The organism is Photobacterium sp. GB-36 (genome assembly GCF_003026135.1).
Taxonomy (GTDB): domain Bacteria; phylum Pseudomonadota; class Gammaproteobacteria; order Enterobacterales; family Vibrionaceae; genus Photobacterium.
Window position 1 is genome coordinate 1 of sequence record NZ_PYNY01000024.1, and the last position, 57,671, is coordinate 57,671.

48 protein-coding genes (1 of these 48 running past the window's edge) are annotated in these 57,671 nt (G+C 39.8%); 23 read left to right on the forward strand and 25 right to left on the reverse strand.

The features are described from left to right. The coding region (locus tag C9J46_RS21840; RefSeq protein WP_233217800.1) for a hypothetical protein at positions 1-265 on the forward strand (265 nt) is incomplete at its 5' end. Positions 266-660: 395 nt separating this feature from the next. On the opposite strand, the gene C9J46_RS17340 is transcribed toward C9J46_RS21840, so the two are convergent. After that, on the reverse strand, positions 661-1,017 hold the full coding sequence (locus tag C9J46_RS17340) for a hypothetical protein (RefSeq protein WP_107208398.1): 357 nt from the start codon (positions 1,015-1,017) through the stop codon (positions 661-663). Between the two features lie 795 nt (positions 1,018-1,812). Here C9J46_RS17340 and C9J46_RS17345 point away from each other — a divergent pair. Further along, positions 1,813-3,522 carry a L,D-transpeptidase family protein gene (locus C9J46_RS17345; RefSeq protein ID WP_107291278.1) on the forward strand — a complete coding sequence of 570 codons (1,710 nt, stop codon included), beginning with the start codon at positions 1,813-1,815 and terminating at the stop codon, positions 3,520-3,522. Positions 3,523-3,712: 190 nt separating this feature from the next. Here the strand turns inward: C9J46_RS17345 and C9J46_RS17350 are convergent, their stop codons facing one another. Next, positions 3,713-4,051, reverse strand: a complete 339-nt coding sequence (locus C9J46_RS17350) for a cytosolic protein (RefSeq protein WP_107291279.1) — start codon at positions 4,049-4,051, stop codon at positions 3,713-3,715. A 285-nt stretch (positions 4,052-4,336) separates the two neighbouring features. Here C9J46_RS17350 and sigZ point away from each other — a divergent pair, with 285 nt between their 5' ends. From sigZ to C9J46_RS17375, 5 genes are all read left to right on the forward strand, one after another. Beyond that, positions 4,337-4,927 (forward strand): RNA polymerase sigma factor SigZ, encoded by a 591-nt coding sequence (gene sigZ / locus C9J46_RS17355; protein WP_107208401.1) that lies wholly within the window; start codon positions 4,337-4,339, stop codon positions 4,925-4,927. Between the two features lie 216 nt (positions 4,928-5,143). Next, positions 5,144-6,817 (forward strand): glutamate--cysteine ligase, encoded by a 1,674-nt coding sequence (gene gshA, locus C9J46_RS17360; protein WP_107291280.1) that lies wholly within the window; start codon positions 5,144-5,146, stop codon positions 6,815-6,817. Further along, a complete protein-coding gene (locus tag C9J46_RS17365; protein WP_107246077.1) occupies positions 6,814-8,649 on the forward strand; it encodes an ABC transporter ATP-binding protein in 1,836 nt (611 codons plus the stop codon). The genes gshA and C9J46_RS17365 overlap by 4 nt, the downstream gene beginning before the upstream one ends. Next, entirely contained in the window at positions 8,639-10,468 is a 1,830-nt protein-coding gene (locus C9J46_RS17370; RefSeq protein ID WP_107208404.1) for an ABC transporter ATP-binding protein, read from the forward strand. Before C9J46_RS17365 ends, C9J46_RS17370 begins: the two co-directional genes overlap by 11 nt. Positions 10,469-10,496: 28 nt before the next feature. Next, complete coding sequence (locus C9J46_RS17375) at positions 10,497-12,017, forward strand: glutathione synthase (protein ID WP_107291281.1); 1,521 nt, start codon at positions 10,497-10,499, stop codon at positions 12,015-12,017. Between the two features lie 254 nt (positions 12,018-12,271). Here C9J46_RS17375 and C9J46_RS17380 read toward each other — a convergent pair whose 3' ends face one another. After that, a complete protein-coding gene (locus tag C9J46_RS17380) occupies positions 12,272-12,970 on the reverse strand; it encodes a cytidine deaminase (protein WP_107208406.1) in 699 nt (232 codons plus the stop codon). Positions 12,971-13,518: 548 nt separating this feature from the next. On the opposite strand from C9J46_RS17380, the gene C9J46_RS17385 reads away from it, so the two are divergent. Both C9J46_RS17385 and C9J46_RS17390 read left to right on the forward strand, forming a co-directional pair. Continuing rightward, a complete protein-coding gene (locus tag C9J46_RS17385) occupies positions 13,519-13,893 on the forward strand; it encodes a cupin domain-containing protein (protein WP_107246073.1) in 375 nt (124 codons plus the stop codon). Positions 13,894-14,205: 312 nt separating this feature from the next. Further along, on the forward strand, positions 14,206-14,796 hold the full coding sequence (locus C9J46_RS17390) for a hypothetical protein (protein ID WP_107261821.1): 591 nt from the start codon (positions 14,206-14,208) through the stop codon (positions 14,794-14,796). A 371-nt stretch (positions 14,797-15,167) separates the two neighbouring features. On the opposite strand, the gene C9J46_RS17395 is transcribed toward C9J46_RS17390, so the two are convergent. After that, positions 15,168-16,043, reverse strand: coding sequence for a WYL domain-containing protein (locus C9J46_RS17395; protein WP_107261823.1), 876 nt, complete (start codon positions 16,041-16,043; stop codon positions 15,168-15,170). 284 nt (positions 16,044-16,327) lie between these two features. On the opposite strand from C9J46_RS17395, the gene C9J46_RS17400 reads away from it, so the two are divergent. The 4 genes from C9J46_RS17400 to C9J46_RS17415 all read left to right on the forward strand — a co-directional run bounded on the left by C9J46_RS17400 (position 16,328) and on the right by C9J46_RS17415 (position 22,826). After that, positions 16,328-20,086 (forward strand): ATP-binding protein, encoded by a 3,759-nt coding sequence (locus C9J46_RS17400; RefSeq protein WP_158259617.1) that lies wholly within the window; start codon positions 16,328-16,330, stop codon positions 20,084-20,086. Then, positions 20,083-20,724 (forward strand): hypothetical protein, encoded by a 642-nt coding sequence (locus tag C9J46_RS17405; protein ID WP_107261827.1) that lies wholly within the window; start codon positions 20,083-20,085, stop codon positions 20,722-20,724. The genes C9J46_RS17400 and C9J46_RS17405 overlap by 4 nt, the downstream gene beginning before the upstream one ends. Further along, complete coding sequence (locus C9J46_RS17410) at positions 20,725-21,966, forward strand: hypothetical protein (protein WP_107291283.1); 1,242 nt, start codon at positions 20,725-20,727, stop codon at positions 21,964-21,966. It begins immediately after the preceding gene. A gap of 227 nt (positions 21,967-22,193) precedes the next feature. After that, on the forward strand, positions 22,194-22,826 hold the full coding sequence (locus C9J46_RS17415) for a hypothetical protein (RefSeq protein ID WP_146144328.1): 633 nt from the start codon (positions 22,194-22,196) through the stop codon (positions 22,824-22,826). Between the two features lie 144 nt (positions 22,827-22,970). On the opposite strand, the gene gcvP is transcribed toward C9J46_RS17415, so the two are convergent. Continuing rightward, positions 22,971-25,850, reverse strand: a complete 2,880-nt coding sequence (gene gcvP, locus C9J46_RS17420; protein ID WP_107208409.1) for an aminomethyl-transferring glycine dehydrogenase — start codon at positions 25,848-25,850, stop codon at positions 22,971-22,973. 119 nt (positions 25,851-25,969) lie between these two features. Then, a complete protein-coding gene (gene gcvH / locus C9J46_RS17425) occupies positions 25,970-26,350 on the reverse strand; it encodes a glycine cleavage system protein GcvH (protein WP_107208410.1) in 381 nt (126 codons plus the stop codon). Positions 26,351-26,700: 350 nt separating this feature from the next. On the opposite strand from gcvH, the gene C9J46_RS17430 reads away from it, so the two are divergent. Both C9J46_RS17430 and gcvT read left to right on the forward strand, forming a co-directional pair. Continuing rightward, positions 26,701-27,327, forward strand: a complete 627-nt coding sequence (locus C9J46_RS17430; protein WP_005365619.1) for a helix-turn-helix domain-containing protein — start codon at positions 26,701-26,703, stop codon at positions 27,325-27,327. 85 nt (positions 27,328-27,412) lie between these two features. Next, positions 27,413-28,531, forward strand: coding sequence for a glycine cleavage system aminomethyltransferase GcvT (gene gcvT, locus C9J46_RS17435; protein WP_107291284.1), 1,119 nt, complete (start codon positions 27,413-27,415; stop codon positions 28,529-28,531). A gap of 63 nt (positions 28,532-28,594) precedes the next feature. Here gcvT and C9J46_RS21685 read toward each other — a convergent pair whose 3' ends face one another. From C9J46_RS21685 to C9J46_RS17460, 6 genes are all read right to left on the reverse strand, one after another. After that, positions 28,595-28,759: a hypothetical protein gene (locus tag C9J46_RS21685; RefSeq protein ID WP_199187161.1), complete on the reverse strand. Its 165-nt coding sequence runs from the start codon at positions 28,757-28,759 to the stop codon at positions 28,595-28,597. 147 nt (positions 28,760-28,906) lie between these two features. After that, on the reverse strand, positions 28,907-30,016 hold the full coding sequence (locus C9J46_RS17440; protein WP_107291285.1) for a M20/M25/M40 family metallo-hydrolase: 1,110 nt from the start codon (positions 30,014-30,016) through the stop codon (positions 28,907-28,909). 267 nt (positions 30,017-30,283) lie between these two features. Next, positions 30,284-31,558: a tyrosine--tRNA ligase gene (gene tyrS, locus C9J46_RS17445; RefSeq protein ID WP_107208413.1), complete on the reverse strand. Its 1,275-nt coding sequence runs from the start codon at positions 31,556-31,558 to the stop codon at positions 30,284-30,286. Positions 31,559-31,587: 29 nt separating this feature from the next. After that, complete coding sequence (locus tag C9J46_RS17450) at positions 31,588-32,811, reverse strand: amino acid permease (RefSeq protein WP_107208414.1); 1,224 nt, start codon at positions 32,809-32,811, stop codon at positions 31,588-31,590. Between the two features lie 158 nt (positions 32,812-32,969). Next, positions 32,970-34,883 carry a pyridoxal-dependent decarboxylase gene (locus tag C9J46_RS17455; RefSeq protein ID WP_107208415.1) on the reverse strand — a complete coding sequence of 638 codons (1,914 nt, stop codon included), beginning with the start codon at positions 34,881-34,883 and terminating at the stop codon, positions 32,970-32,972. A gap of 222 nt (positions 34,884-35,105) precedes the next feature. Next, a complete protein-coding gene (locus C9J46_RS17460; protein ID WP_107208416.1) occupies positions 35,106-36,548 on the reverse strand; it encodes an APC family permease in 1,443 nt (480 codons plus the stop codon). 1,150 nt (positions 36,549-37,698) lie between these two features. Here C9J46_RS17460 and C9J46_RS17465 point away from each other — a divergent pair. Both C9J46_RS17465 and C9J46_RS17470 read left to right on the forward strand, forming a co-directional pair. After that, positions 37,699-38,391 (forward strand): FCD domain-containing protein, encoded by a 693-nt coding sequence (locus tag C9J46_RS17465; protein ID WP_107288041.1) that lies wholly within the window; start codon positions 37,699-37,701, stop codon positions 38,389-38,391. 157 nt (positions 38,392-38,548) lie between these two features. After that, positions 38,549-39,730 carry an amino acid aminotransferase gene (locus tag C9J46_RS17470; RefSeq protein ID WP_107291286.1) on the forward strand — a complete coding sequence of 394 codons (1,182 nt, stop codon included), beginning with the start codon at positions 38,549-38,551 and terminating at the stop codon, positions 39,728-39,730. Positions 39,731-39,786: 56 nt separating this feature from the next. On the opposite strand, the gene C9J46_RS17475 is transcribed toward C9J46_RS17470, so the two are convergent. The 4 genes from C9J46_RS17475 to C9J46_RS17490 all read right to left on the reverse strand — a co-directional run bounded on the left by C9J46_RS17475 (position 39,787) and on the right by C9J46_RS17490 (position 43,356). Next, a complete protein-coding gene (locus C9J46_RS17475) occupies positions 39,787-40,167 on the reverse strand; it encodes a PH domain-containing protein (RefSeq protein WP_107208419.1) in 381 nt (126 codons plus the stop codon). Between the two features lie 389 nt (positions 40,168-40,556). Further along, positions 40,557-41,663, reverse strand: coding sequence for a DSD1 family PLP-dependent enzyme (locus C9J46_RS17480; protein ID WP_107261840.1), 1,107 nt, complete (start codon positions 41,661-41,663; stop codon positions 40,557-40,559). A gap of 316 nt (positions 41,664-41,979) precedes the next feature. Continuing rightward, entirely contained in the window at positions 41,980-42,804 is an 825-nt protein-coding gene (locus C9J46_RS17485; RefSeq protein ID WP_107291287.1) for a phosphate ABC transporter substrate-binding protein, read from the reverse strand. 129 nt (positions 42,805-42,933) lie between these two features. Next, positions 42,934-43,356, reverse strand: a complete 423-nt coding sequence (locus tag C9J46_RS17490) for a DUF3859 domain-containing protein (protein ID WP_107208421.1) — start codon at positions 43,354-43,356, stop codon at positions 42,934-42,936. A 169-nt stretch (positions 43,357-43,525) separates the two neighbouring features. On the opposite strand from C9J46_RS17490, the gene C9J46_RS17495 reads away from it, so the two are divergent. After that, entirely contained in the window at positions 43,526-44,350 is an 825-nt protein-coding gene (locus C9J46_RS17495) for a CPBP family intramembrane glutamic endopeptidase (protein ID WP_107288037.1), read from the forward strand. A 56-nt stretch (positions 44,351-44,406) separates the two neighbouring features. Here the strand turns inward: C9J46_RS17495 and C9J46_RS17500 are convergent, their stop codons facing one another. The 7 genes from C9J46_RS17500 to C9J46_RS17530 form a co-directional block, all read right to left on the reverse strand. Further along, complete coding sequence (locus tag C9J46_RS17500; RefSeq protein ID WP_107247942.1) at positions 44,407-45,540, reverse strand: M14-type cytosolic carboxypeptidase; 1,134 nt, start codon at positions 45,538-45,540, stop codon at positions 44,407-44,409. 155 nt (positions 45,541-45,695) lie between these two features. Next, entirely contained in the window at positions 45,696-46,016 is a 321-nt protein-coding gene (locus C9J46_RS17505) for a cytochrome c (RefSeq protein WP_107208424.1), read from the reverse strand. A 127-nt stretch (positions 46,017-46,143) separates the two neighbouring features. Then, positions 46,144-47,346, reverse strand: a complete 1,203-nt coding sequence (locus C9J46_RS17510; protein WP_107247943.1) for a dihydrolipoamide acetyltransferase family protein — start codon at positions 47,344-47,346, stop codon at positions 46,144-46,146. After that, positions 47,343-48,326: an alpha-ketoacid dehydrogenase subunit beta gene (locus tag C9J46_RS17515; protein WP_107208426.1), complete on the reverse strand. Its 984-nt coding sequence runs from the start codon at positions 48,324-48,326 to the stop codon at positions 47,343-47,345. Before C9J46_RS17515 ends, C9J46_RS17510 begins: the two co-directional genes overlap by 4 nt. Next, positions 48,319-49,428, reverse strand: a complete 1,110-nt coding sequence (gene pdhA, locus C9J46_RS17520; RefSeq protein ID WP_107291288.1) for a pyruvate dehydrogenase (acetyl-transferring) E1 component subunit alpha — start codon at positions 49,426-49,428, stop codon at positions 48,319-48,321. Before pdhA ends, C9J46_RS17515 begins: the two co-directional genes overlap by 8 nt. 236 nt (positions 49,429-49,664) lie before the next feature. Continuing rightward, a complete protein-coding gene (locus tag C9J46_RS17525) occupies positions 49,665-50,609 on the reverse strand; it encodes a DNA ligase (protein WP_107247945.1) in 945 nt (314 codons plus the stop codon). A 158-nt stretch (positions 50,610-50,767) separates the two neighbouring features. Further along, positions 50,768-51,310, reverse strand: coding sequence for a hypothetical protein (locus C9J46_RS17530; RefSeq protein WP_107208429.1), 543 nt, complete (start codon positions 51,308-51,310; stop codon positions 50,768-50,770). 309 nt (positions 51,311-51,619) lie between these two features. Between C9J46_RS17530 and C9J46_RS17535 the strand changes: the two genes are divergently transcribed. Continuing rightward, positions 51,620-52,312 carry a hypothetical protein gene (locus C9J46_RS17535; RefSeq protein ID WP_107261846.1) on the forward strand — a complete coding sequence of 231 codons (693 nt, stop codon included), beginning with the start codon at positions 51,620-51,622 and terminating at the stop codon, positions 52,310-52,312. Between the two features lie 125 nt (positions 52,313-52,437). On the opposite strand, the gene C9J46_RS17540 is transcribed toward C9J46_RS17535, so the two are convergent. Continuing rightward, on the reverse strand, positions 52,438-53,910 hold the full coding sequence (locus tag C9J46_RS17540; RefSeq protein ID WP_107291289.1) for an FAD-dependent oxidoreductase: 1,473 nt from the start codon (positions 53,908-53,910) through the stop codon (positions 52,438-52,440). A 538-nt stretch (positions 53,911-54,448) separates the two neighbouring features. Here C9J46_RS17540 and C9J46_RS17545 point away from each other — a divergent pair. The 4 genes from C9J46_RS17545 (at position 54,449) to C9J46_RS17560 (ending at position 57,524) form a co-directional block, all read left to right on the forward strand. Then, on the forward strand, positions 54,449-55,519 hold the full coding sequence (locus tag C9J46_RS17545; protein ID WP_107208432.1) for an OmpA family protein: 1,071 nt from the start codon (positions 54,449-54,451) through the stop codon (positions 55,517-55,519). A gap of 115 nt (positions 55,520-55,634) precedes the next feature. Beyond that, a complete protein-coding gene (locus C9J46_RS17550) occupies positions 55,635-56,066 on the forward strand; it encodes a hotdog fold thioesterase (protein WP_107208433.1) in 432 nt (143 codons plus the stop codon). An 8-nt stretch (positions 56,067-56,074) separates the two neighbouring features. Continuing rightward, entirely contained in the window at positions 56,075-56,311 is a 237-nt protein-coding gene (locus C9J46_RS17555; RefSeq protein ID WP_107208434.1) for a DUF3389 domain-containing protein, read from the forward strand. 169 nt (positions 56,312-56,480) lie between these two features. After that, the gene (locus C9J46_RS17560; protein ID WP_107208435.1) at positions 56,481-57,524 is read left to right on the forward strand and encodes an outer membrane beta-barrel protein; all 1,044 of its coding nucleotides are present in this window, start codon (positions 56,481-56,483) and stop codon (positions 57,522-57,524) included. A 47-nt stretch (positions 57,525-57,571) separates the two neighbouring features. Here the strand turns inward: C9J46_RS17560 and rodA are convergent, their stop codons facing one another. Then, a protein-coding gene (gene rodA, locus C9J46_RS17565) for a rod shape-determining protein RodA (RefSeq protein WP_107208436.1) crosses the window boundary here: on the reverse strand, positions 57,572-57,671 show its 3' portion. Its footprint extends 992 nt past the window's final position; 100 of the gene's 1,092 nt are visible here — the last part of the coding sequence; its start codon lies beyond the right edge, outside the window — the gene reads right to left on this strand; it ends in the stop codon at positions 57,572-57,574.

A 57,671-nucleotide genomic window follows, 5' to 3' on the forward strand; every position in this document is an offset into this window, starting at 1 on the left:
ACATGAGTCTGTATCTACATCATTACAATGTAGCTTTCGCTTTTTCCGACCTCCTATACCTGCATCACTATCGGCCACTAAGGCTTTCCCAAAGGGAATGATACAGGCTTACCCTGTTCCGTATGTCGCGAAAAATATCAGGTTAGATGCCCACTATAGTGCGGAGAGTACATCGATCACGAAAGAGTATTGTCCAACCTCTTTCCGACTCTCATTGCCATTTTGGCCACAGCGTATTAACCACTTCCGCTGCTTCATCGTATAACGCGCCTTACGTGGATTCACTTACGTTCATCATACTGACACCCTAGCACTTACCCGATTTGTGGTTATCAGGAAGAACGTCCTCTCACGATTCAGTTCCCACTCGGTCTAACAACCAAGTTTCGTTACATTGTCGGATTCGCTGCTTTATTCAGAATCCTAGGGTCATCTGGTGATACAGATGGTTCACTCTTATCGTGGTGAACAACGCTTCATACGACTTCAGGTCGCACGGACAAAAGCGTGTTACGCACTTAGCTCTATTCTGGCTGGTAAGTATTAGGAAAGGTAGGGATAACGCCCAAATAATGGGCTAAAAATTGTTGGCTAAAATAAGCGACGCAGGAGTAAAAGCCAACTGTTTTTAGTCCTGATTTATTTGCTTGTTATGTGTATTTAACCACAATCCAATTTTTTATTAGCTTCTACAAATAAAGCTGAAGGATTTATTACCGCATTTGGAAAGTCCGGTACAGGAAAGTTTAGTGTTCTAACTTTTATCCAAGCAGGATATTTCTTGAATGCTGATTTAACTATGCTATTAAAGTCATTAATTTCATTACGATTATTGCACAAGCATACATGATGTTCTTTTCCAGATTTAATGCAGGAAGTTACGCTTTTTGAAACATCTTTTAAAGCTTTATGAATACCTAAAGCGACATTTAATTCAGCCTCATTGCTTAGATGTAAATCTTGAGCGAGTACAACCGGTGATAAAATAATAGAGAAAATAATGAATAATTTACGCATGACATCCTTATACACATAACAGTATATTAATAAGCATTCTTACTTTCGCGCAAAAATATACTTATGAAATACCTTTACCATACTCGATATAATCGTTGCATATTATGAACTTGCTAGCAATTTCTTACATTTACCGATTCAAAAGAGGGTGTAAAAAGTAAGAAATGTATTTAATCAGTCTTATTAAATACAAACTGAAATATTAAATTAACTAATTATCAACTAGTTATAGCTTCACCTCTGTTTTTAACAAGAAATGTTTCTTATTAAAAACAGAACTAAAGCGATAAAATCACCACGTTTCATTATAACTGTTGATATATACAGTAAATAAAACTAATCCAAAATCACGTTAATGCGATATTAATGAGTATTTGCTCTGAATGATAATGGGGCAGAAATGAGTTAGAATAACTAGCGGCATTCATGTGCACAAAAAAAGAATCAGTTCATTTCTATTATTGGTTTGCATTTAGTTTTAAATTACCGAATATCGTTCAATTTATTTCGCTTTTATTTACTATTTGTAAATAATGATTCACTGGCACTTTTGAGAAATTTATTTTAACAAAACAAACAATTAATGATCTTTATTGCATCATTTTTTATCAACCGCAATCGAACAAAGTTCAGGTTAAAATTTAATATTCCGAAAGTGTTATTTCCACTTATCGTTTTTTAGCATAAATTACTCACTATTAGTTACTTTGAAATCTTTGTCACTTTTTAATGAGAATGATTTAAATGCTAAGGAGGTAAAATTTTACTTCCTTAGTTTTAGTTAAGGAATGTTGGATGAAGTTTAGTCGAAAAAAAATAAATACATTCATTGGTTCGGTAATGGCGGTTTCGGCTTTATTGACTTGTGGCTCGGCTTTTGCTGCTAATAATGTGGCGCAACCAGATTTAGATTGGCATGTGTTAGATGGTGTTAAGATAAATAGCACTACGTCTTTATGTCCGCAATCAACCGTAAAAGTGTGTAACGATAACATCTTAGATGCACTATATGCTGATAATAACTTCATGCCATTTTGGTTAAACCCTGCGCTTGTCAGTGCGATCATGCCGCAATTACAAGCGTTGGCAGATTCAGATACACTACCTGGTATGAAGCAGCGCCTACAAGAGTTGAAGAAATTAGAGACAAGGCAAGATGAGCGTGGCTTTGATTTACTATTAACGGATACCTATTTGGTGTACGTGGATTATGTGCACCAGTTAATGCAAGATCCTCGACCGTTATACAATTCACAGCCAGTAAAATTAACGCCTTTGTCGTTAACAATGGCGCAGAAATATTTCCCATTAACGGTTCAAAAAATCAATTCTCTTATTCCTTCTTCGCAGTTTGTTCCAACAATGGGGGTGATTAACCATTTATTAAGTTTGCCAGCTAACCCACTGGATTCAAGTGTCGTTCACTTCGATAAGGTTATTAGCATTGGTGAGCCGATCCCTTATGGCGACAAAGTTGCAACGGTGCTTTGGAATCTGGGTTATTTAACTCAGCCTGAGTATCAACAAGTTGTGGCTCAAGCAACAATTACCAATACTGGTGTGATTAACCAAGCGATCAAAGCTTTTGAAGGAAACTATGGCTTGAAGATGGACGGCATTATCGGGCCTGACGTTATGAGTCAATTAACACGCCCTTATTCAAGTTTGGTACGTCTTGCTGCATTAAACTTACAACGTGAGCGTTTTGCCCAATTAGAAGGGGATGGTCCACAAATTATTGTGAATATTCCTGATTACAAAATGACGCTATACGATAATCAAAAGCCAGTATTTGAGTCGAAAATTATTGATGGGATGCCAAAACGTCCAACCAATTTGTTTCAGTCATACATTAATACGGTTGTGATAAACCCATACTGGTATGTACCTGAAACCATTAAAGTGCAGAATACGATTCCATCGGCTAAAGCAAATCCTAATTTCTTAACGAATAGTCGTATGGATGTGATTAATAGCTGGAGTGATCGCTCTGTTGTGCCACCGAGTTCTATTGACTGGGCAACGGTAAATCCAAAAACATTTACTCATGAGTTTCGTCAAGATCCTGGCCCTGAAAATGCGCTTGGACGAGTTGCATTTTTGATGCCTGATTCATTCTCTGTGTATATGCATGATGAAGCGCAATCAGAGTATCCATTGTTTAATCGTCGTCATCGTGATTTAAGCTCTGGCTGTATGCGTGTACAACAACCACGTAAAATGGCGACACTTATTTTGTCTTACCAAAATATGCCTAACTTGCCTTCTGTTGACGATATGATTAATACCAACAACCACCGTGAGATTGGCTTGGATACACATGTGAATCTTGATGTGGCTTACTTAACGGCATGGGTAACACCGAATGGTCAGTTAGCGATACGTCCTGATATTTACGGTTACGATAGCCCTCGCGCTAAACCGATTCAGAATCAATTTATTTCGATTCCCAATTACCGCACTCATCAACGTATGGCACTGGCATTGAATGGGCAAAGTAGTTAATTCGAAAGTAGATTTTAGTTTCGAAGAATAAAGCGCTTATTCAGCGTATGAAAAAGGCTAAGTGCAAAACACTTAGCCTTTTTGCTGTATTTAATCGGGCAATATTTATAGGCTGCTGTTAATAAATGAAATGCTGACGGATGAGCGGGGAGGGATGCCAATTTTTCGATGAGTAATTACTGATCAATTTTCAGTCTATTCGGGTTAAAAAGGTTTGCTCGTCATCCACAAAAGCGACAAAGCCACCGTGATAGATGAACACTCGACCGCGTCCTTCAACGAGGCAAGCAAGTTGTGGGTTCAAACCTTCTTCGTTATCTTTGCTTTGAAATGTACCTGTATCGGTGATAACACCGCGGAGTACAGGCAAATACCCATAAGTCCGCTTGGCTTGATCAATCAGGCTTAATTCGCTGGTGGTAGAGAAGCAATAAGGTATTTTACCGGCTTCTTCGATAAACATAGTTTTGAATTCTTCAAAAGCTGTGATCACCAGCCAGTCAATGTCGTTAACGTGATGGATAAACATAGAGTTTCTCGGTAATTCTGATATGCAGATTCTATCACTATCAGGGCTGAGTGGAGTAGATATTGCGCCTAAAACTAGCGAGGTATTGAGAGTGACCGTGGCGACAAGAAACGTAAGCCTGAAAAAGTAGCTCATTTTGTTGCTTTCATTTGCGCGGACATGGGATGCCTTAAGTGTGACAGGGAATGGTTGCTTGAATTGTTAGATCTTTGCGCTTTACCTACTCACTATATTTCGATTATTATCGAAATATAGTGAGTAGGTATCGATAATTGAGGAAACGCTATGTTAGCAGAGTGGCTCATACACAAAGATCAACTAAGAAGTTACATAGTGAAAAAGACGGGAGATCTTGATTTAGCTGATGACATTTTGCAGGACGTTTACATCAAGGCCAGTCAAAAGATTGAACAACTAGAATCGAGAGATAAGCTCCACAATTGGTTGTATCGCATTACGCATAATACGATTATGGATTTTTATCGGACTCAACAAATTCACGAAGAGCTGCTTGACAATCAAGTGGCAGAAGAAATGTCGGCAGAGCTCATTAACCTGCAAGCGGTGGCGCAGTGTTTACGTCCAATGTTTGATTGCTTGCCCGAGAAATACCGGCAAGTGATGATTCTTGCAGAGCTTGATGGATTGTCGCAGCAGGCTGTTGCTGAACAATTAGGGCTATCACTTTCAGCAACGAAGAGTCGCATTCAACGAGGTCGCGTAAAGCTAAAAGAGATCTTAATGGATTGCTGCAACATCGAAGCAGGAGGTGAGGGAATTGTCGATTTTGACCCTGATCCAAAGTGCGTAGAGTTCTGCAAAACAAGCGCGATGAATGACGGTGTTCATCAATCAGCCCAGGTGACCACACTCTAGATGATTTCTTGAATACTGGGGCGTACAACTGCATGATTTTTACTATGATGCACTTGTGACAGCCTCATTACCTTGCCTAACAACAGCGTTTTTTCCTTGCCTTTCCCATCCACATTTTCGTCAAAAATTAATTATAAAAATAGCGAATATTTTTGCGTCTTTTTTGGTTTTATTGCGTCTTCACAGAGTGAATAACACTTTTATTGAATAAGACAAATGAAAAATAAAGCCACCCCAATTGATATAGAGACTCTGGTTGATGAGTCGCTGTTGGTATTTATAGCAAGTGATGATGTGCAAGATACACTGCAAGGTGTTCGTCGTGGTATAGAGCGTGAAATGCTTCGAGTGACACCAAGTGCTCAGCTTTCGCACCGGCCCCATCCGAAATCGCTAGGTTCCGCACTGACTCACCCATACATCACGACCGATTTTTCAGAAGCACAGTTGGAACTAGTGACGCCTGCGGTGACCAGTAGAAAGGAAACATTTAAAAAATTGGCTTCGTTACACCACTTTGTAGCTACACATTTGCCGGAAGGTGAATCAATGTGGGCGGCAAGTATGCCTCCGTCTCTACCTTTAGATAGTGATATTGCGATAGCAAATTATGGCACATCCAATGTGGGTATGGCGAAGATGCGTTATCGAGAAGGCTTAGCAAACCGTTATGGAAAAAGAATGCAGCTTATTTCAGGCATTCATTACAATTTTTCGTTACCAAAACCTTTCTGGCAGATGCTTCATGCAAATACAGAAAGTCAATTGCCGCTAGAAGATTTTATTTCTGAGCGATATTTTCATCTGATCCGCAATGTTCTACGCAATGGTTGGATCATTCCATATTTGTTTGGTGCTTCACCCGCAGCCGACAAGAGCTATCTGCGAGATAAGCCTTATCAGTTACTGCAGTTAGATAGCACGACAGATTACTTACCTTGGGCGACATCGTTGCGCTTAAGTAACTTAGGGTACGGAAGTAGTGAGCAATCTCGATTCCCGATCAGCTTTAATAGCAAACAGGATTATCTGATCGGACTATGCAAAGCATTAACTCAACCCAGTGTGCAATATTCATACTTAGCAGAGCATCAGCAGTTGAATGGTTCGGTTCTTCAACTCGAAAATGAATTATACGGTTCCATACGTCCTAAAATTGTCAATGCACAAATGCGCCCATTGGTGGCCATGTGTCATTACGGGGTGGAATACATAGAATTACGCAGTTTGGACAATAATCCTTTGTTACCGCTTGGTATTGATGAACTTCAAAGTCAATTCATCGATCTATTTCTACTTTACAGCGCATTATCGCCTAGCCCTGAAATAAGTAAGCAGGAAAGAACCTTGATTATGCAAAGGCAAGAGTTGGTCGCGACACAGGGCAGAAAGCCGAATTTGATGTTGCCTACCTTGAATGGTGAGGTGCTACTGACGGATTTGGCGAAACCACTAATGAACCTGTTAGTCAAAATGGCGACCATCATGGATGGCGGGCAGAATACTAATGACTATGAGAAAGCCGTGATGCGTGAACAAGCCAAGTTTGATGCCAGCCAGTTAACGCCTTCAGCACAGATTTTAGCGGTTATGGAGCAAGAAAACCTAAACTTCACAACGTTAATGAAAAGCTATTCAGACGAGCACCAACAAGGATATTTGAGCGATACGCTCTCTGACGATGAAATGACACAATTACAAATGCTGGCATACAACTCTTTACTTGAGCAAAAACAGCTAGAGGCAGGAAATGAAGAAAACTTTGATGAGTATTTAGCCCAAAAACGTCATATCAATTGTGAAATGCCTTCTCGGGCTGATGCCGCGTTATCAATGCAAAGATATTCGATGCAATTTCAAGACAATAAAGAGCCAGCTAATCAATTATGAATATGCTTTGGAAATTAAAAGGCTACATCAAAATGTATGGCCGGCACTATCTCATTGCCCTTATCGCTTTGCAGTTGGTTGCTTTGATCAATTTGGTGCCTTCATGGCTGATCGGTCGAGTAGTCGACGGCATTAATCAAGGAACATTAGATGCACACAACCTAGTTATCTACGTCGGTGGAATCATTGTTTCGGGTGCGGCAATGTATGGTCTGCGCTTTGTGTGGCAAAGCAAGTTATATGGGGCGTCTATTGCGATTACTCGTGTGATGCGCAGTGAATTGTTTCAAAAGTTCTCACAACTTCCTCCTGCCTTTTATGCTCGCCGCAGTGCTGGTGATTTAATGGCGCATGCAACCAATGATCTTAACGCTGTTGAAGAGACTATGGGCATGGGAATTATGACGTTAGTGGACTCTTTCATCGCAGGTATAACCGTCATTTTAGGGATGATTTTTGTTGTCAGTGGTGAACTGACCGCCATTGCGCTGCTTCCTTTTCCGTTGTTAGTGCTGATCACTCGTCGTTATGGAGTGCAGCTACATAAAGCTTTTGGAAAGGCACAGTCTGCATTTTCTGATTTAACGGAAGAGACGCGTGAAACGGTATCGGGCATTCGTGCGGTTCGTACACACGGTATTTCTGGTCGTCAAGAACAACGCTTTGGACAAACCTTAGACCAAACGGTCGATGCCAATCTGACTGTAGCGAAAGTCGATGCAGCGTTCACTCCAACAATACAATTGGTTTACGGATTGTCGTTTGTGATCGCTCTTGGATACGGCGCATGGTTAATCGAACAGGGTAGTATCACTGTCGGTCTCTTTACGACTTTTACTTTGTACCTTGGTCAACTGCTGGGTCCATTTATGCAGTTTGGTTGGCAATTCAATGTCTTTCAACGGGGTAAGACCTCTTGGCGTCGGTTGGAGCATTTGTTTGCGGAACACTCGGAAGTGGTTGAGGGGGATCTAACATTAGCCAAAGATTCGGATTCAAGTATGTCATTTGATATCCGAGAATTTAGCTATGAGCAATCAAATCGAAGAGTTTTGGAGAGCGTAAAGTTTGAAGTGCCATCAGGTGGATTAGTGGGCATTACTGGGCCAACAGGCAGTGGCAAAAGTACGCTTCTGCATCTGGCTTTGCGTCAATTTAAACTTGAGCAGCCATCCAGTATTCATGTTTCAGGCATGCAAAGTGACAGCCTCACCTTTGATGCTTTGCGCAGCAAAATGGCTTGGGTTCCTCAAAAGCCGTATTTATTTTCCGGCACGATCGCAGAGAACATTGCCCTGTCAAAACCGAATGCGTCGTTGGCTGAAATAAAGCATGTGGCAGACATGGCTTCTATTCGAGCAGAAATTGAAGCGATGCCCGAGGGTTTTGATACCCGACTTAGAGAAGGCGGTACGAATCTATCGGGGGGTCAAAAGCAGCGATTAACACTTGCTAGAGCACTCCTGTCGGACACTGATATCTTGTTGTTAGATGATCCTTTCAGCGCATTAGATATAAAAACAGAGGCGCAAGTTCGTCAAAATTTAAAATCGTATTATTCTCACAAAACGATGCTGCTTGTCACCCAGCGCCTGACCAACCTTATTGAAGCTGACCAAATCTTAGTATTAAACGATGGTCAGGTGGAGGAACGCGGTTCTCATCATCAATTATTGGCAAACCAAGGTTGGTATTCCATGGTTTATCAGCGTCAAAGTCAGTTAGGGGAGAAAGGCCCGTTGGTGAGCGCAGAAGCATTGCATGCACGTTCAAGCAGTACTTTTAACGTTAACAACGATCCTGCTCTGAAGGAGATCTACCATGGGAAATAATACGCTTTATCGCCGTTTGTTAGCGTTTGCATTGCCGCACAAAGCTCGTTTTGGTTTTGCATTTGTCATGTTGGGGCTAGCGGTCAGTGCAGAAATGACAATTCCTTGGTTGGCAAAAAGTGTCCTTGATGACGTAATCGTGCCTCAGCAATTTGAATGGCAACAGCTTATCTTTTTGATTGGGCTGGTTATGTTTTTTTACGTTTTAGCTGCGGTGTTCGGGTATTTTCAGGCGGTCGCTTTTAAACACGGCGCATTGCTTGTGGTCAAAGATGTGCGCGAGCAGTTATTTCGCCATGTGCTGAACTTTCCCATTGCGACATTCGACAAGCTGCCGACGGGGAAGCTGGTCTCTTACATTACTAACGACACTGAGTCATTGCGAAATATGTTCGTGTCGACGCTACCTACCGTGGTTCAAGGAACCTTACGTATTTTAGCCACTTTTATTGCTATGGCGTTTTTAGACTGGCGTTTGATGTTATTAAGCTTGGTGTTGATCCCCATATTACTTGTGACCATGCATCTATATCGCAAGATTTCAACGCCAGTATTTGATGGCATTCGAGTTCAAGTCAGCAACATCAATGGCCAAATCAATGAGTCGTTACAGGGAATGGCGTTGATTCAAGCGTTTCGCCAGCAGAAACGCTTTCAAACCAAGTTTGAGAAAGAAAATCAAAGCTGGTTTAACTTCAGAACCAAATCGGTAGCCATTGATAGTTTGATGTTGTTGCCATTGACCCGTTTGATTGGGACGCTGACCGTAGCGGGTATTGTTGCCTGGTTTGCAGGGGCTTCAATGTCGACCGTTGTGGAAGTGGGCACCTTATACGCTTTCTTAAACTATGTTGAGCGATTCTTTGACCCGTTCCGACAGTTATCGATGGAACTGCATAAATTGCAGGTTGCTACGGTATCGTCAAAACGTATTTTTGAGCTACTAGACGATGAGTCTGAGGTTCATCATCAAGTGATGCCAGAGGTAGAGTTCAATGATAGTCACGATATTGAGTTTCGCAATGTCACTATGGGGTACGAAGAAGATAACCCCGTGCTTAAAGACGTTAGCTTTACAGCAAAAAGTGGTGAGTTCACCGCAATTGTCGGCCATACCGGAAGCGGGAAAAGCTCCGTAATCAATCTGTTAATGCGTTTTTATCAACAACAGCAGGGTGACATTTTCATTGGCGGGCAATCGCTTCGAACTCTTCCAGAAGCACAATTGCGTAAGTTGTTTGGCTTGGTATCGCAAGATCCAACCATCTTTAGTGGTTCAATTGAAGATAACATTAACTTATCTCACGATGTTCTTACCATTGATAAAACAAGTGCAAACACATTGGCGAAAAGCCGTGAGAGAGCGATTCATGCAGCCCAATTGGTGCAAGCAGACCGATTCATTCATCGTCTACCTGATGGTTTTGAACACAAACCAGGTAATGGCGGTGCCTCGCTTTCCGTTGGGGAAAGGCAGTTATTGGCGTTAGCTCGGGCGATTTCCCACGATCCGAAAATATTTCTACTCGATGAAGCCACGGCGAATATCGACAGTGAATCGGAAGAAGCGGTTAAACAGGCGCTTGATAATATCCAGGGCGGCAGAACGGTTATTGCTGTGGCACACCGGTTATCTACCATTCAAAACGCTGATCAGATTTTGATGATGAACAGCGGCAAGGTCGTACAAAGAGGCACACATCAAGAACTGATTGCTCAAGATGGCGACTATCGAGATTTGTACCTAAGTCAAAAAGCGCAAGAAGAACATGACACTCAAAACAGCACGCTTGGTTTAACCGCCGCCAGTGCAGCATAAATAGTTAATTATGACGAGCAAGAACATTATGAAAAACCACACAACGCACATCGAATCTAATGATACTGATCAAACACAATTTGTATCTGAGCAAGTGATTGAAGACATCCTTGAGTGGGAAATCATGCACGGCGTAGCATTTCGTCAGGCTGACAATACCGCAAGGCATGTTCCCTTTAGTATTGCGCCGATGACAATGGAACGTTCAACGTATGACCACCTACGTAAGGTCACGCCATTGATTGCTAAATTGGTGAGCAACGTTTCTGAAGATCATCGTTTTCTGCAAACCTCATTGAGTGAGATGGCGAAAGCCGACCCGTTCTTTGGTCGCTTAATGGAGCTCCATCAACAAGCTCATGGCGATAAAACCGCCCCTAAGCAACCTGCTCGTCAGCCGCTGTTATTAATGAGAACAGATTTTATGGATGACCGACAATACGGGGCGAAAGTTATTGAATTTAATGGCATAGCGGCGGGAATGGGCCCTTTCGGTCAACGTGCTTTCGAGCTGCATCGTTTTGTTGAAAACCAATGGAACGAGGTTTACCGAGAGTGGCTAGAAGATGATTCAGCAACACCTGCCGATAACCAAGGATTGGAACAATTAGCCCTAGGCATCGCAACAGCAGCAAAAAAGGTTCAAGCTCATTTTGCTGATTCTGACAAGAATGGTGTAAGCAAAAATCCTGATCAAAAGCCAACATTCTTAATGATCGTCCAAAAAGGAGAAGACAATGTGTATGACCAACACCTATTGGAGGTGGCATTACATAAGTTGGGCGTTCGTACCGTTAGGCGTACATTCGAACAATTGAGCACTCAACTTTCAAGTGGTGATAACCAGCGTTTAATCCTTGATGGTGTTGGCGCTATTGATACCGTGTATTTACGCGCGGGTTACCAATATTCAGATTACTGCGCGCCAGAGTTGGATGAAGACATTTGTTGTCACACATTGAGCCAAACTCGCTTGTTTATTGAAAAGCATTACGTGGCGATGAATGCCACCATCAGTCAACAATTAGCGACGAGCAAATCTATGCAAATGCTATTAACGCAAATGCCAGCCGAAGCTTATATTCAATGGGGATTGTCCCTTAATGAAGCCCATTTAGTGAAAAGCGTTTTGGCAGAGATGAAGGCGATCACCGCAGAAAGTATTGAATGGTTTTATCAGAGTGCGAATAAAAAAGAGTGGGTATTGAAGAACCAAGGGGAAGGTGGCGGTCACTGCGTATTTGGAGAGGATATTAGTGCTATTTTGCAACGACTAAAGCCAGAAGAATACAATGCGTGGACGTTAATGCAGCGCTTGTACCCACATGAACGCGACACCCCAACCATTGCCGTTCGAGATGGCAAGCAAACCTTAGTTAGCGACCTTGTTAGTGAAGTGGGGCTTTTTACTGCGCATTATCAAGGTAAGCCTGTTACTGAAAATAACGGTTATGCTGGATACTTAATACGCAGTAAGCCTGCCAGTGAGAATGAGGGCGGAATACATAGCGGGCAGGGGATTTTGGACTCGTTAGTCTTGATTGATTAATAACTAACTATATATTCGCGATGTATCTGTTTGATGGCTCTATATCGAGCCATGTTACGAAATTAGTCCTCTATCGCGCGATTTTCCAGTACCTAGAGTTATTCGTATATTGCTAAAATAGCAAAGGCGCTAACTCAGAATTGTCCAATAATGCGTTAAGTCTACTCGTAAGCATAATGTGAAAGAATCAAAAAATGCCGTTCACACTTATGTGAACGGCATTTACCCAATAGGCTCTTTTTTCAATGACTTTATTACAATAGTTCCGGTAGTCGATTTGCCGCTCTTTCCAACGCCAGATTGACAACCTTCGTAATTTCCGGGTATTGATTATCTGAATCATCCCAATCAACATCTTCTGGTAACAGTACTTCTTCTAAAATTCGATGCTCCATTACGATCTTATTGTTTCCCAGATCAACCAGCGTGACCTCCGCATTCACATAGCCACGAGGTTTTGAAAGAGGAATAAAGCCGTAGTAATCACGCAGCGTGCCCGCAGCCATGATTTGGATAACAAGTAGATGTGTTGCTTGATACTGATCCTTCACGACAGAAACATCGTAATCGAAGTAACCTTTTTTAAGTTCATCTTTTGGAAGTTTATGTTCGTCAGTCGCTTTATAATATTCTGGGATAATCACGCTGTGGCTTCCCCGATTCTCTATCAATTTCGCAACTTTTGACTTGCCTACTTCAAACTTATCATGCGTTAGTGATTGAATATGAGATTCAACACTATCAGTCACCATTTCGTTGATAGCAAGATCAAGTAAACCTTCAGCACCTGATCGATGCGCCTGCATTTCTGGTGGTTGGACAAATGCAACTGCGATATTTTTATCTCCTCCCGTTTGCCAAAAGTCAGATGGAATATCCATTGCTTTTTTAGATACACATCCAGACAAAAGCATTACTGCTAAAGCACAACCGATAATTCTGATATATCTCATAATGTTACTTCCCTTTATTATATGAGAAAAAAAGGCTATCAATGGAATTGTCAATGTACAATGTATCGTAAATTAAAAATGACAAACTGTGATTAATTACCTAATGGCAGTGGTAGTAGGGTGTATTACAATTCAAAACTTTGATCGATAAAGCAAACTTTTACATTGTTTTTTAATTCAATATGAGCCGCAGCAAATTCAGTTTCATCTCTTTTTTGTCAGGGAACACAATGTGCGTTACTGCTACTAACACTCATGTTCGACACAATAAATATTGACCACAACGTTAAGTGACTTTTCATTCCTGCAGTTATTTATGATGTGCTAATTTTTTTTCCGAAAATGATTTCTGTTAAACATGAGTTAGCTATTGTGGCTAGTTTATTTATCTGCCTCATCCTCTCATAAAGCGTTAGATGTAAAAAAACGCCATCAATCTCATAATATATAGAGATTATATCGAGTATGATGAAGGTATTTTATGCGTATATTTTTGTATAAAAGTAAGAATGCTTATTAATACACTGATGTAGATAAAGGAATTGAGTATGTCTAAAAGCACAGCAACATATTGGAATGTATTAGCCGAATCAAATAAGAACAAGTGGGAACCGATTGAAGGTAGTTCAGGTATGCTTGAGCAATTAACGCTTGCCATAGATGAAATATCAGGAGATTACACTCGACTTACTCGTTTTAAAGCAGGCGCAGATACAAAAGAGTTTGGTGGTAAATCACATGATTATCCAGAGGAAATATTTATCATCTCCGGTAGGCTTTATGATATGGCATTTGATCAGTGGTTGGAAACGGGGCATTTTGCAAGTCGTCCACCCGGAGAAGTACATGGTCCGTTTGTTTGCGACGAGGATTGTTTAGTATTAGAGGTGTCTTTTCCAAGTCAAAGTATAAAAATCACATAACAAAGCCCATTATATCGGATGACAAAAACACGGTATTTTTGCTTAAGTGTAGCCGTGTATTTTGCCCTGTTTATGGCAGCCGTTACCCTTATTTTTCTTAATACTACCAGCCTAAATAAAGCAAATTACCTAACCCGTTTTTGTCTCAAAGTTTGCTAGAGGCCGTTAATTTGTTTGAATTCTAAAATAGCCTTACATGGTGAGCTGGCTGAATATAATGCTGATAAAACGTACAATCTGTTCAGTATTGATGGTATAGCTCATTGTCTCGTACTAATATTTAAAAATCTCTAACATAATGATTAAACTCCAATGATACTATATACAATTCTGATCGTTATATTTCTGTGCTTTGCTTGCTGGTATGACGGGTGGTGGATTTCATCACTTACCGAAGAGGAAGGAAAAGATTTATATAAAGCATTAAGTGGGCAACGTGTAGAAGATCAACCTAAAACAACGGTTAACCCCAATGCCGTTGATTTGTTTGCTAGAACTGACAATGGAAAAGCGTTTTACATGCTCAACCTTATTAAGGACAAAAAAGATCTAGAAAGTAAGGATATGGGGGCACTTGAAAGTATAGATAGAAATTACGCTAAAGTTGTTTTCCCTCTTTTATTTAAGCATGGTTGCCATCCTGTTCTCGTATCAAAACCACTCACTACTTTTTCACAACCAGCTACTGAGGAAGAGTGGGACGCTATTTTCATTATAAGATATAGAAGCAGAAGAGATCTTTATAAGATAGTAACCAATCCTGAATTTCAAAAAGCTTGGGAGTTTAAATTGGCATCTATTCAAAATACCACGGTTATTCCCTCTATTCCTGTATTACAAGGAGTAAATTTAAAGTGGATTGTTGGTTTAATATTAATTTTAATTGGATGGGTTAGTACATAAATCGTGAGGGAACGCCACGAATTATAACTTTATATTAAAGGCTTCTGCTATCTCATATCGGTATTGATAGACGTAAATTAATAAATGTTCACCCGAACAATATCGATAACGCTGTATATTTATTCCACTCATAAAAAAAGCGAACCTTGTGGGTTCGCTTTTTAATTTAGCAATAAGTTAACGAACGTAATTCGTTATCTTCAACAGGTGATCACAGATAACTAAGTTGGAAATTACAACTTCATATCACCTCTTTGTTAGAGTAATCACTCAGTTCGTAAAAACCGAACCGTACTTTGCGAACCGCGAATTTGTAATAAACCAGCTGTTGGTTTACGTAAACAACTCAATATGTTTAGAGTTTATTTAATTTAAGCCTTTTCATCTTTGTTCTGTATAAAGCCAGGCACTAGAGCTTGTATAGAGTTAATATGCTCTAACTCGTGCCTATTCATCAACTGCAAGTTGAAGGCGTGCGGCGGCAAAGAAGCATCAGGTGTACAGTCAACATTAAGATCATTTAATACGAATCCTGCTAGTGCTTCGTTAGTGGTAATGTTTCGCACGTATTGACCTTCCATACCAAGATCAATAGCTAAGTCATTTCTATTTTCATGCTTAGAGTGCGGTGCAACACTTAGAACGACATCTCGGTTCCAAAGAGCATCGTCCTCTATAGTCTTGTCGTATAAGCTGTCGGTTTGCTCAGCCTTAAGAATTCGACTGATTCTAAAACACAGGAATTTACGTCTTTTACTGTCCCATGCTCGGATGTGCCAAGCTCCAAGTCCTTTAAATAAAGAATGAGGAGTCAGGGTTCTAGTCTCGGTGCTAGTTGAGGAACTGTACAGGACAGAGATACTTTGTTTGTTCAGGATCGACCTTGTGACTTGAGAGACGATATCAATTGATAGTGAATCCAAAACTGTTGCGAAGCTGCTTACACCATAAGTTGTTACGGGAATAGAGTTCAACTCTTGGCCCCATGCGATTAACCTCAGAGCAGCTTCTGGGTCATGCTCAAAGGCTGGGCTAAACGATGCTGACCTCATATATGCTCGCAGGCTTTCGTTGAAAACCGTATTTTCAGAAAAACGTTCTTTGTATGCGTTAAAAGAACGGCTTGCTGTTGCAACGGCAATATCACCGTGCTGAATAAGGTCGGAGCGATTCACTTTCCCAAAGAAGCAGAGATAGAAATCAATCAGCCTTAGTCGTTTGGTTTGCGGAGATTCGACACAACGCACAATGATTACCCTTATCAAAATGAACTGTACTAATTTACTCTAACGAATCATTTGATTCCAATGTAATATGATACTAGTTGATTCTTTGACCGCTAGTAGACAAGACACACTTGGCTCTTTTGGGTGTTGAGGCATTTCTATCTTAAACGCAGCCTGTTAACTCTGGTGGTAGTTGGAAGCACTAATAATGGACTTACTTAGTGGCAGCCGAGTCAGTAAGTTTGTTGTAGATCATTCACTAACCGAGGGGTTGAGAATATCTCTACCGCACTGTGATGAAAGAAATGAATAAATCTGAAACAAAAAGCTCAAAACTGCTAGAGATCGTACTTTTTCACTCATTTATCCCTGGGAAACTATTCAAGGTCAAGGCTATCGGGCATAGCAACAATACGGGTGATAATGGAGCTGGTAAATCCACTTTGTTAAGTTTACTTCCAGCGTTTTATGGAGCCGATCCGAGTAAGCTGGTGGATAGACAAGCGGATAAAGTTTCCTTTGTTGATTACTATTTGCCTACTCCAAAATCTGTCATCGTGTTTGAATATGAAAAACTTGGTGAGAAAAAGTGTTCTGTAATGTATCGAAATGGCTCTAGTGTCGCTTATCGATTTTTGACCGGAAGTGCTGAACAGTTGTTTTCTCAACATTTGTACGACGAGCTAATTAAGCAGGGAAGTGAAACTCGTACATGGCTTAAAAACCTTGTGTCTCAGTCAATGTTAGTAAGTTCGCAAATTGAAACTAGTGTCGATTACCGCGCAGTTATTTTAAATAATAAAAACCGTTTAGCTCAAAGAAGTCGTGCGGGTAAAAACTTAGTTGCAATCGCTCATGAGTATTCGTTGTGTTCTGCGAGCCATAATATGAATCATATCGACATTTTGACGGCGACAATGATGCGCCATAAGAAAATGTTGAGTCGTTTCAAGACGATGATTGTGGATTGTTTTTTGAACAATACATCGATGGACGATGTTCCATATAAGAAAGAGTATATTAACCTAGCAAATAGCCTAGATGTATTTGTTCAACTAGATACTAAAAAGAGCAAGTTCGATGAAGCAGTTGCAAGTAAAGACAGCCTTGATGAGTACATTAAGCAATTAAACTCTTATCGAGCTCAAATCGCTTCTCATCTGCGTCAATTGGCATTAAATGACATTCAGTTGTCAGACACGATTCGTTCACAGAAGGATCTGTGCGGCTCGTTGGTCAATGAGAGGAAAGATAGACTTCAAAAGCTCGATACTGAGTTAAGCATCCATCGGACTGAGTTTGAAAGGAAATCCAAAATAGTTGATGCTATTTACAATAAGCGTGACAAGTACGAGAACGAGGATGATATTTTAGGGAAAATCACGCTTTACAATAGTTTGAGTGACTTGCTGAAGGAAGCGGAATCCGCAAAGAAACATTACGAAAACTTACTGGAAAATGTAGAAACAGAAGAAAGTGCGTTTAACAGTCAAGTACAAAAACTGGAACTCGAATGTGCTGAATTCCGCTCCCGTAAGCAACAAGAAATCAATAGAATACTTAAAACTAAGGAAGAGATACTCGAGCAAAAGAGCGACCGTTTAGAGGCGATGCAGAGTGACTTTAACCTTCAAAAGAAAAAGTTCCAAGATGAGTTTGATGAGCAATCTGAAAAGATAAGACAAAAACTAATCCGACTCGCCATTCTAGAAGGGCAATCTTTAGAGTTCACACCAGAACAAAAAGGCGAATTACGTAGGCTGGAAAGTGATCTTGAGAGTAAGCGTGAAAAACTTAATGCTTCTCACAATGCAGTAATTCATTTGAATGAGCAGCTACGTCAGGCAGAAAAAAATCACGAGAGCAGTCTTTCTACTTATCACACTTGTACTAGTGAATTAAAAGAAATTTCAGATGAAATAGCTTCTGTGAGTCGTGCATTATTGCCAGCAAAAGGATCGCTCAACGAGTACTTAGATCAAAAAGTGCCTGATTGGCATGGTAATATAGGCAAAGTAATCACTCCTAGTTTATTAAATACGAAGAACTTGAAACCATTTTTTAATCCAGAAGCTACTGAGTCGATTTTTGGTCTCCATTTAGAGCTGGATTCAATCGCACTTCCTGATTTTTGTCTCAGTAAAGAGAAGCTTTCAGAGCGACTAGAGACTTTAAAAATCAAGGAGCAAGAAGTAGAAGTTCGGCAAGGCAAAGCGAAGAGTAGAGCTAAAAGTGATGAGCAAGAAGCAGATAAGCTTCACAAAGAAATGAAAATTCAAAGTACAAGAACAAAAGTCTTTGTGGAAGAACTGAGCAAACTCAACCTCCTTAAAGAGCAAAAAACAGTCCTGTTTGAAAATGATGCTGAAAGTCGTGCATCTGAAGTTAAGAAACAGAAAAGTGTACTAGAGTCTGAACTTTTTTTAATCAAGTCTGAGCTGAAAGAAAGATTTGAAAATGAAGAGAAGCGCCATCAACATGATCGTGTTCAGGTGAAAGCTAACTTCGATTATCACTTGTCAGAAGAGGACGCGAAAAAAAGTGCTATTGATGAGCTCATTAAAAATAAAGAAACGATAACTTCAGACAGAGTTAGTGACTACAAGTTAGCGTTCAACCAAGCTTTGATCAGTAAAGGGGTTGATCCAGTCAGTATCGAAAGAGCCAAATCGAAGTGGGAATCTCTCGAGCGCAAATGTGAGGAAATAAAAACATTTCAAGCTTTAATTCACGATTATGGCACTTGGCTAGAATCAGAATGGAAATACATTGATAGCTATAATTCTGAAATTTTGGTTTTAGAGCGAAAGATTATGGAAGATGAAGCGAAGAGAATCGATTATGACAAGTCGATAAATAGAAGAATTGACGAAATATCGTTTTCAATTAAGTTGGATGAAGAAGAGCTCAGTAAAGTCAAGGTGGCTATAGGGCAACTTACAACTTGTACCAATAATCTGGAAAAAGCGGTCGATGAATCAGATTTAGCTAGCTTAGAAGATGCCTCTGTAGATTTGGAGTTTCATTCTGTTGAGCATGCAGTGAGCCTAGTGACAGATAAAATCACTGCGATTAACACGTTGAAGAAAGAAATAGTTAATAAAGTAAAAGATGTAAGTAACACAATCCTAGCGTTGGATAACAACAATGAAATAAAGATGATGTGGGAACAGATGCGCTCTGCAACCATGACGAAGCTTTCAGAAAATTATGACTATGCTATCAACTACGATAGTCCTCAATTTTCCCTTGCTTGTTTGGGAGACCTTGAAGAGCTTGTTCTTAATGTGATTCCTGATGTTAGGGACGTTAAAATTGAGACACTTCGTTCTATATCGACTCAAATATCTAACTATCACCAAACTCTTAAACAGGTGAATAGTAAGGTTGATTCAGTTTCAACCACTCTGGATAAGTCGATTGAAACGGGCAATCCTTTCCCTGCTATCGACAGTATACATATCAAACTATCAAGCAAGATCCATACTTTTGATCTTTGGAAAGACCTCAACCTCTTTAGTGTCGAATTGGATAGATGGTCAGGCGAAACATCAAGAGGTCTACCTTCCAAAGCGTTTCTTGTCTCTTTCAAGCAATTGTTGGCTTCGTTTAAAGAGGCTCAGATATCTAAAAACCTAGAGTCTTTGGTCGAGATGGAGATCACGATTGTTGAGAATGGACGCCCAGCAGTGGTTCGAAATGATGAAGATTTAGAAAAGGTCGGCTCTGAAGGGATTTCCAAACTGGCTATTATCGTTGTTTTCTGTGGGATGACTCGATTCTTGTGTCAGGATGAAGACGTTGCCATTCACTGGCCGTTAGACGAATTAGGGAAAATCTCCATCTCTAATTTGGCTATTTTATTCGACATGATGGCTCAAAAAGGTATTTGCTTGTTCACTGCTCAGCCAGATCTGCATCCAGCCACTTACAAGTACTTCGCGACTAAAAATCACATAGTGAAGAATGTTGGGGTTAAATCATTTATTGGTGGACGTAGAAGTAGAGTCAATCCATTGCTTTCTGAGTCGAAACAAAATCAGTCTACGGAGGTGGTTGAATGAATAAGTTTGAATCGGCTTTTCGATTACTCATGAGTAAAAAAGTGATCTGTGAATATGCATCTCCTATTGAATACACATATTTATCCGATACGAGAAATCGAAGTGACATGAACCAATACCTGTCTCGAATAAGCATGACAACAGTCGAAACACAAGACGGGCTAGGTTTTTACTGTGGATATGAGAGCATCGATAACACTCGAAAGAAAAACGAAGTTCTCAAAGACTTTGAAGTTTTTTCGCAGACGATGGAAGGGATAATCGCTTGGCTCAAACTAGCCCGAAATATTGACTCAGACTCCAGACCCATAATGGCTGGTGGCAAGCTTTCGGAGTCAGAGTTGCTCGCAGCAATAGAGGAAAGTAACTCACTTCAAAATCAGCTTGATCATATTGCACACAAGCTTAAAAGAGCCCATAAAAGCAAAGAGAGTAAAACGAAGCTGAGGTCGATCTTAGATTATCTTGTCCAAGAAGGATACTTTGTATCTCCATCATCAACTGGTTCTCTCTTTATCGCCACAGCGAAATGGTCATTGCTTTATGAGACTTTGGAGTTTATCGCTATTAATGAAGGGATGTTGGAAAGTGAAGCTGATGGTGAAAATGAATTAGATACTCAAATGGGGTTAATTTAGATGTCTCGACAAGTGGAGTCAAAAGAAGCTGTGCGAGCGCTAAGTACTCATACTGAGGTAGTAGATGAGGCTTGCTATGAGCAAGCTGGAGTACTTCATCATAGTGAAAGCAATAAAGCTGTAATTGCAGCGCTTACAAAACATCAATTGGCCTATCACTTAGATGATGAGCATGGAGTCCAAATTCATTCGTCTGTTAAACGTTTACTGGATAGGGTAACGAGTCGTTATAGATTCAGAGAACGTCATGGCGAGTTTTCTAATCAGATTGAAAACTTGGATTATGCCGTTGGCAGTTACCGACGAGTTAAGGACTTCAATGATGATAAAAAACAACACTATTTAGATGAAGTTCGAGAGATAACAGTCGAGATAAATGACGCCTTGGTTGAAACCGTGTCTACTTTTCATAGAATCGTTGCAGATGAATTTAGCATGGTTACTGATGTTGATGACAAAATTCGTCAAATCGGTCGATGTAAACGTGAGATCAGTAGAATCAATAGTATCTTTGAGCATTTAAGTGTGAAAAAGCTTAGAGAGTGGGTACAAACTGACACTCACCTTGAGCGAATTCTTTTGAAGTTACTTAAATCTAAAATAGATATCGCATTAAGGGACTTAAATGTATCAAATAAAAAAATGGTCGAAATGTTGGCAAAGCTTCAGCGAGATAAGAAATCTTCCAAGCTTAATCGCATTATTGATGTTTTTGCAGCTAAGTTCCAAGATGACAAAACCTTTTCGCCATCCATAGATTCCATTGAATGCTTGCCTGATTGTTTGTCTCAGGTGTCGGAAACAGAAGTACGAGCCTACGGAAATACTAACAGTGACATTCAAGCTGATGACTTAGTTGATTTGGCTGTAAGGGCTCTTGCTAGCGGTGAGCGGAAAAAAGTCAAAGCTTCAGATTTAGACAGTATCGAAGTTACGGATGTCCGTGAAGATGAGGAAGAGTTTGAACTAAACGAGGTAGATGAAGCGCTAGAGTTAATGTTTGAGGCAATAAAAACAAATCCTAACATTCTCCCTCTATCTGCTGCGCAAAGCTATACACTGTTTGATCTCGATATAGAACTAGAGGACTGGCTTTTACTGGTCGATGGATATATTAGTGCGCAAAAAGTCGGTTTGAAGAGTATCGTCCAAATTAAGGAAGAAAGAGAAGTCGTATTACCTTATGACGGTAATGTGATTATTAGTGATATTGTTTTCGAAACAATCGGAGGTGCTAAATGACGCTATCTCTATCGCTAATTAATGCTGCTAAGAGGATTGTTGTTAACTCAAGGGAGAGGATTCCAGCCAACAAGTCCAATACTGAAGTTTGCAGGCTCGTAGAAGTCGGGGCAGTTAGTGGCAATTCAATTCTTTTATCCCGTTCAGATTTAAGGGAAATAGAAAAGTATTTTTCTTCAACATTGGGACAAAACCTTCTGACCTTTCAACAGAGTAGCAACTCTCGGATGGATACTGCACGCCCTGGTATTAGCGAGAAGTCTGCAAAAGGTGGTGTGTTTCAGCAGCTCATTAGCTTAGCTGGTAATGTGAATATCCCTTTAAAGAACCAGCCAGATGTACCCAAAGAAGCTAGGTATGTAGCTTCTGTAGAGTTGGATGATCTAGATTTCCCGCGTTTTAGCCGAGTACTTATTATCGAAAATGGCGAGCTAATGGTTCGATGGAAAGACGTTGTACTCTCTTTGCCAGATGAATGGCAATCCGCTGTGCTCGTTTACCGTGGTCACGGAAAAAACCAAAAAGACCTACCTACTCTGATTGACTGCTTTGACAACAATGCCGTTGAAGTAGGCTTTTTCTATGATTACGATCCAGCAGGCTTGGATATGGTTGAGCAGCTAAGCAATGCTAAGCATTATTGGGTTGTCCCTGCTTTAAATCTGGAGTTATTTCGAAGTATCAATAAGCTCGATGAATTTTTGAAACAACTAGAGCAGCTTGACAGGCTCAAGAACAGAAATGTCAGCGTATCAATACGAGAGCATTTAACGATCATTGAGAAGAATACACTGGCTATAACGCAAGAACACTTGATCAAGAATCAGTGCCCTCTGGTTATTGAAAGGCTTATCGAATAACAAAAAAATTAATTGTAGAAATGGTTTAACATCATCTCAAAAAGTAGCTATTTCACTGCTCCAAAAAAACAAAAGGCGAACCAAATGGTTCACCTTTTGTTATTCAAGTTAGTTTCTAACTTGGCGAACAGTGATCAATAGGCTTTAGTCTTCAATATAGTTCTCAATACTCGGGCAAGAACACACAAGATTACGGTCGCCAAATACGTTATCAACACGGTTAACACTCGGCCAGTATTTCGCTGCTTTGGTGTGTGCTGATGGGAAGCAAGCGACTTCACGGCTATAAGCGTGGTTCCACTCTGATTCCATCATATCAACTTGGCTGTGTGGTGCGTTAACCAGTGGGTTATCGTCTAATGACCATTCGCCAGATTGAACAAGGTTGATTTCTTCTTTAATCGCAATCATCGCGTCACAGAAGCGATCCAGTTCTGCTATGTCTTCAGATTCAGTTGGCTCAATCATTAATGTGCCAGCGACAGGGAACGACATAGTTGGCGCATGGAAGCCATAATCCATTAATCGTTTCGCGATATCTTCTTCTGAAATACCAGAGGCATCTTTGATCGGGCGTAAATCAATAATACATTCGTGTGCAATACGACCTTCAGTACCACGGTATAAAACAGGGTAGTGTGGGCGAAGGCGTTCCATCACGTAGTTTGCATTTAAAATAGCAAGTTCAGTGGCTTGGGTTAAACCCTGTTCTCCCATCATCGCAATGTAAGCGTATGAGATAGGCAAAATAGACGCTGAACCTAATGCTGCCGCAGATACGGCATATTGCAGTTCATCGCTATTTGTATCTTCAACATGTCCCGGTAAGAACGGTGTAAGGTGCGATTTAACACCAATAGGTCCCATACCTGGGCCACCGCCACCGTGAGGAATACAGAAAGTTTTGTGTAGGTTTAAATGAGAAACATCTGAACCAATAAAGCCTGGGCTAGTTAAACCAACTTGCGCGTTCATGTTAGCACCATCAAGATAAACCTGACCGCCAGCTTCATGGACAAGATCACACACTTCTTGTACTGCTTCTTCATACACGCCATGGGTAGACGGGTAGGTGATCATGATGCATGACAGCGCATCACGGTGTTTTTCGATTTTGGCTTTTAGATCATCAATATCGATATTACCTAACTCATCACAGCCAACCACAACCACTTTCATTGAAACCATTGCCGCAGAAGCTGGGTTAGTACCGTGTGCTGAGCTTGGGATCAAACAAACATTACGGTGGTTATCGCCATTGGCTTCATGGTAACGCTGAATAGCGATTAGACCAGCATATTCACCCTGTGCGCCAGAATTTGGTTGCAGCGAGAATGCATCATAACCTGTGATGGAGCACAGCATTTCAGATAAGTTTTTAGCTAATTCTTGATAACCTAATGTTTGTGTTTGTGGTGCAAATGGGTGCAGTTGTCCAAACTCAGGCCAAGTGACTGGGATCATTTCTGCTACTGCATTTAGCTTCATGGTACAGCTACCCAATGGGATCATGCCGTGAGTTAATGAGTAGTCTTTGTTTTCTAGCTGCTTCATGTAACGCATCATTTGTGTTTCGCTATGGTAGCGGTTAAACACAGAGTGGGTTAGGTATGCACTGCTTCGGCGACATGCTGGTGGAATAGCTGCGAACTCATCTGCGGCAATGTCATCACTGAACATCGACACTTTAAGATCTTGATTGGTAAATAAGCCAAGTAGCTGCTCGATATCTTTTGCAAGGGTGGTTTCATCAATACTGATCCCCAACTTATCGCTGTATTTACGAAGGTTGATACCTGCATCAAGCGCTTTTTGATACAGAGCGTCAGTTTGAGATCCAGTTTTGATTGTTAGCGTATCGAAGAAGTGTTGGTTTTCTAGTTCAAAACCATTATTGCGTAAGCCTGCAGCTAAAACGGCAGTAAAGTGGTGAACACGACGGCCAATTTTCTTTAAGCCTTCAGGGCCATGGTACAGGGCATAAAACGCTGCCATGTTGGCAAGCAGTGCTTGCGCTGTACAAATGTTAGATGTCGCTTTTTCACGGCGGATATGTTGTTCACGGGTTTGCATTGCCATACGTAGGGCTTGATTGCCTTTGGCATCTTTAGATACACCGATTACACGACCCGGCATCGTACGCTTGTGTTTATCTTTGGTTGCCATAAAACCAGCATGTGGACCACCAAAGCCCATCGGCACACCAAAGCGTTGCGCACTACCAATAACCACATCTGCGCCCATTTCACCCGGTGCTTTTAATACCGTTAATGCCAGTAGATCAGATGCCACCGCGACTAATGTTTTCTTATCATGTGCCGCGTCAATAATGTCGGTTAGATCTTGTAATTCACCGTTGCTAGCAGGGTATTGCAGTAAAGCACCAAATACATCGTGTTTCGCGAGATCTTCTGCACTACCTGTAATGATTTCAAAGCCAACGTATTTTGCACGTGTAGTGACAACATCTATGGTTTGAGGGTGAAGATCGGTTGAAATGAAAAATGCATTGCTTTTGTTTTTACTCGCGCGCTTACATAGCGTCATGGCTTCTGCTGCGGCAGTGGCTTCATCAAGCAGTGATGCATTAGCCAGCTCCATGGCGGTTAGATCCATGATCATTTGCTGATAGTTAAGCAGAGACTCTAAACGGCCTTGAGAGATTTCTGGTTGGTAAGGGGTATAAGCGGTATACCAACCTGGATTTTCTAATACATTGCGAAGAATAACATTTGGGGTAAACGTGTTGTAATAACCCTGACCAATATAACTTTTATTGATGATATTTTTGCCAGCGATTTGCTTTAGCTCTGCCAGCATTGCCGCTTCACTTTGTGCCTGTGGTAATGTCATCGGCTCTGTTAAACGAATGGAAGCAGGAACAGTTTGCGCTATAAGCTGGTCAATACTACCGACACCTATAGTTTCTAACATTCGCTGTTGTTCGAGTGCATTAGGGCCATTATGGCGATGTGAAAAATCATTATCGTCACTGAGGGCTTGAAGAAAAGGAGTATTGGTCATGGTTCTTTCCTGAACGTTGTCCTAGTTACCAGTGTCTGGCTTTAGGGTATTCATCGGTAATGCTGTAAATGGCAAAGCAACAAAGATCGAGTGCTGTACCCGATCTTTGTTTTTATAATTTAGTCTTCTTCAATTGAAGCAAGATAGGTTTCAGCATCAATTAATGTTGCCAATTCATCAGAATCGCTAAGTTTGATGGTTGCAATCCAGCCGCCTTCATAAGGTTCTTCATTAACCAGTTCAGGGCTGTCTTCTAAATCTTCATTAATCGCAACAATTTCACCTGTGATAGGGGCGTAAATGTCGGAAGCGGCCTTTACTGATTCCACTAAAGAGAAGGCATCACCAGCATCTGTTGTATCACCAACTTCAGGTAAATCAACAAATACCACATCGCCTAATAAACCCTGCGCATGATCAGAAATACCAACTGTCACTGTTCCATCACCGTTATCACGGATCCATTCGTGGCTACTGGTAAACTTTAATGTTGATTCCATGTTTGTACTCCTTAACCCACCGGTTATATGGTTATTTGATAAAAGTTTCTTATAGTGGAACACGTTTTCAATATCTATTGTGCGATTCTACGCAAACGTTTGCTATTTGTCATGTTTATTTGTTTCTAACATGGTTATACTAAGTTTAAATTTAGTTAATAAACGCTGATTTTCATCACTAAATCCATAATATTACCTATTTATAAATGGATTTAACGATAATGTATGCCTCATAGGTAACATTTTTTTAAAAAGATCATGACTTTGTGATGTGAGTTTTATTAAGTTTCCTATAAGAAACTATGATGAAGGTCGAGAGTTGTGGCGGCTGAGCTGAAGAAGGAAGTGATATGACAGATGAATATATCCACGATGTTTATCCATCGATGCGGATCGAAAAAACTCAAGCCGCAGAGCATATTGCGCCTTTAAAGTTAGGTGAGAGGCTAAAAGAAATTCGTGTTTCTTTAGGTCTAACCCTTGAAGAAGCCAGTAAGCGTACAGGGCTTGCACGTTCAACCTTGTCAAAGATTGAAAATGAGCAAATATCTCCGACGTTTCAAGCGATGCAGAAACTCGCTACAGGCTTGGCTATCGACATCCCACAACTTTTTGAACCACCGAAAACCATCACAGCCTCGGGTAGACGTGATATTACGCGCTATGGTGAAGGTCGACCTCATCCCACTTCAACCTATGAACATGAACTGCTTGCTACGCAATTAACAAATAAAAAGATGATGCCGTTTAAATCACATGTGCGTGCACGATCGTTTGATGATTATAGCGAGTGGATCCGCCATGACGGCGAGGAGTTCTTACTGGTGTTAAAAGGTGAAATCACTTTTTTCTCTGAGTTTTATGAGCCGATTCATTTAGTCGAAGGGGATTCAGCCTATTACGACGCGACAATGGGCCACATGCTGACATCTGTTAGTGAAGAAGATGCGTTAATTCTTTGGGTGACGGCATCTTAGTGTCATCGAACGGTTTATAGCATCAACCAGTTTTATAATTACGTTACCATTTACATGGACACCAACTAGATAACGGAGTGCAACTATGTCTCAACAACTTAAGCAGACCCCATTACATGGCTTACACATTGAAATGGGTGCGAAAATGGTGCCATTTGCTGGCTATGATATGCCTGTGCAATATGGCTTAGGAGTAAAAAAAGAGCATATACATTGTCGTGATTCTGCTGGGTTGTTCGATGTATCACACATGGGGCAAGTACGCTTAAAAGGGCAACATGCCGCTGCATTATTAGAAACCTTAGTACCTGTTGATATTGTTGATTTACCTGAAGGTAAACAGCGTTATGCCGTATTTACCAATGAAAATGGCGGTATTGAAGATGATCTAATGGTGACAAATTTTGGTGATCATCTTTTTCTTGTCGTGAATGCTGCCTGTAAAGAACAAGATATTGCCCATTTAAAAGCCCATTTAACAGATGGTGTTGAATTAGAAGTGATTGAAGATCGCGCACTACTTGCCTTACAAGGCCCTAAAGCTGCGATGGTACTCGCTGAATTAAACCCTGTGGTTAGCGATATGGTGTTTATGGATGCGGCTAAAGTGACGTTATTAGATGTTGAATGTTACGTTAGCCGTTCAGGTTATACGGGTGAAGATGGCTATGAAATCTCTGTGCCGAATGATAAAGCCGAAGAGTTAGCTCGCGCGTTACTGGCATTTAATGAGGTGGAATGGATTGGTCTTGGTGCGAGAGATTCACTACGATTAGAGTGCGGATTATGTTTATACGGGCATGATCTTGACCCTACAACAACGCCATTTGAAGCCAGCTTAATGTGGGCAATTACGCCAAGTCGTCGCGCTGGTGGTGAACGTGAAGGTGGTTTCCCCGGCGCTGATATTATTTTAGAGCAACTACAAACTAAACAGGCTGCAAGAAAGCGTGTTGGGTTAGTGGGGCAATCAAAAGCGCCTGTACGAGAAGGGACTAAGTTGTTTGATGCTGAAGATAATGAAATTGGCATTGTAACGAGTGGAACATTTGGCCCAACAAAAGGTATTCCTGTCGCAATGGGGTATATTCAACCTGAATCAAATCAGCTTGGTGAAACAATTTACGCTGAAGTACGCGGTAAAAAATTACCGATGACAATCGAGAAAATGCCGTTTGTACCTCAACGTTACTATCGCGGCTAATTGCTTCAAAATATTACTCATTAATAGCAGGCAAAAGTGCTTTTTTACGAAGTTAAGCCTGCTTTATTTGGTAGTGACTGCTTTGTATGCAGATTTAAAGAGTAAGGTGAAGCCTTCTTTCGATAGATCTTTAACGGTTAGATTTGCATCATTCAGTCGACGGTAACATTCATTTAGTGCGGTAATAAAAATGTCTTTGTCGATGGCATTATTCATTGTCTGTTTCATGGTTTATTCCTCATCACACTATAATTATTACAACATCATACAGAGGGAGCATTAATAAACACTGAATAAAAGCTGAATGAGGGAAGGGTATTTCTTTAGGGATTAAATAGCCTCTATCTAAAATGATAGAAGCTATTAATAGAAATATTATTTTTGTGTCAAGTAAGTAAATAAAAACTCAGTTATATTGGTCATATCTTCGACGGTAATAAATTCTTCCGTAGTGTGTACTTTGCTCATACCGGTTGATAAATTAACGGTTTTTAATCCTTTCTCATTAAAGATATTTGCATCACTACCGCCACCGGTAGACTTGGTAAATGGTGCTATTCCCATTTCTTTAAAGCTAGCCATGATATCAATAACATGTGGGTCATTATCAGCAATAGAGTAGGCGTTATAAGAGCGTGTAGATTGAATATCTATTTGCGAGTTATGCTTATTTGCTGTTGTGTTGAATACATCAACCATATGCTGAACTTGTGTAGCAAGCTTATCATCGTTAAGTGAACGCGCTTCAGCGGCAAGATACAATTCAGGCATCACGATATTCGTTGCTTGACCACCAGAGACAATGCCAATGTTAGCGGTTGTTTCATGATCTATACGCGCTAATTTCATATTCATCACAGCATCAGACGCTACTGTTAGTGCATTAATACCTTCTTCAGGTGCAAGTCCTGCGTGAGCGGGTTTACCTTTAATAGTCACTTTTAAGCTTTGCTGTCCGGGAGCACTCGTTACAATCGCACCAATAGCACCGCCTGAATCAAGCACAATAGCTTTATCTGCAGTGATATATGACATATCAAAATGCTTCGAGCCTTGTAATCCACCTTCTTCATGGACAGTAAAAGCCAGCTCTATTGTTTTATGGGCTTTGTTGTTTTCTTTGATGGTACGTACCGCTTCGATGATGGCAGCAATTCCCGATTTATCATCACCACCAAGAATGGTGTCGCCTTTTGAACGAATAACCCCATCTTCAATAATCGGTTCAATACTATTGCCTGGCGTTACGGTGTCCATGTGGCAGCTTAAAACAATACTATCTTCAAGTTCACCCTCAAGCTTGGCATAAAGGTTAAAACCATTAGAAATGCTTTCAGGCACAGGTAATTTAGCAACGCTGAAACCTAACTCTTCGAGTTGTTCTGCTAAGGCTTCTGAAATCGCTTTTTCGTTTTTTGATTCGCTATCGATTTTGATGAGATCAATAAAATGAGAAATAAGGCGTTCTTGATTAATTGTTGTCATATTGCTTCTAACCACTAAATAGGAGGAATACACAGTACTCTAATAGGAATAATGGCGAGATGATGGGGGGCTAAATCAATAAAAGTAGAGATAAAAAAGAGGAAAGTAAGTGAAATGAGAGAAGTTTAAACAGGATTACGGCAATGAAAATGCCAAATAAGACATAGCTTCACATGAATGCGGGAGCGAACCGATTGTGAATCTACATAACGCTTATTTGGCATAAATCGATAAGTTAGCTGATGCTATCAGCTAACTTAATACTCATTAGCCCCAAACGATCAGGCTGTAGTTCTTTTTACCACGGCGGATCAGAGTGTAGCGACCAAAGAGTTTGTCAGCGTCTGTAAACTCATAGAATGGTTCGCTTACTTTCTCGCCATTAACCATGATTGCATTTGAGCTGATGTGTGTTTTTGCTTGACCACGAGAACTTGCAAGACCAGATTTAACTAGCACTTGTTGTAAATCATCGCCATTTTCAGCTTCAGCACTTGGCATACCATCTTGCGCTAGTTGAGCAAAATCAGATTCAGATAAGTGTACTAAATCGTTTTCAAATAGGCAGCGAGTAATGTTCTGTGCCGCTTCCAATTGCTCTTGACCGTGAACTAAACGCGTTGCTTGCTCAGCAAGAATACGTTGTGCTTCAGGTGCTTTGCCACTGTTACGATCGGCTTCTTCAATCTGTTGAATTTCTTCTTCAGAAAGGAAAGTGAAAAAGCGTAGGAAACGATATACGTCAGCATCTGCAGTGTTCATCCAGAATTGGTAGAACTTATATGGGCTTGTTTTTGTTGGATCTAACCAAACCGCACCACCTTCAGTTTTACCAAATTTAGTACCATCAGATTTTGTGATTAGCGGTACTGTCATACCGAACACTTGCTGCTGGTTCATACGACGAGTAAGGTCGATACCTGCCGTGATGTTACCCCATTGATCAGAACCACCGATTTGTAGTTCCATCCCCATTTCTTTGTTCATACTTGCGAAGTCGTAAGATTGCAGCAAGCTGTATGCGAACTCAGTAAAAGAGATACCTACTTCATCACGGTTAATTCGTTGCTTAACAGATTCTTTGCTGATCATTTGGTTTACAGAGAAGTGTTTACCAATATCACGTAAGAATGTTAGAACATCCATATTACCGAACCAGTCATGGTTATTTACCATACGGGCAGGGTTTGTTGCATTGTCAAAATCCAAGAAAGGAGAAACTTGGCGTTGGATTTTTGTCACCCAACCTGCAACTGTATCTAAAGTGTTAAGTGAACGCTCAGTCGCTTTGAAGCTTGGATCTCCAATCATACCAGTAGCGCCGCCAACCAAAGCTACTGGATTATGACCCGCTTCTTGGAAGCGCTTAAGGCAAAGTAGAGGAACCAGATGACCTAGGTGTAAACTATCAGCCGTTGGATCAAAGCCGCAATATAATGTAATCGGACCTTTTGCTAAACGTTCGCTTAAAGCTTCTTCATCCGTAATTTGAGCGATCAGACCGCGATCTTTAAGCTCTTGAATTAAATTCAAATGATTCATGTGTTCTCCAATAATCATTTTATTTACGTTTAATTAAAAATAGGTACGGCATTATTCAATGTCAGTATCTGGTTTATTATGACTTGTAGGCCAATTAATCCCACAACAAATAATACGATATTATTTGTTGCGACATTATATTCAATTTGATGTTGTTTACCACGAAGTTTTCTAAGGGCAAGAACAGGAAATAGAATCGCTAATATAGTCAAGAAAATTGCAGCGGCACCTAAAGCAGGAACAAAGCCATTCGGGTACACAAGAGTGAAAACCAAGGGTGGCAAGTAGCATAGTACCGCAGTAATTAATCTATCTTTGGTATTATTACCATGTTTAAAGGTACTTGCCAATGAATCAAATAGTCCCAATGAAACACATAGATAAGAAGTGAACATTGCGATGGATGAGAAAGCACCAATTAGATAAATTATGCTATTTTCTTGAATGAATATCTGCATTTGTTGAAGCATTACCCCAACATTTGAGCCATGCTGTGCAATATATTGAAAACTATGGTTACCAAATCGAGGTAACGAGCCGAGCATGGTTACTTCCCAAACAATGTAAACGACCAGAGGAATTAAACCGCCAGCGATAAATACATTCCGTAATGTTTTAGGATTTTCACGGCCAATATATTTCACCATGCTTGGAACACTGCCATGAAAACCAAAGGCAGTAATGAAAACAGGAATAGCAGCTAAGGCATATTTGGATGAATCGTGGATATTGACTAAAAACCGACCATGAATGAATGGAATAATAGTAATAACAAGCGTAAAAAAGATAACAATGTTAGTACTAAATAAAACGCGGTTAGCCATATCAACAGCTTTGGTGCTAATAAATACAATGGTTGCAATTATTAACGTAAATATAATCGCAATGATATGAGAGGGGACCGAAATATGAAAATAATCGGTTAAATCACTCTTGTAAATAGAGGATGCGCCTGCAATATAGGCACAAGATAAAGCATAAAGTAGCAATAATAATGATAGATTTATTACCCATTTACCAGGTTTACCAAACAGATCATAAGCAATCGCTTCAAAACCTGTACCGGTTGGGTAATTAAGACATACTTCTAATAACATTAATCCGGTATAAGTCATTACCGCCCATAAAACGGTTAATAAGATTATTGCATTATAAATACCTAAGCCTGCAGAAATTAGCGGAAGTGCAAGCATTCCTGCGCCGAGCATTGTGCCAGAAATAAGCAGTGTCGCACCAATAGCTTTTTTATTCATGACGTGTATCCTGAAAAAATACCTAATAAGATTGTTATTAGGACGTAATTAACTAGCCATCAATAACAAAAAGACGGCGATAATTAATCGAGATATTAATATCTTTCATCGTATATAGAAGAACGCCAGTCTTTAAAGACTGGCGTTTATTTTCCTTTTTAAGCAGCAGTATGTGCTAGTTTTTGTTTATTTTCTTCATCAATAATTTCACTTAGAAGACTTGTGAATACATCACGAAGGTTATTCCAGTAATTATTGAAACGAATTTCATCACGTAGGAAGTGAGTCATTACCGCTGAACGAAGAATGTAAACAGAACCTACAGTATTCCATTCGTCTTCACTAAAGCCACGGCTCTCAGCGTATAGACGAGGAGTTTGACCGTATTCTTCTTCTGATAGAGAAGTAGAAGAAGTTAGGAAGTCTTTAGTGTAAGTACGGCCTGTTGCGTAAGAGCATAGTTCGTAAATACGTTGGTTTAGGTGGTTGTGTGCTTCAAGACTATCATTGCCGATTTCTTTGAAAGTAAAGTCGACCATGTGGAAGTCAGGATGCATTAGAGGGCGAACCTCAAAGCGACGACCGTCAATAACAAATGGTTCAGCCGTTGCGAGTTTCTTCGCAAACCAGTCAGCCGTCACGATACCACGGCCAATCACATGACCGTAACCACTTACAGTTAGTGGTACTAGGCGATGAGCAGCCCATACTGCAGCGGCAGTTGCACCTGCTTTTGAACCTTCCATGATTGATGAACCTAGAACAACTTGCTTATCCGCTTCGTTCTCGTCACCCGCTTCTTCGAATACGTAAGCGGCATGGTATGAAATCAAGTCAACAATACGCTTGTCTTTCATTGCCACTGCGCCAGCTGCGTACTGGATGAAGCCCACTTTATGTGGATCAACAGTGATAGAGTCAGCTTCTGACATGGCGTGGAATGCATCATACACTTCACGTTTTGGCCAGATAACACCTTCAGGAATGATGTCATCGCTACGATAACGTTCGATTAAAGCGTCGTATTCCATGAATTCGTTGTTGTCATCAAGGAACATAGAACGTACATAGCCACCGTAAGCAGCATCAACGTGAATGTAGAAAGATGAACCGTATTTCTCTTCACACTCTTTACGAAGTTTTATCACTTCATGAACCGCATCGATAGAACCTTCCTCGGTAGTACCCACAACAGATACCATACCTAAGATAGGTGTACCTTCTTCCATTAATTTAAAGGTTACTTCGCGCATTTTTTCAACGTCTGTACGGTAGTTACCATCAACGTCTAGTGGTACAATGTGCTCTTGACCTAGGCCAAGTACGTCCATTGCTTTCATCCATGAATAGTGCTTAGAACGTGGAACAAGGAATTTACCAAGTTTACCGGCATCAACACCGACACCACGTGCTGTTAATGCACGAACTTCTTCAAAGATACCGCGTTTTTTCAACTCATCAGTAAGATCTAAAATATCTTTAGATTTCATGTTTAAAAGTTGATGCTCAGTCATGCCTTCAACAAGGTCTTTTGACTTGTCGCATGCAGCGATTGCTAGAGGCATTGTTTTAAGGTTACGAGCAACCCAAACACCTTCGTAGTTAGCAACAGTACCGCCAGAAGTAATGTGCGCCCATGATTTATTTACATCGTAACCAAACATGCGGCATAGGTCATGACCTGCTTCTAACTCAAGCTCTGTGGTCACAGGAGAGGCTTCATGTGCACAGTTGTTTGGGTTGTAAAGCATGGTCATCACGTATGCAAGGTTTGATACCATTAGTGTATCTGCGTTCATGTGGCCTAAATAGCGAGGAGAGAACCAAGGCACTGATTTAGTTTTAAGGCGTGCAGATAATCCCTGTAAGATACCTTCTGTGCGATAAAGTGTATCGCGGAAATCTGGTTGGTGTTGCATTACAGGGTTTAGCATAGGTGCATCTTCTGGGTGGAAGTCTGAGCGCCAATGCATGTGTTCGCTAATTGCGTAATCCATCATTTCTTTGAAGAATACTTGGTTTTCTGATTTAGGACCTAGGAAAAGTGCGTCCACATTCATTTTTTCGCTCATAATAAAACCTATTTTATCTTTATATAGAAATACTATTTCTGTTTATATTTATCTGTTCGGTGAAAAATATGTCAGAAAGAAAATTAAATTAGTTTTAACAAATAATGGTTTAAAACTGGGCTGTAAATAAAGTGCAACCATCAGGAGAAGCAGAAGTAGAATAGGGAACAACTACTTCTCCTGTTTATTTGTTTTGTCTTTTTATTTGATGATAAATAAGACTTAGTTTGTGTGAGTTACTGGTGCTGCATTATCCGCTTTAGCTCGGTTTGAATATTTACCCCAAGCGTAAACAATAATTGGAATAATAATCATGATAACTAAACCAAAGAATTGGAAGTTAAAGTAACTGTTTGCAGTACCGTCGTAACTTGATGGTGCTTGGAAGCCGAAGTAACCTGCAAGTAAACATGTAGCAATACCTAAACCTGAACAGATCCACATACCAATGTTACCGCCAGGAACTGTAAAGCTACGTTGTGCGTCTGGACGCTTATAGCGTAGGTAAATCGCAGCAGAGAACATCAGTAAGTAAGCAACGATATATACAAGAGATGTTAGACCTAGAAGCATAAAGTAGAAAGAATCTACGTTAGGCATCACACAAATAAGCACACCCACGATTGAGATTAGGATAGCTTGTAAGTAAATAAGGTTAACAGGTACACCTTCTTTATTTGTCTTTTGAAGTACTTTAGGTAGTGCACCAGCGTTTGCTGTTGCTTGAAGACCACGAACGGGGCCTAAAACCCAAGAGTTAACTTGACCTGCAAGACCGATAGCCATACATATAGCCATGATAGGTGTTAACCAGCCTAGACCCCACATATCAAAGTAAGTTTGGAATGCTTGAATAAGACCTGCTGTCATTGAAATGTGCTTAGTTGGAATACCGATGAAGATTGCAAAAGAACCTACAACAGAAACGATAACCACAAATAATGCAACTAAGAACACTGCGATAGGGTAGTTACGTTCAGCGTTTTTAACGTGAGAAACGTTAGATGCTGATACTTCCATACCCATAACAACGAATACGAAGCCAATGAATAGTGCCCAAGTCCCCTTATTTGATAAATCAGGAATAAGGTTTGCAGTTGTTAATGAAAGGTCAGTAACAATTGGGTGACCACCAACAAGGTAAGCGATAGCACAAGCTACAAGTACAAAGAAAGGTAAGAATACACCTAAAATTACACACAGAGTGGATACCCAACCCAGTGTTTTAACACCTCGCATATTACCCAATGTACATGCCCAGTAAACCACTAATATAACAGCAAGAATGTACATTTTATTTTGTGCTAACGCTGGGTCAAAAGCATAGGCAAAAATTGCACCGACAATCATCAATATGGATGTCATGCCAAAAACCATTTGAATCCATTGCATCCAGACTGCAATAAATCCCATACGTTCACCAAATGCTTCGCGAACCCAGATGAAGATACCACCATCTTCTGGGAATGCTGTTGCAAGTTCAGCGGAGACAAGTGCTGTTGGAATCATAAAGCAGATTGCAGCAGCTAATGTTAAAAAGATCGTCATCATTCCTGGCTGCGCTGTCATAGGGAGTGTACGAACACTCATAACAACCGCAGCGGTAATCATGACGAAACTGAAAACGCCAATTTTAGCGGGAGAAGCGTTGGTGGAGCTAGCCATTGTAGACCTCAAAATCTATCAGTTAAGCAGTAATGAGATAAAAACATCTAATGCTATAAAGCATGGTAAATATCGATATTTTTAATTACCACGTCCAAAAATCGATTTTTATGGTAGTGACTAACGGTAATTTTGTGAAGCGAAATTAATTCCAAATTCCGATTGTTTAATTTGCATTTTTAAGCAATTTACGAATTAGGAATAATTGTATAATGAATGAATACAATATGCGCATGTATGCCTAGTGGTTATATTTGGTCATTAATGGCGAGATGATTAACAATCCATGTTAAAAAGCTGGCGAATAGACCGGTTATTGTCGCCAGAAATAACATTACAACAGGGGAAAAAATGTAAAATGAAATATAGTATTGGTGTGATGTGCTAATAATGTTTAAAATATAAGGTGTTGTAATAGAAAGAAAAGTTATCGAAATCCATGTAAAGAATAACAACCATGCAGAATATGATTGGACAGTGATGAGCGTTTTGTTATGAAAATATTCATAGTGCTTAATAATAATATGTAAACTAAACAGAGGCAGAAGTGACCAAAAAATAAGCGCAAAGCTAAAGACACTATGCTGTGGGTGCCAATTAAACATAAGTACATTAATAATAAAGATGCTAATAATTGAATATGCTCGGTAAGTCATCGTTTTAAAAGAGAAATTAGGTATTAATGGGCAAGATTATATTGTGGTGTTCAAATTAATACCGCTATACCGCGCATAAAATGAAGAAGAGCCGTCATTTCTAAACATTATGGTAATAAACTGGCCATTTAGCGCATTTATATGTATTTTTAACCTTCTTGTATGCTATTGCAGAATTTATTTGTGTGAATATTGATTTGTTAACTTGTTAATTTATATTGTGAAAAATACAGACTCTATTGTGAGTTTCTATCTTTAGAACAAAAAAAGTAAACGTCAGGAATAATTACTTCTCTTATTTAATGGTAAAGTGTTCTAGCATTATTTTGTGAATAGAATAAAGTTTGAATTATTATTCATTATTACTGTATTAAGTTTTCATTGAAAACAGGGGGGATCCCATGTTTCGTAATGTGGATATGTTTAATATTCGGTAAGATGTAAGTGATAGGATTATTCCGAATTTGTATTGTGTTATTTATGATTAAGATTAGATGGTTGGTATGACTAAAGATAATTTTGCAACCATAAGCGATAGAGTAATGTGCCAGATTAGGCATGATATCTTATGTGGTGAGTTTGAGGCTGGCCAGAAGCTGATATTGAGTGAATTAAAAGAACGCTATCAAGTTGGCGGTACTCCTTTAAGAGAAGCGATGGTGCAATTAACTTGGCAGAAGTACGTCAAGATGGAGCCTCAGAAAGGATTTTGGGTTGCCGATGTTTCACTCGATGAATTACGTGGAATTTTAAAGGCACGTTTGGCCCTAGGTCATGTTGCGTTAAAAGATGCGATTAAAAAGGGGGATGAAGCATGGGAACTACAGGTTTTAACGGCCTTTCACAAGCTTAATCGGTTAGATCCTGAATCAGCATTGTTTGATTATGATGAATGGGAATTGCGCCACAAAGAGTTTCATCTATCGCTTGTTGCGTGTGAAGGCTCTGAGTTTATACTCGATATGATCTCAAATGTTTATGATCAGCAAGAACGTTATCGACATTTCTTATTAAGCGCGAACCTATCACCAGAGAAGCAATATCATGACAATGGTGAGCATGAAGCGCTGATGAAAGCGGTGTTATCGCGTAATGTTGAACTCTCTTGTCAGTTATTAAAAGAGCATGGTGAACGTTTGTACCAGATACTTGAAAAAGCCCCTTCACTGAAGGCGTTACTTAACTAGCCAAATGTTAAAGTAAGACATGCAACACACGATAATTGATTAAGTTATGATGCTTAACTTAATCAATTAATTAATGTTTGATTTCATTATTTCTAATGACGTTAATTAAATGAAGTGATAACTTAATTTCATTGTTATATTAAATGGAATTAATTAGATGTTTAAATCGCTCTCTCCAGCCCAATTAGATCCTATTCTTTCCCTATCGATTGCATATCGAGAAGATCCGCGTGACAACAAAATAGATTTAGGCATCGGCGTTTACCGCAATAGCCTTGGTGAAACACCGATCATGCAAGCCATTCAACTTGCTGAGAAACGCTTAATTAAAACTCAAACAACAAAATCATACGTGGGTTTAGCGGGTAGTGAAGTATTTAATCAGTCGATGATGGATCTTTTACTCTCAGGAACATCGGCACATTCTCGTGCAGCAGCAGTACAAACACCAGGAGCGAGTGGTGCGTTACGTATGCTTGCTGATCTTATTCAAGTTGCGCAACCTGATACAACTGTTTGGTTAACCAATCCGAGTTATGTTAACCATAAACCTGTAATGGAAGCAGCAGGTTTAAAGGTGAAGTTCTATCCGTATTTCGATCCTGAAACCAAGCAAGTAAATAGCGAGGCGATGCTCAACGAACTGGCTAAAGCAGGCCCTAAAGATGTGGTGTTATTACATGGTTGTTGCCATAACCCGACAGGTGCTGATATTAGTTTTGCCGATTGGCAAGCGATTACGGCATTGGCAAACAAAAATGGTTTTATGCCGTTTGTCGATATGGCATATCTTGGTTTTGGCGATGGCTTAGAACAAGATGGTGCTGGCCTTAAGTATATGGCTGACAATACAGAAGAGATGGTTGTCGCGACTTCTTGTTCAAAGAATTTTGGTTTGTACCGTGAACGAACGGGTGCTGCGATTATTATTAGTAATAGTCAGCAAGAAGCACAAAAAGCGAAAGGACGTATTCTTACTTTAGCGCGTTCAAGTTATACCATGCCACCAGATCATGGTGCGGCTTTAGTTGCTGATATTTTAAATGATCAGAAACTGACAAATATCTGGAAAGATGAATTAGATACCATGCATAGCCGTATCTTGACGCTACGCCAAGGGCTAACACAAGCGATACGTCAACGTGGTAGTGAGCAGTTTGATTTTATTGAACAGCATAAAGGTATGTTCTCTGTAACAGGTTTAACGCCTGAGCAGATTTTAACGCTACGTGAGCAATATGGTATTTATGCGGTAGGAGATGGTCGAATAAATATTGCCGGCTTACAAGAAAAGCATATCGACCACTTGGCAGATGCTCTAGTTAGTGTGTCACGATAATTAATAATAAAGCCTGCATCTATTTTGATTAGTGCAGGCTTTTTACTTATGTTCTGTTATTTACCGGCAACTTTTGCCGCGAGTAATCCTTGCATTGCGTAGACATTAGTTTTGCCATTAAACTCAAGAGTCAGTGGTTCATGTTGACCAGAAATCCATAATTTTAATTCTGCATCTAAATCGAAGTGGCCTTTTGTTTCTACGGCATACATGGTGATCGATTTGTAAGCAATAGAACGGTACTCTACTTTTTTACCTGTAATACCTTGTTTATCAATAAGGATCAGGCGGTAGTCCGTTAAAATGATCATATCGCGAACAAGTTTGTATGCGAGTTCAATATTTTCGTTTGGACCAAGGATGGTTGATAGCTCCTCAGTCGCATCAGCGATACTCATTTCACCAGCGTTGCCTAACAGTGCATTAAAAAGACCCATGTGTTCTTCCTTTTATCCTTGATAACTAAATGATTAATTTATCGATATACTGTTTTCGATTTTAATCGAATTGTGTTTTTTACACTAGCAGAAACATGACAAGGTTTGGGTGAGCTTTTCGTTAAAAGTCTGGAAAAGTACTGGATATAAAGGGAAACCCTAATGGATATGAAAATGTTCCCTATAAATATTGGTGGAGCTGTGAGTATCCTATTTCAATTGGTAACTTCGATACTGACTTCATAGATAGAGGGGGAGCGTAAATACGTTTTCAGATAAGTAAAGGTACAGTAAAAGACATTTACGTTAACAGCATACTTTAGCGCTACCTTTCTGCTCACAACGCAGCGTGAGTGAAACGCTGCGTTTTATGATGTTTAAATAGAGGTTTAATCAGAACGACCACGGCCAATAATTGGGAATTGATCTATGACTTCACTTCCTCTTACGGCATACAAGGTGTTGAAATTGTTTAACGTTGTATCGCAATGGCTTGGAAGCAATATGAGTTGTTGGCCTATTTGTAGTGGTGCATGGTTATTAATGAGGTGAATAATACCATGTTCATCTCCTCCCGATTTGTAACTAAGCATGTCGTCACTTTCTACTTTAGGCATGCCAAGATCAATAGAAAGACATTTCATACCTGCATCAATGATCGCTCGCTGTGGAGTAGGGTGGCTAATAACAGTACTTAATACTTTTAGAGTGACATCAAATTGGTTATTTTGATACTGATCATTTTCATCACCAATATCTTGATAAGTGGTATCCATAAACAAGTAAGAGCCTGCTTGAATTTCACTAAACCCTAGCCCTTGATAGGCTTCATATGTGCCCGTTCCACCACCACTCACAATCTCCGGTGCCAGCCCTTTAGGTGTTAATACGTTATTAATGTAATTAAAGAGATCTTCAACGACTGTTCTTGCTTGAGTATTTCGCTCTTGATAACCTTTTATGTGCTGCAAGTGACCACTGTATGCCTGCAACCCAACATAACTTACACCATCAGAACAGTTAATTGTTTCTATTAATGAAATTAAGTCATCACCTATCTCCACGCCACAACGTTGTTGACCACTTTCTACTTCAATCATTAATTCAATACAAATTCCCGCATCTGTTGCTGCTTCTGAGATATCGATGATATGTTGCTTATGATCAATTACCTGAATAAAGCGATAGTCGGGATATTGCTGATAAAGTTTGACTAAACGTTGAATCTTATTTTTTCCGGCTATAGGGGTTGTTATTAGAATATCGTTAATCCCCCCTGCAGCCATAACTTCGGCTTCGCCAAGTTTCGCAGTACATATTCCTTGTGCTCCTGCATCAATCTGCATTTTCGCTATAGTGGGGCTTTTATGTGCTTTAGTGTGCGGTCTGAGATTTAACTGTAGAGCATCAATACGTTGTTGCATCTCGTGTATATTGTTTTTCATTTTGTCGAAATCAACGATCAAAGCTGGTGTGGGGAGTTGAGCGATATTCATTGTTAACTTTTCTCTCTTTTTATTTTTTAAGGGAAGCTGTCTTATTTTCGCCCTATTTGTTCTTGATAGCGATAATGAATTTACGAGTATATTTTTTATAGAAGTAAGAATCCTTATGAATATAGCTACGAACACTTGTGTTCACTGGTTTCGCAAACTTTTTGATGAACTGTTGGGTGTCTGTGGATCAGGATAAGAATAGGAGAAAATGAGGCAGGAAATACAGCTGTAAAGGGCATTTCAACCCAAAGTACTGACGTACTCTGGGAGGAAAGTTCATTCATTACCACAGAAGGAATGTGGGTTTTTAAATATATTAAGACATTGCAATATAGCCTTTATCTTTAATGATTTTTTGTCCTTCTGGCGACATGATCCAAGCTAGGAACTCTTTAGCTGCAGGTTTTAGTTTACCCGGTTGGTTTAGCACCAAGAAGGGACGTGAAAGTGGGTATGTCTTGTTCAGTACATCTGCAACAGAGGCTTTGTGACCGTCTACCTCAACTGCTTTTAACGAGTTATCAATAGAACCTAATGACACAAAACCTATCGCATCTTTATTATTCGCAACGACTGTTTTTTCAATACCATTACCACTCGCAACTTGTGCGCGTTGGCTGATAGTCGATACTTTAACGCCGTTAATTTTTGTGGTTAGTTCCATTAACTCTTCAAACGCACCTCGAGTACCAGAGCCATTTTCACGTGTTGTTACAACTACAGGGTCACTATTACCACCGACTTGAGACCATTGGGTAACATCACCTTTAAATAATTGCTCGATTTGCGATTTTGTTAGGTTGTTAACCGGGTTTTTTGGGTTAACAACAACAGCAATACCGTCACGAGCAATTTCCGTTTCAACCAATCCTGCTTTTTTCTCTTCTGCTGATAGGTTACGTGAAGCCATACCTAGATCATTTACACCTTCGATTGAAGACTTAATGCCTGCAGTTGAACCCGTACCGTTGATGTCAATAAATACGTCAGAGTGGCTCTTATGGTAGGTTTCACCTAACACTTCCATTACCTCTGTAACAGAAGTTGAACCTGATACGGCGATGTGTTCTGCAGCCATAGCCGATGTAGATACTGCCGCAGAACTTAAAATTAATGAAAGTGCAAGAAGTGACTTAGTCATGTGTATCCTTTAGGGGCTTAGTTATTTGCTGACTAAGTTAAAGCGACTATGTGACAACTTTGTTTCAAAAAATATTATTAGGAAGTAAGGTTAGATTCCAATAATGAAATAGTTTTGTTTCAAAAATGGTTAAAGCCCACGACGCTTCCAAAATTGCCCTTCATCATTATTGAAAACATTGAAGGTTTTTTCCGCAATTATGTTGTTATTCATTTCTAATGTCATACGCCACGGGCCAACTTTATTGCTGATGGGAGCCCAAATTGTATCGCCAAGGTAAAAATCCCAATCATTATTACCAACATAAACATACCCATCGAATGGTTCTAAGACTTCACCGTCGTCATTAGTGATGTTGGGGTGGTAAATGCAGTAATGAACCTTTTCGCCTTTGGCTTTTTTTATATTAACGGTAAAGCCAAATTCAATATCAATTTCAGCTGGAATGTCTAAGGTAAACTCTTTGATCTTCGGTAGCTTTTTTGAGTCTGCATCCCAAGTGGTGAAAATGCCGTATGAGTGTAGGTGTATAATAGGTTTATTTTTTGCCATTGATTGTGGATCTCGTTTGATGAACGGTACGGATGAGATAACCGAATAATAAATCAAAAAACATTAATTTTCTTTTCAAATTAAGATGTTAGCAAATATTTCTTCAGGGTATGATATGTTTTCTGATAATTTAGATGTTAATAACTCTTATTATGAATGGAAATAGTAAATGGAACCAACAGTTTGGATATGGGGTTTACTAGCATGCGCTGTCGTTAGTGGGTTTTATCGTAAAACACTATTGACTGCTGTATTAGTTACTTTAGCTTTACTTGCTGCGGTATTTCAAGAGCGGTTATCAATCATTGCTATCGCTGGTGTTGCGATTGGTTTTTGTGTGGCGTATTTCACCGCGAAGCAAGAAGGGAAGTGGCGTTATGCTGGGTTAAGCTTCATGTTGATTTGGTCTTTAGCGCTTTTTGCTCACGCGATCCCCGGTTTTGATAATCTACAAGTACTAGATAAGGTGTACGCTAGCCTTGATAGCACACCGTTTACTATGTATTTAAATTTGGATAAACCGTTGGTTTTCTTTGGTTTGTTATTGGCTTATCCAGCATTGTTAGGGAGTAACAAAACTTGCAATTTTAAAGTACTCGCTTTAGTTGTGATGGGATGCTTGTCGTTATTACCTATTGCTGCGGGGTTAGGAGCGTTAAAGTTTTCTTTTTCGACACCACATTGGTTGTGGTTATTTGTATTAAACAACTTGTTGTTTACTTGTGTAGCAGAAGAAGCACTTTTTCGCGGTTTTATCCAACAAGGTTTATCGAAGCGTTTCGGTTGGGTAATCGGGCTTGTTGTTGCTAGCTTACTGTTTGGATTTGCACATATAGCTGGTGGCATGTTGCTAGTTGTGTTCGCAGGTCTTGCCGGTTTATGTTACGGCTTGGCTTTCTATCTGACAGGGCGTTTATGGGTAGCTGTATTAGTACACTTTATGTTTAATTTGACGCATTTGATTTTCTTTACTTATCCGATGTTAGCAAAATAAGTAATAAAGCGGTCAGATCAAGGTGACCGCTTTATGTATTTATTACTGACGAGTTATTAGCGTAAGTGATCCATGACGACTAACACCGCTGCGAGTGTGTCGCTACCAAATGCCACACTTCGCTCTGGTGACCAACCGTATAAGCTGTCTGGTTGGTTGTTGTGATCTTTAAATGGCATTTCAATGGTGTAAGAAAGACATTTAAACTCTTCTGCTACCCAGTTAGAGCCGACTGTTAGGTTTGCTTCACCGGGCTTATCTTTATCGTAACCATGTTCAACTTGGAACTCTGGTGTAATTGTTAGCAGTGCTTGCTTGAACATATTTTCAAGGTTTTCAAAGCGAGCATCATAAGATGGAATCCCTTCTGAACCCGCAACGAAGTTATAAGGAATCGCTTCATCACCATGAATATCAAGGAAGAGATCCACACCTGTTTCAAACATTTTTTCACGCACGTAGAAAACTTCTGGACTGTTTTCTAGTGATGGTGTTTGCCATTCACGGTTAAGGTTTACACCAATCGCGTTTAGGCGAAGGTGACCACGCGCACTACCATCTGGGTTCATGTTAGGCACAATGTAGAAAACGGCTTTTTCAAGTAAAGCACGACCGACAGTATCGGTTTCATCCAGTAAACGTTGAATAAGACCTTCAGCAAACCATTCAGCCATTGTCTCGCCTGGGTGCTGACGTGCAATCACCCATACTTTCTTTTTATTTTCAGCGGTTGATTCATCACCAATAACCAATAGACTCATATCTCGGTTATCAAGTGTGTGGCCTAATGTTTCTAAACGGCAGTTGTAGTGGCTTTGTGCAAGGTGAAGAAGATCTTGATGGCGGTCATAGCTGTATGGTGCAAAGTAAGCAAAATACATTGATTCATTTTCAGGGATCACGCTGAAGGTTAATTTATCGCCATCAAATTCAGCTGGAATGCGGAACCATTCTTCACGATCGTAAGAAGCAACGACATCATAGCCTTTCCAGCCTTCAGGGTAGGCTGAATTTGCCAGATCTAGGATTGTAAAGTTATGCGGTTGTTGAGCTTCTGTTTCTAAACGGAAGTGGAACCATTGATGAAGTTCAGAGTTATTATCGTTAGGAATAGTTAACTGAATGTCGTCTTTGCTATCCGCTTTAACAACGTTAATACTTCCACTTTCAAAGTTACTGAAGATTTTCATTTTTAGTTTCTCATTCTAGGCTTTAATCTCAACTTACCACAAAGATAGTCTGCCTATGATGTTTTTTCCGTTATAAAACACGGCAATTGATTTGTATGATTAATAAGTAATCAGTCGTTCTACTCAGATTGAAGGACGACTGACGTTGAGCGCGATTATTTCATTTGTGAATAGTATTCAGAGATATCGGCGATATCTTGATCTGATAAATTTTTAAGTTGGGCTTTCATCATTGACGACATCCCCCCAGTGCGGCTGTCATTTAAATATGCTTGCATTGAGTTATATAAATACTCTGCATTTTGGCCTTTTAGATTCGGGTAATCTGGGCGTGGTGCAATGCCGTTGCTGCCGTGACAAAAACGGCAGCTCGGCGTTTTTATTTCACCTTGGGTGGCATCACCATCAGGCATTGCCATAAGTGAGCTTGAAAAGAGAAGCGTGATAAGACTTGCTGTAAAAAATGAATAGCGCATAGTTTTTATATGACTGCAAAATGAAAGGTAATTACTATCATAAGCTGTTGTTTATACCATGCAATATTTTGTTATTGTTTGATGTAACAATATGTTAGTAACTTTATTCCAAGTAAGTGTTATCACGTTATGAAGATTCAATGTTGTCACAAGGTGGACTTTCTAAGCTATTGACTAGTGCCTTAATAAATCGCGCGGCTTCTCCTCCCGTACATGCTCGATGATCAAAGGTAATAGAAAGAGGCAGTACTTTTATGGTTTTTACACGTTCGTCTTCCATGATCACTTTATCCATGATCCGTCCAGCACCAATAATGGCAACTTGCGGTGGTGTCACAACGGGAGTGGCAAAAATACCGGCAATAGCGCCGTAGTTAGAAAGTGTGATGGTTGCTTTTTGTAATTGATGACGATCTATTTTTCGGCTGCGAATACTGGCAGCGGTACGATCAATCCAGCGTCTGATCCCTTCCTGATGATATTGTTCTGCATGATGTAACACAGGCACATACAGGCCATGGCTGCTATCGACAGCAATACCAATATTAACAGTTTTATGTAAACACCTTGTCATTGTTTCCGCATCAAACCATGCATTAAGCGCAGGCTCTATATGACAGGCGTTATTAATAGCTTTAACTAGATTGACCGTTATGTCGTCATCTTTTTGCCAGTGATATAAATGTGCTTCTTCAGTCAGAGTGACTGAAGCGACATCATGGTGCGATCGCGTCATATTCTTTGCCATATTACGGCGCGATCCTCTTAATATTTCAGTCCCTGGTATTTGTTGTTGGTAAGCAAGATAGACATCATTATCAATAATTAAGTGATTAGCCCCAGATCCGGTAATTTCTTTAATATTGACACCTAACTTCTGTGCCAATAACCGTGCTGAAGGGGTCGCAATTAATGGATGATGTTGATTAGCAATCGAGTGTAAATTAACGGTTTGATTTGCATCATCACAGATCGGATCAACATCAACATGTTTATCAAGCTGGGAGATGTTGCCTACAACCGTAGCCGAAGAGGATCTGTGATTTGCAGAGCTTGGACTGATTTTTTCTGGCAGTACGCTCGCAGTATTCGCGAGTAACTCATCGATTTCTAGCAAGCATTGACCAATATTAATAACATCGCCTTCGTTACCATAACGATGGACAATTTTTCCACTATAAGGTGCCGGAACATCAACCGTTGCTTTTGCTGTCTCTACAGTGACGACCACTTGATCGGTTTTCACAGTATCGCCAATATTAATATGCCATTGCACAATTTCTGATTCAGCCAGACCTTCACCAAGATCGGGTAATGTGAATGCTTTCATTGCCAACCCTCCATGAGTTCACGAGCGGCATTTACAATGTCATCGTGTTGGATCATAAAATAATCTTCATTACGATAATAAGGCATGATGGTATCAAACCCTGTTAGGCGTTTAGGCGGTGCTTTCAGTAAGCACATCGCGCTTTCAGCTACTCTTGTAATGATCTCTGCACCAACACCGCAGGTTTTTGCTGCCTCATGCACCACTAATAAGCGGCCTGTTTTTTCGAGTGATGCCGTAATGGTCGCCATATCGATAGGTTTGATACTGGCTAAGTCAATCACTTCAAGTTCTATGCCATGATGAGATAAGGTTTCTGCTGCTTGAAGTGATTCGACCACACAAGCGCCCCAAGTCACTAGGGTAATATCTATTCCTTTTCTCAACGTAAAACATTGCTCAAGCGGTAAAGCGAGACCGTTATTTTCGACATGTGATTTAACGGTTCGGTAAATCCGTTTGGGTTCAAAGAATAAGATCGGATCGTTACTGCGAATCGCGGCGAGCAGTAATCCATAAGCACGTTGCGGTGAAGAGGGGATCACAACTTTTAAGCCCGGAATGTGGGCAAACATTGCTTCGATACTTTCAGAATGATGCTCTGGTGCATGAATGCCTCCACCGAAAGGGGCTCTAAACACAGCAGGGCAGGTTAAGCGGCCGCGAGTACGATTTCTTAGTCTTGCTGCATGGCATACTAGGTGCTCCATTGCTGGAAAAATAAAGCCTTGAAATTGAAATTCAGCAATAGGTCGGAGACCCTGTGATGCCATACCAACAGTGACACCAGCAATTAACGATTCTGCCAGTGGTGTATCAATCACACGTTTACAACCAAAAGCTTGTTTTAAACCGAGTGTGGCACGAAAAACGCCACCATTTTCACCAATGTCTTCACCCAAAATAACGACATTAGGATCGTGTTGCATTTCATAGTGAAGGGCGAGGTTAACTGCTTCTATTAATGTAATGTCAGCCATTATTCCCTCCTGAATTTTGCTTCTCCATTCGCATCGCTTTACTGATAAGTGCGTCGCGTTGATAGTGCAGATCGGGATCGGCTTTCTCGTAAAGATAATCGAATGCTGATTCTGGCGCTTGTACAGTGAGAGCAAGGTATTGTTCAACGGCTTGGTTAATACGCTGATGGCAAATGGCTAACCATTGTGACTCTTCGGTTTCTGACCATAAATTTTGATTGATTAAATAGGTCTTTAATCGAGCAATAGGATCGAATTGCCATGCTTGTTTGACTTCTTCATCTTCACGATAACGAGAGGCGTCGTCAGCAGTCGTATGATCACAAAGTCGATAACTTATCGCTTCTATTAATGTCGCACCTTTACCTTTTCGTGCCTGATCTAAACTTTGTAGAAGGGCATCGTACATGGCAACAATATCATTGCCATCAACCATGATACCTTTGATTCCTGCGCCTTTGGCTTTATCGACTAAGTGTTCGGCATGACATTGCAAATGCAGTGGTACAGAGATCGCCCACTGATTATTGTTGATTACAAATACTAAGGGGATATTCCAAACACCAGCGCAATTGAGAGATTCTAAGAAGTCACCTTTTGAGGTTGCTCCATCACCACAAGTGGCAACGGTTGCTCTATGTAATCCTTTGATTTTCATTGCTGCTGCTATACCGACAGCATGAGTGCATTGTGTTGAAATTGGCACGCAAAATGGCATATCGTCATTATGTGAAATATCAGGGGATGTTGAGGGGAAATTGCTACCTAATTCATCGCCGCCCCAGTATTGCAAGTTCTGCAACATACTTATACCCCGCGCCCATAGTGCGGGCATATCACGGTAATAAGGGGCAAGCACATCGGTAGATTGCATAGCAGAACCAATCGCGATACCAATAGCTTCCGCGCCAAGGTGTGAAGGATAAGTCCCTAACTTTCCTGTTCTTTGTAAGGCAATTGCTTTTTTATCATAGTGACGAACTAAAACCATATCGCGGTAAAATTGCTGTAGCAATGTATCATTAGCCCACTCAGGAAGAGGGGTGACTAAATGACCACGGTGATCTATATAACGATGCATGGGTTGTGTCTGTCTATTCATCCCAAGCTCCTTGTGTTTTATCACCTCTTTATTATTTTCTGCTAAGAAGTGAATCGTTATAACGGCTTGAACTGGATAATTTAAGTGTAACGAATAGACAGCAACTTGCTTGAGCTTTCTCGTTGATATAACAGTAAACAAAACAATACAGCGAATTTATTGGAAAAAAGACCTATTGTTTACAAATGGTAGTTAATTATGCTTATTTTTGATGTAAATGATGGTCTTTTATGTTGCTATGTGTCTGGCGATAATCTTACTCGGCTAAAACGTGCAAACCGTGGAATACCTCGTTCGGTATACCCGTTGTAACGAAACTGAATGGTAGTGCCAAGGGGGGGAGGGTTTTTGCGTTGTTGTTCAGTAAAGCCTGTTCCTATCTTAAAGGTTTTATTATTGATTGTTTTTACCCAAATAGATCCCATTAATCCCTGATATTTTCCATTTCCCTTTTCGTAACCAATAACAATTGCTTCAGCATCTTGATGTTGTTTGAGTTTTAGTAACTTATTTGTTCTGCCTGCGACATAGTAGTTATTGATATGCTGAAGCATTAAGCCTTCACCATGGTTATTAACGATAATATCAAGCCATTGCGTAAGAATACTGATTTCGTTAATACGTTTATGCTCAACTAGATAAAGCACGTTGTTTGGCACTGTACTGTGAGTCTGGATAAGTTTAACTAAGCTGTTGTAGCGTTGTTCAAAAGGTAAATCTGATGTAGGTAAATCAAACACCATATACTTGACGTTACGCCATGCCTTGTCGTTAGGGACGTGATCCATGACTATTTTAGTCAGAGCTTGGAATTTACCACGTTGTAGCCATAATTCTCCATCAAGCGCTATTGCGGGTAAGTTTTTTATAAACCAATGAGGAGCATGGATTTGTCTACCTGATTTTGTCGTAAGTTGTGTGCCATTCCAATAAGCTCTAATGCCATCAAGCTTCTCACTAACAAGGTATTCTCTGACAGGGAATTCTATATTATCAATAACACTGTTCTTGTCATTAAGGTGCTGTAAATCTAAGGCTTTAGCTTTCATTAATTCAGGGGTTGATTGTGCAGAAAATGAAAGTGTCAGCATGACTAATGCTGCGATAGGTGAGAGCGGTTTATTTATATAATTAAGATGTTTTCTTGAGGAAACTTCAGCAGCAGTTAATATGTTTATCATCGCCTAACCTCTAAATTATAATTAGTAATAATTAAGGTATTAGACACTTGTAATAATGGAAAATATCAATACGGTTTCATATTGAAATAGTGTGTTGTCACTCTAAAATTTCTTCGAGATGATACAAGTATTAACAATTTAATGTGTTTTAAGTATATTTAGTTGTTGTTAAGTCTCGATAATGATGTCGTTTTTTTAACTACAACATCCGCCTTTGTTGTATAGCTATCAGCGCAATTATAGAAAGCTTGTGCTTGTTTATGATCAGCAACAAAAGAGAGAGGTTGCTCTAGTCCTTCTATATAAATCCGCGAGCGGTTGCCGTGAGAGCGAAAAGTATCGATGAATAATTTTGGGCTGACATTATCATTCGCGATAGTCGTGCTGTAGATGACATTTTTACTATCAATACGTTTGAAAAGGTTATGATCGACTAAGTACTTTATATCTGCTTTAGTTTTATTAAAGATCGGCTCTTGAGTTAATTTACCTCGAGATGGTGCGGATAAGTCATTGAAATGATATATTTTAATATCAAATTTACTATGGTAATTAGATGATAATGCCAAAATAATCTTATCTTGATGTCGCTCTTCTTTTATACGTAACGTACAAGCCGAATTGTTTTGGATATAAACTGAATTTTCAAGCAGAGGCGTTGAAAAAGCAGAAACAGTGAGAAAAAGTAGTGGTGTAATCATAGTGCGCACCATATAGACATACATCAGTGTAAATCGAGGACAACATTTTGTTCCTACTTTAAACACTAGTGCTTATGGCAATCAAAATGTGGCTAACATTACAAACTATTATTTGTAATACACATTATTATTTCTGAGACGGCAATCTAGATTTATAGATAAAGTCTTAAATTAAACTGTACGAAGTGAGGTTGTTCGAAACCTTGCTATAAATATGACAATTGATTACATATTAAATGTTAAATTACGCATTTAGATAATAACAAAAATTAAAAATGTGCTGTTGCTGTATGTTTAGGAGAAAAAAATATGTCGAGTAGTACTACAGGAAAAACTACAAAACGTAACTGGAAATTGTCGTTACTTCTTGGGTTATTAGCTGGCGGGGCATTGGGCGCAGGTATACAGCATTACAATAATGTGCCTGTGACGACGGCATATAGTACGTTAAAAAGTGACTATCAGTCAGTAGTTGACGAACTCAATAAAGAAAAGTTATCAGTTAAACAGTTAACAGATGAGAAAGCGTTACTTGTTGAAAGCTCTAATCAAAAGTTAGATGCACTAAATTTGCAGTTAGATCAACAAAAGGTTCAGCTTGAGCAATTAACACAGCAATTAACTAATATTCAAAAGCAGCAAGAGACAACCCAAAAACTGGTCGTGACCAAAAAGAAACTTAATAAAGAAGTGGTAGCGCTAAAAACTAAAACCAAGCAACAAAAAGAAGTGATCGATAATTCAAATGTGTTGTTTGAACAAAAATCAAAGACACAGCATGATTTAGCTGTAGTTCAAAGGCAAATAGTGGCTCTTAGCCCTGATATAAAAAAAGCAAAAAAAGCATGTGCAGAGTTTAAATCCGGTAATAGCTGGAACTGGGTATCACAAAAAGATTGTGATAATTACGCGGCTTTTCAACAGAAGCTTAATACGTTAAAAGCACAAGAAAGCCAGTTAAAACAGTCGTTAGCTACGCTTAATAAGAAAATTAATGCGTAATGAGTTAACCTTTATCAAGGTTCTTTCTGAGTGCTAGGAATAGCCTCAAAAAAGCCGCAATGTTGATCTTTTACAGTGAAGTGACACTATAAAATGAGGCATTGCGGCTTTTTATAATTTAGCTATTAACCTATAGGTTGAGCAAGTGAAGCAGGAAAACCGCGCTGAATGGCAATTTTTTCCGCATTCGCCACTATTTCTTGTTTATCTAACTGCAAGGTTGTTGAAAAAAGCTGCTCTCTTGTAGTTACATCATCATGATACGAATTGATGATTCCTTTTGTGATGAGTTCATTCACAATAGCATCGGCTGCTGATAGTGCTGATGAAGCTTTTACTATTTCAGAACGCGCATAGTTGTCACCAGAGAACGATATATCTGCAGCACGAAGCGTTGCATCAGTCCCTGGGATTTGCTGAGCGCCAAATAATGGTTTTCCGCCTACAACAGCACTTTTAAATGTATCAACATATTGTGCGACATGTTTTATCGCTTTTTCTGTACGCTCAATCACTTCTTCTTCAGACCATTGATGGTTTAATTTTTCTTTAAAAGCGTCATTAAGTTTTGGTTGAGCAGAGGAATGATCAGAGGTTACTAATCCATTTTCAAATAGAGTAATGTCTTTTGTCATTCCATGTAATTGGAAGTAGCCATTAGGGTAAGGTGTGAGTTGAGCCATGCCTTTTGGCGTACCACGCTCACCATGAATAATCACTTCTGGCCAATGCCCCTCACATTTCTCCCAGCGTGTCACATAAGCGGCTTTAAATTCTACCATTCGCTCTCGTGGAATATGAGCAAGATCATCGATTGTGCCAGAACGATAGCCACAAGCATTGATCAAGTAATCAACAGTACATTGTTGCTTATGATTATCCTGAGTTTCATAAGTGATTAACCATCGCTGAGTGACTTGGTCAAATTCAACCCCACACACTTTACTTGAAAGTAATACATGACAGTTCTCCATCTGCTTCAGTGCTAGGGATGCGGTTGCTGCAATTCGAAATACACTTAAACCATACTCTTGTACCATTACGATAGGGTATTTGAATTGATCTAATTGAAGCGATTTGGCGACAGGGATCATCCAATCATCAGGTGTGACTGGGTATGTTGGATTATCTAAGAGCTTTAACTTTTCTATATCTTGCTGCGAATAGAGAGTGAAGTAATCACTAGGCTCACCTAGCACTTTATTCTTACTATCTCGTTTCACCAATTGTTCGTAAGTGGTTTTTAGTAAATCTAAGCGAGGTATTAAATCTAATGCCGAGCCGTTATCGTCAATGGGCACAGCGATAACAGTTGGGCGAATGTTCGCGGTATGTTTGAACACTCTGAGCGTATCAATCGATTGCTCTAATAGGTTGAGACACTGTTGACTAGAAATCTCACGATATAAATTTCCGCCCGCATGAAGATGGCAAATAGGTGGGCCGTTAACGAGACTTATCCCTTCTTCGAATAGGTTTATTGAAATTCCCAATTCAGCAAGACGAAGTGCAATCGTAGCACCCGCGACCCCTCCACCAATAATACCAACAGTTGAATGGCTAATGCCTTCTGAAGAGTGGCGCTCTGAAATATTCATAATGATTAGGCTTAAATGTGAAATTCAATAGTGGTTATAAGGTTAAAAATTGTATGGCTTTAATTAAGGATGTTAAGCCAATTGTATTTTACAAGGATACAGTTACGAGAGAAATATAAAGTTAGATCAAAAGTTAGAACAATCGCACTTATTTTTTTGCTCGCAAAATAGCCGCTTTGTTTAATTAAGCAGAAATATGAATGAAAAGTGGATATAAAAACCGAGTCAATAGCTGGAAAATAAAATTACACAATCATAAGTACGATAGGGTTTGTTGTTAAAATGTGATAATTATTTTATTTTATAAAAGCAGTATTTTGATGGGCAATATTCATGAATCTTTTAAATACAACCATTTAAAAAAGTTAAATGTTACAAGAAATTTTTTTATTATAGCTTTTTATTTTTATGTTTGGTAAATTAACCCCTGTTTTTTTGAGGTGATACGCAAAAATAAAAACTATGTTTGTATTTGTGAGTTTAAGCATCTAAAAAAGCACCTGTAGTGGCAATATTCATAAAATAAAGGATAAAAAACATGTCTAAAGCACGTTTTGCGATTTTACCTCTTGCACTTTTAATTTCTGGTGCAGTGAACGCAGCAACTGAAAACCCATTCTACGCTGGCGTTCGTGCTGGCGGCACTCATTACGCTGACTTCGATTCAAAGACAGCAGTTAATGGTGGCTTTACTTACGGTAATCCAAGTTCTGAGTTCCGTATTGATCGTGATGATTTCGCTGCAGGTCTATTTATGGGTTACAACGTAACACCATGGTTTGCAATTGAGGGTGGTTACACTTGGTTAGGTGAAGTGACTCTAAAAGGTGACAAGCATCATGACAAAGGTAAAGTAGAACAACAAGTTATCGACCTTGTAGGTAAGTTCACTTACCAAGCAACTGATAAAGTAGATCTATACACTAAAGTTGGTGGTGCATGGCAGTTCACTCGTGCTAAAGGCCTTCCAACTCAAACAGAAACCGATCGTGATGACAGCCTAATTGCAACTGCAGGTCTAGGTGCTGAATACCACTTCACTGATAACCTATCTGCACGTGCTGAATACCAGTACTACCACGATATGGAAACTAAGCCGACTGGTACTGATACGAAGGTAAGTTGGGATACTCACTACTACGGTATGAGCCTAGTTTACGGTTGGGGCGCTCCTGCACCAGTTGTTGTACCAGTAGTTGAAGAAGTTGTTGAAGCTGCAACTGTTCAAGTTGAGCCAATTTCTGTAACAATGCCTTTCGCATTCGACAGCGACACACTAACTACAGAAGACCAAGCACGTCTTGAGCCTATCGCTCAGCGTCTAGTTAACTTCCCTAACGCAGAACTAGTTGTTATCGGTCACACTGATAGCCGTGGCTCAGAAGCTTACAACCAGAAGCTTTCTGAAGAGCGTGCTAAGACTGTAGCGGTATACCTAATGAAGCACTTCAACATCGATGCAAGCCGTGTTAAAGGCGAAGGCCGTGGTGAGCTAGATCCAGTAGCTTCAAACGACACTGCTGAAGGTCGTGCTCAGAACCGTCGTGTAGATGTAACTACTCCTGGTTTTGAAATCCAAGCTGAAGTTGCAGAAGCTGTAGTTCAGTAATTAACTCTTTTGAGTTATAAAAAAGCGCCGCAAGGCGCTTTTTTTATGTTTGTAATAAAATTTAAAATCAATGTTAAACTATTACTTTATCGTAGTTTAATGGTATGAGAGTCGAATGACTATTTGGAAAAGAGAGTTTAGTTTAGCAAGCCTTAATAAAACCTCAGAAAATACATTAATTAAACATTTAGGTATTACCTATTCAGCTTTTGACGAAGAATCACTCTCGGCAACAATGCCAGTTGATCACAGAACACACCAGCCACTGGGTATGTTACATGGTGGAGCCTCAGTCGTTTTAGCTGAAACATTAGGGTCAGTAGCCGCAAATTTGTGTGTAGATCATGATAAGTACTGCGTTGGCTTAGATATTAACGCAAATCATATTCGTGCAATAAGAGAGGGGGTTGTAACTGGCCGTGCTAGTGCTCTTCATTTAGGCGCAACCACACAAGTTTGGCAAATCGAAATAAGAGATGAAAGACAGCGATTAATTTGTACTAGCCGATTAACAATGGCCGTCATTATTAATAAAAAGAAGAAATAAAATAACCGATGATAATACATTTTGAACAAGGTCGAATTATCGCGACTCAACGAGAAGTCGTTGTGAGAATTGATGGAAATTGCAGGATTAACCTTCAAGCACAAGTTGATGAGCTAACACTTATTTCTGGCGCTAATGTTGTTAGTGCTGTTGGTAGCGGGATTAATTGGTCTATAAAGTTAGATTCGAATGAGCAATTGCAACAACTTGCTAATGAAATAGGTATTGCGATTACTATTTATTAACCTTTTTTGCTTTATATTGAATAAAGAATATTAAAATTATCTTTATGAACTAATTTATTTCTGAATAACCTAGTTGAAATTATAAATATGGAATATTATTCCTTACAGGAAACATTTACCTCTCATTGGGTATGTTAGAGTAATAATTGAACAATAATAAGAATTTCACATGTCTAAAAAATATATTGCATTACTACCGCTTGCATTAGTTGTATCAACCGCTGTATCTGCTGCTACTGTTAATCCTTTTTATGTTGGCACACGACTCGGTGGTGCTCACTATTCAAATTTTCAACAGAACTATCAAGATATAACTGGCATAAATCTTAATAAAGATGATGTCGCGGCTGGTGTATTTGCAGGTTACAACTTTACACCTTGGTTTGCGGTTGAAACGGGTTATACATGGTTAGGTGAAGCTAAGTTTGAAAATAATAAGATTAAGCAACATGCTATTGATCTTACAGCTAAAATGACATGGAACCTCAATGATCAATGGGGCGTGTTTGGTAAGTTAGGTGGCAGTTACATGCTCGCTGACTTCCATGGCTATGGCGTTAAAGACCTTGATGATCATTTACTTGGTACGGCTGGTGTCGGTGTTGAGTATAAATTGACTAACCATCTATCTACCCGTTTAGAGTACCAGCTTTACCACGATATTCAGTCTAAGCCTCGTAACACGAATCTAGCTTATAACTTTGATACACAGTTTTATGGTTTGAGCCTTGTATATAGCTGGGGAGCAGCGCCTGCCGTTGTTGCACCAGTTGTTGATACTGCACCGCCAGTTCAAGCTGCAACAGTAACAGTAGAGCCTTCAACGGTTACGATTGCTTATGGTGTTGATGGTAAGCATTTAACTGAAAAAGATAAGCAACGCCTTCAACCAATGATTCAACGTTTAACACGTTACCCGAGTGCAACAGCTGAAGTGACGGGCTATACATCAAATACAGGTAGTGCAGCTTATAACCAGAAATTATCTGAAAAGCGTGCGAAAAATGTAGCTGATTTGCTTTCTCAGTATGTTGCTGACGCTAGCCAAATTACAGCGAAAGGGATGGGTGAAGCAAACCCTATTGCGACTAATGATACCGCGAAAGGTCGAGCAGAAAATCGTCGTGTAGAGATTTACTCACCAGCATTAAAGATTGCCACAGAAGATGCTGCTGAGCGTCCAGATTGCTGCGCAATGGAAAATAACCTATAAATAAAAAAGCGCCGAAAGGCGCTTTTTTTGACTCAATCTATTAGGTATTAGATGTTAGGTGCGCAAATAGATTTCTTTCTTAAACAAAGCGCCATAATAATACCGAAAATAGCACCTTGAGTAATAATCGCTGAACCACCATAGCTA

What these genes read in the sequence shown, in the direction of transcription:
- C9J46_RS17385 (WP_107246073.1), top strand. Translation starts at nt 13,519, where the DNA reads ATGTCTAAAAGCACAGCAACATATTGGAATGTATTAGCCGAATCAAAT.
- C9J46_RS17440 (WP_107291285.1), bottom strand. Translation starts at nt 30,016, where the DNA reads ATGACAACAATTAATCAAGAACGCCTTATTTCTCATTTTATTGATCTC.
- C9J46_RS17490 (WP_107208421.1), bottom strand. Translation starts at nt 43,356, where the DNA reads ATGGCAAAAAATAAACCTATTATACACCTACACTCATACGGCATTTTC.
- C9J46_RS17400 (WP_158259617.1), top strand. Translation starts at nt 16,328, where the DNA reads ATGAATAAATCTGAAACAAAAAGCTCAAAACTGCTAGAGATCGTACTT.
- C9J46_RS21685 (WP_199187161.1), bottom strand. Translation starts at nt 28,759, where the DNA reads ATGAAACAGACAATGAATAATGCCATCGACAAAGACATTTTTATTACC.
- C9J46_RS17560 (WP_107208435.1), top strand. Translation starts at nt 56,481, where the DNA reads ATGTCTAAAAAATATATTGCATTACTACCGCTTGCATTAGTTGTATCA.
- C9J46_RS17465 (WP_107288041.1), top strand. Translation starts at nt 37,699, where the DNA reads ATGGTTGGTATGACTAAAGATAATTTTGCAACCATAAGCGATAGAGTA.
- C9J46_RS17540 (WP_107291289.1), bottom strand. Translation starts at nt 53,910, where the DNA reads ATGAATATTTCAGAGCGCCACTCTTCAGAAGGCATTAGCCATTCAACT.
- C9J46_RS17550 (WP_107208433.1), top strand. Translation starts at nt 55,635, where the DNA reads ATGACTATTTGGAAAAGAGAGTTTAGTTTAGCAAGCCTTAATAAAACC.
- C9J46_RS17450 (WP_107208414.1), bottom strand. Translation starts at nt 32,811, where the DNA reads ATGAATAAAAAAGCTATTGGTGCGACACTGCTTATTTCTGGCACAATG.
- C9J46_RS17505 (WP_107208424.1), bottom strand. Translation starts at nt 46,016, where the DNA reads ATGCGCTATTCATTTTTTACAGCAAGTCTTATCACGCTTCTCTTTTCA.
- C9J46_RS17510 (WP_107247943.1), bottom strand. Translation starts at nt 47,346, where the DNA reads ATGAAAGCATTCACATTACCCGATCTTGGTGAAGGTCTGGCTGAATCA.
- gcvP (WP_107208409.1), bottom strand. Translation starts at nt 25,850, where the DNA reads ATGACCAATACTCCTTTTCTTCAAGCCCTCAGTGACGATAATGATTTT.
- C9J46_RS17345 (WP_107291278.1), top strand. Translation starts at nt 1,813, where the DNA reads ATGAAGTTTAGTCGAAAAAAAATAAATACATTCATTGGTTCGGTAATG.
- gcvT (WP_107291284.1), top strand. Translation starts at nt 27,413, where the DNA reads ATGTCTCAACAACTTAAGCAGACCCCATTACATGGCTTACACATTGAA.
- C9J46_RS17480 (WP_107261840.1), bottom strand. Translation starts at nt 41,663, where the DNA reads ATGAATATCGCTCAACTCCCCACACCAGCTTTGATCGTTGATTTCGAC.
- C9J46_RS17380 (WP_107208406.1), bottom strand. Translation starts at nt 12,970, where the DNA reads ATGAGATATATCAGAATTATCGGTTGTGCTTTAGCAGTAATGCTTTTG.
- C9J46_RS17460 (WP_107208416.1), bottom strand. Translation starts at nt 36,548, where the DNA reads ATGGCTAGCTCCACCAACGCTTCTCCCGCTAAAATTGGCGTTTTCAGT.
- gshA (WP_107291280.1), top strand. Translation starts at nt 5,144, where the DNA reads ATGAAAAATAAAGCCACCCCAATTGATATAGAGACTCTGGTTGATGAG.
- C9J46_RS17555 (WP_107208434.1), top strand. Translation starts at nt 56,075, where the DNA reads ATGATAATACATTTTGAACAAGGTCGAATTATCGCGACTCAACGAGAA.
- C9J46_RS17475 (WP_107208419.1), bottom strand. Translation starts at nt 40,167, where the DNA reads ATGGGTCTTTTTAATGCACTGTTAGGCAACGCTGGTGAAATGAGTATC.
- C9J46_RS17365 (WP_107246077.1), top strand. Translation starts at nt 6,814, where the DNA reads ATGAATATGCTTTGGAAATTAAAAGGCTACATCAAAATGTATGGCCGG.
- C9J46_RS17370 (WP_107208404.1), top strand. Translation starts at nt 8,639, where the DNA reads ATGGGAAATAATACGCTTTATCGCCGTTTGTTAGCGTTTGCATTGCCG.
- tyrS (WP_107208413.1), bottom strand. Translation starts at nt 31,558, where the DNA reads ATGAATCATTTGAATTTAATTCAAGAGCTTAAAGATCGCGGTCTGATC.
- C9J46_RS17415 (WP_146144328.1), top strand. Translation starts at nt 22,194, where the DNA reads ATGGATACTGCACGCCCTGGTATTAGCGAGAAGTCTGCAAAAGGTGGT.
- pdhA (WP_107291288.1), bottom strand. Translation starts at nt 49,428, where the DNA reads ATGAATAGACAGACACAACCCATGCATCGTTATATAGATCACCGTGGT.
- C9J46_RS17500 (WP_107247942.1), bottom strand. Translation starts at nt 45,540, where the DNA reads ATGAAAATCTTCAGTAACTTTGAAAGTGGAAGTATTAACGTTGTTAAA.
- sigZ (WP_107208401.1), top strand. Translation starts at nt 4,337, where the DNA reads ATGTTAGCAGAGTGGCTCATACACAAAGATCAACTAAGAAGTTACATA.
- C9J46_RS17515 (WP_107208426.1), bottom strand. Translation starts at nt 48,326, where the DNA reads ATGGCTGACATTACATTAATAGAAGCAGTTAACCTCGCCCTTCACTAT.
- C9J46_RS17495 (WP_107288037.1), top strand. Translation starts at nt 43,526, where the DNA reads ATGGAACCAACAGTTTGGATATGGGGTTTACTAGCATGCGCTGTCGTT.
- C9J46_RS17430 (WP_005365619.1), top strand. Translation starts at nt 26,701, where the DNA reads ATGACAGATGAATATATCCACGATGTTTATCCATCGATGCGGATCGAA.
- C9J46_RS17390 (WP_107261821.1), top strand. Translation starts at nt 14,206, where the DNA reads ATGATACTATATACAATTCTGATCGTTATATTTCTGTGCTTTGCTTGC.
- C9J46_RS17545 (WP_107208432.1), top strand. Translation starts at nt 54,449, where the DNA reads ATGTCTAAAGCACGTTTTGCGATTTTACCTCTTGCACTTTTAATTTCT.
- C9J46_RS17485 (WP_107291287.1), bottom strand. Translation starts at nt 42,804, where the DNA reads ATGACTAAGTCACTTCTTGCACTTTCATTAATTTTAAGTTCTGCGGCA.
- C9J46_RS17340 (WP_107208398.1), bottom strand. Translation starts at nt 1,017, where the DNA reads ATGCGTAAATTATTCATTATTTTCTCTATTATTTTATCACCGGTTGTA.
- C9J46_RS17410 (WP_107291283.1), top strand. Translation starts at nt 20,725, where the DNA reads ATGTCTCGACAAGTGGAGTCAAAAGAAGCTGTGCGAGCGCTAAGTACT.
- gcvH (WP_107208410.1), bottom strand. Translation starts at nt 26,350, where the DNA reads ATGGAATCAACATTAAAGTTTACCAGTAGCCACGAATGGATCCGTGAT.
- C9J46_RS17530 (WP_107208429.1), bottom strand. Translation starts at nt 51,310, where the DNA reads ATGATTACACCACTACTTTTTCTCACTGTTTCTGCTTTTTCAACGCCT.
- C9J46_RS17375 (WP_107291281.1), top strand. Translation starts at nt 10,497, where the DNA reads ATGAAAAACCACACAACGCACATCGAATCTAATGATACTGATCAAACA.
- C9J46_RS17470 (WP_107291286.1), top strand. Translation starts at nt 38,549, where the DNA reads ATGTTTAAATCGCTCTCTCCAGCCCAATTAGATCCTATTCTTTCCCTA.
- C9J46_RS17405 (WP_107261827.1), top strand. Translation starts at nt 20,083, where the DNA reads ATGAATAAGTTTGAATCGGCTTTTCGATTACTCATGAGTAAAAAAGTG.
- C9J46_RS17525 (WP_107247945.1), bottom strand. Translation starts at nt 50,609, where the DNA reads ATGATAAACATATTAACTGCTGCTGAAGTTTCCTCAAGAAAACATCTT.
- C9J46_RS17350 (WP_107291279.1), bottom strand. Translation starts at nt 4,051, where the DNA reads ATGTTTATCCATCACGTTAACGACATTGACTGGCTGGTGATCACAGCT.
- C9J46_RS17535 (WP_107261846.1), top strand. Translation starts at nt 51,620, where the DNA reads ATGTCGAGTAGTACTACAGGAAAAACTACAAAACGTAACTGGAAATTG.
- C9J46_RS17455 (WP_107208415.1), bottom strand. Translation starts at nt 34,883, where the DNA reads ATGAGCGAAAAAATGAATGTGGACGCACTTTTCCTAGGTCCTAAATCA.